Origin of the sequence: Colwellia sp. Bg11-12 (genome assembly GCF_014076955.1) — a bacterium.
GTDB lineage: Bacteria > Pseudomonadota > Gammaproteobacteria > Enterobacterales > Alteromonadaceae > Colwellia_A.
Genome location: NZ_JACGUZ010000058.1, coordinates 1 through 57,671, shown reverse-complemented (window position 1 = coordinate 57,671; position 57,671 = coordinate 1). Strand labels below are relative to the sequence as shown.

Below are 57,671 nucleotides of genomic sequence, written 5' to 3'. Positions count from 1 at the left end.
TGAAGTACAACAAGCATTGGGCTGTAAAGGCTGGGCATACGATATGCTCGTTGCTTGTTCGTCGGCAACATTCGGTATTATGAATGCCTCAAATGCTTTATGTGGCGACACAGCCAAAACAGTATTAGTGATTAATCCTGAGCTTAACTTTCCACAAATTAATTTACGCGATCGAGACAGCCATTTTATTTTTGGGGATGTTGCGACCGCTATTGTTATTGAAAAACAAGCAACCGCCACTGCTGATCATTGCTTTAAAATATTAACAAAAAAACCCATCACCACCTTCTCTAATAATATTCGCAGTAACTTCGGTCATACAAATAAATGTGACCCTGAAACAATGCTTGATAACGATAAAATGTTTGTTCAGCAAGGCCGAAAAGTATTTAAAGAAGTACTGCCAATGGTTTCGCAATTAATTACGGAGCAAATGGAAGCTGCAAATGTTGAAGCTAAAGATTTAAAAAGGTTATTTTTACATCAAGCCAATATCAACATGAATAACTTTGTGGCGAAAAAAGTATTGGGCCGCGACCCGATAGGTAATGAAGCACCCATTATTTTAGACAAGTTTGCTAATACGGCTTCAGCAGGCTCTATTATTGCTTTTCACTTGAATCATGACGATATGATAGCGGGCGATAAAGCACTCATTTGTTCTTTTGGTGCAGGTTATTCTGCAGGTTGTCTTGTTATAGAACATATTTAATCAAGCGACATGCTCAAATCACTGAAGAAAACCTTACTGATTTGAGCTTTTGTGACCTTTTACTAAGCTTATTAACAAAATTCACTGTGTAAAAAAGTGATTAACTTTACTATAGATGGATGCGCAATTGTATAGTAAATAGTTTGTGATTCTCGGCGAGTCTTTACCAAACCATCTTTTCTCAATCGGGCTAAATGCTGAGATAAGCTCGACTGACTTAAATCAATAAAGCTATTAAGCTCTGACACCGACATTTCTTTCTCACCTAAATAGCAAAGTATCAGCAATCTATTTTCATTACTCATCGCTTTCAATAGCTCAGCTGCTTGAGTTGCATTGCCGCGCATTTCAGCTATGTTTATTTGAGTTTCATTATTCATCATCTAGGTCTTTATTGTCAGCAAAAAGTAAATATTGATTGATATTACATTAGACAGTGCTAATATAAAAGTACATTACGCTTGTCTAATATACAATTTTCAGTTAAGGATCCCTTTTGAATTACACCAGACTCCTACAAATCGCGGTTGAGAAACCTAAACTTGTTTACACCGTAGTATTACTGATGGTAGCAATAAGTCTGGCGATGATGCCAAACCTGAAAATAGATACTGACCCTGAAAATATGCTGAGTCGTGATGCCCCAGCGCGTATTTTTCATAACCAAACAAAAGCTGACTTTCAAATGCGCGATATGATCGTCGTCGGCATTGTCAGTAAAAATAATATTTTTACGCCTAATTCACTGCAAGTTGTTGAGCAGTTATCAACAAAAATTTTGCAAATTGAAGGAGTCATACCACAAGATTTATTATCACTGAGTGTCGTTGATAACATTACTCAAGAAAAAGACAGCCAAGGTGAAAATAGTGGTATACGTTTCGAATATTTAATGAAACAAGCGCCATCTTCTCTCGAAGGCAGCTTGGAAATTCAGCAAGCCGTTAAGCGCTTACCTATGCTTAACAACACGTTAGTTTCTGGCGATAACAAAGCCATTGCGATTTATGTGCCTATTCAAGCCAAAGACATGAGTTATAATATCGCCGAGAAAATTCGTACTATTAGCAAAAATTTCCCTGCTGAACTAGTGGCTAATGTAGATTTTCATATTACCGGTTTACCTGTCGCTGAAGACCAATTTGGCTATGAGATGTTTGTACAAATGGGCGTCGCTGCACCATTAGCGGGATTAGCTATTTTTGTTTTACTTTGGTACTTCTTCCGTAATTTTCCATTAATTATTGCGCCAATGGTGGTCGCTATGGCAACGGTGATTATCGTTATGGGTTCACTGATTGGTATGGGCTTTACTGTTCATATAATGTCATCGATGATTGCCATATTTTTAATGCCAATAGCAGTCGTTGACTCGGTGCATATTCTCTCAGAGTTTGCGGAAAAATATAAAACAGGTGATGATGCAGGCGATGTAGTTAAGGGTGTAATGAAGCACTTATACACTCCTATGCTTTATACTTCAATCACCTCTGCCATTGGTTTTTATTCATTAATGCTAACCCCTATTCCGCCTGTTAAAGTATTTGGCGCTTTTATTGGCACGGGTATTTTATTAGCCTTCGCACTGACTATTATTTACATTCCTGCTTATATTTCTCGTTTAAAACCCGAAACGTTAGCCAAGTTACACGACGCTATTTTACGTACAGAACAAAAAGGCCGTTTAGCCAATGCATTAGAAAGCCTTGGCAGATTTGCGACTCAAAAAACCAAACTGATTCTTATGGGCTTTGTTGCGTTATTTTTAGTCAGTATTGAAGGCATTAGCCGTATTGAAATTAATGATAACCCCATTAACTGGTTTAAAGCTGATCACGAAATTAGAATAGCGGACAAAGTACTCAATGCACATTTTGCTGGCACTTATGATGCTTGGCTAGTCTTTAAAAATAACAATCGTGAAAATAGTGCTGCGGTGAATAATTTCAAAAAAGTACTAGCGACCCTTGATACAAATTCAACTAGCGCAAAGCAAATTAATGCCTTTATAGATGATATAAAATCGACTGCGCAAGATTCATTTATTAATCAGAACTTATTGGTTTTATTAGATGATTTAGCCTTTTCAGCTAACGATGAAGAACAGCTTATACTAGAACAGTTAGTTAATATTACCGATACAGCTTTTAACGAAAACAAAGTATTTCTCGACCCTGAGCTATTAAAGTGGCAGAGCGACTTCCAGCAAGCACTATTGACAACTGGCTTAGTAGGCAAGAGTAATGGTTTAGCTGATATTGTGAAAACAGTAAATCGTGAGCTCTTCTCAGGCAAAGATAAAGACTTTACTTTGCCTAAATCGAGTAACGGTGTTGCACAAACATTACTGCAATATCAGTCGTCGCATCGTCCGCAAGACTTATGGCATTTTGTCACCAAAGATTATCAGCAAAGTTTATTATGGCTGCAAATGACCAGTGGTGATAATCAACATACAACCAAAGTCGTTAACTGGACCGAGGCCTACATTACCAAACATCCGATGCCAAAAGATATTAGTTATCAATGGGCGGGTAAGTCTTACTTAAACATTGTTTGGCAAGACGCAATGGTGAACGGCATGATCGACAGTTTATTATCATCGTTTGTCATCGTTTTCTTAATGATGGTTGTACTCTTTCGTTCATTGAAATACGGCATTTTAGCCATGCTACCGTTAACGCTTACCATTTCAATGATCTACGGGTTAATTGGCTGGATAGGTAAAGATTACGATATGCCTATCGCGGTTTTGTCAGCGCTGACTTTAGGGCTTTCAATCGATTTTGCCATACACTTTTTACAACGTGCACGAGAGTTAGAGAAAGAACTGGGCAGTTTAGCGCTAGCATTATCGGCGATGTTCCAAGAGCCAAGCCGAGCAATTTCACGCAATGCTATTGTAATTGCGATTGGCTTTACGCCTTTATTACTCTCGCCATTAGTGCCTTATATTACGGTTGGATTTTTTCTGGCAAGTATTATGGCGCTCTCAGCATTGGTTACTCTGGTGTTACTACCCGCGTTAATGACACTTTTTGCTGGCAAGCCCCCCTTAAAAAATAAACATTCATAGGATATACAAATGAAATATTTATCAACTCTTTTCATTATTGCAGGGACTATTTTAAGTTTTATGACCCATGCGAGCGACTTAACAAACGCCGATGAAATTATTACTAAAGCAAATTTAGCCTCATATTATTCTGCAGACGACGGCAGTGCTCAAGCGAGAATGATTATTGTTGATGCGCAGGGTAATAAACAGATGCGACAATTTACTATCTTGCGTAAAGACCAAGCAGATTTAGGTAACCAAGATATTTTGGTGTTTTTCTCTCGCCCTACTGATGTCCAAGGCACAGTATTTAGGGTGGTAAAAAAAGTAGCAAGCGATGATGACCGCTGGCTATATTTACCAGCACTAGATTTAGTTAAACGGATTTCAGCTGGTGATAAACGTACCTCTTTTGTCGGCGCGCATTTTTTTTATGAAGATGTCTCAGGTAGAAATCCTGCAGAAGACAACTTTACTTTACTAAAAACTGACGATAAGTTTTATACCCTTAAAGCTCAACCTAAAGATCCAAACAGTGTTGAGTTCGAGCACTATATTGTTAACATTGATAAGCGTACCTTTTTACCTATGCACGTTGATTTTTATAACAGCCAAGGTAAAAAATCACGCTCACTTGAAGTATTAAAAACTGAAATTATTGATGGTTTTGCCACGGTCATGCATTCAAAAATAACCCAACATAACGATGGCAGTTATACTGAAATGCAATTTCGAAACGTTAAATATAATGTCGGCTTACCTGATGATATTTTTTCTGAACGTAGTTTACGTAATCCGCCAAAGGCATGGTTAGATTAAGATAAAAAATGCACTTAATTATCACCAAACATGGACACGCTTATCGTGCATAAATCATCACAATATATTTTACTCATAAGCAGCCTACTGATGGCTTGGCAAAGTTTGGCTAGTAACTTAGAAATAAGTGAACTAGACGATTGGGCGAGCGATGACTGGGGTGAAAAAGTTGTTTCACCCTGGAAGCTTTCAGGTTTTGTTGAAGCTGGCTATGGTTATTTATTACAAAATAATATTGTTGAATCGAATTTGTCGCTAGGTGAAATAGCAGCACGTTTAAATATTGATTACAGTCATGAGTCTTTTGAGCTGGTTTCAAAAGGTGAGCTAATTTATGACAATGTATTAGCCGATACTTTTTGGGAAACGCGCGAATTAAATATCCGTTTTAGTCCAAGTAATAATACTGACGTTAAAGTGGGTCGACAAATTTTGACCTGGGGTACCGGAGATTATATATTCCTAAATGACTTATTTGCTAAAAACTGGCAATCATTCTTTTCAGGGCGTGACGATCAATACTTAAAAGCCCCTTCAGACAGCGCTAAAGGTACATGGTATATCGGTGGTTATTCACTTGATTTTACTTGGACGCCAACGTTCACACCCGATGTTTATTTAACGGGCGAGCGCTTTTCTTTTTATTCTCCACAAGCGCAAGATATTGTTGCTCCGGCGGCTGATTTTAGCGTACAAAAAAATAATCAGACACAATATTCAGCACGTATTGCAACCAACAAGAATGGCACCGAATATGCTTTTTATGGCTATAAAGGTTTCTGGACAACACCTGTTGGTATATCAGAAAATCAAAACCAGCAATTACAGCCTTACTTTCCCAAAATGAATGCTTGGGGAGCAAGTGTTAGGTTACCATTAGCGGGAGGATTATTTAATGCTGAATATGCTAGCTATAACAGTGTTGAAGATAATAGTGGGAGTGATCCCTTTGTTGCTAATGGTCAAAACCGATTTCTAGTCGGGTTTGAAAGCGAGGTCATTAAAAACCTTACCGCCAGCGTGCAGTTCTATGTTGAGCAAACGAAACATTATAATGAATTTATCGTTAATTCAGTCACACCAGCAACAGAAGTTGATGAATACCGTCAATTATTAACTTTTCGTCTCACGTACAGAGCCTTTCAGCAAAAGTTAATTTATAGCCTATTCAATTTTTATTCGCCAACAGACAACGACGGTTACTTAAAACCTTCTGTAACCTACCGTTATAACGACCAGTGGTTATTTTCAGCCGGTGCTAATTTGTTTTGGGGTGACGAAAAACATACCTTTTTTGGCCAACATCAACAAAATAGTAATGCTTGGCTTAGAGTAAAAGCCCAGTTTTAAATGACGCCACCACTTAAGGCCTGATGTCGTCAGTATCAATCTGACAATAACTTACAGTTTTTCAGCATATACTAACGATTCGATCACTGAAACTTACGAGCATTCAGAAGAAAATAGCTTCAAATATTTTGCTGAGCTTATTATGAAAAAAATTATTATATTCATCTTTTTTAACCTACTTTTTTCTTTCAATTGTTACGCTAAAAAATCAAATGACTTTATTATTTATCTTCATCATGATGCTAACGACAGCGATTATTACTCAAGTATTGGCACCGAAGTTATTCATCGTGCACTTAATAGCTATTTAGGATTTTCAGTTACAAGCTCGATCGGCTATGCTCAAGTTACTGATAAAACTAATTATCAACATAGTTTTATATCATGGGAAGGTGGTATGAAATTTGGTTACTTCGCTGACTTTAGCTTTTATGCAGAATTTGGCGTTGACCTGCTTGAACTTGCCTTTAATGACCGAAGTGACGACGATTACCTGCATCACAAGAAAACGTATAACACCGATTTCGAAAACGATAATTTTGACCCTGCTTATTCTGACAACGATATAGATGGTTATGTAGGTATTGGGAGTTCATTTATGATTGAACAAATAAAAGTAACAGGCTTTGTTCGTTTTCGTGAAATAAGTGGTTATAACTGGCAAGCAGAAAACAATACTTTTAGTGGAATTGAATTAGCTATCGTTTTTTAATGAAATTGTGATCGATTAATTGCTTGTTTCTTTCTGCTGCGGCAAAATAGTGTTAATAGAAATTTACGATTAATAGAGAAATAAATGAGCGAAAATTCAGCAGCACAAAATCAAATAAAGCAAATGCTAACCATGCAAAACGCGATGAATTCTCGCGTGAGTGAGACATGGCAAGAAAATGGTTATGAATGGTATCGCGCCATTTGGGTTGAGTGTGCTGAAATGTTAGACCATCACGGTTGGAAATGGTGGAAACATCAAGAGATTGATGTCGCTCAAGTACAATTAGAATTAGTTGATATTTTTCATTTTGGCTTAAGCCTTCGCTTAATGACTGGCGCAACGGTTGAAAATATCACTGACACCTTAGCAATAGAGTTAACGCAAAGTTCTGATGAAAAAGATTTTAAAATCGCGCTTGAGCACTTAGCATCAGCCGCAGTAACTAATAAAAGTTTCGATGCTATCGCCTTAGCCGACTGTATGCGTTTAATGAATATGGATCTTGATGAATTATTTCGTCAATATGTTGGCAAGAATACACTAAACTTCTTCCGCCAAGACCACGGTTATAAAGAAGGTACATACATAAAAGTTTGGCATGGAGAAGAAGACAACGAAGTATTAGCTAAATTAGTTAATACATTAGATGCGGGTGCTAGTGATTTTCAACAACAACTTTATGCAGCTCTTGAAGCAAAGTATCCTTCATAAGACTTAGCTATAAACCTAAAAAAGGCCGTAGATAAGTATTATCTTCGGTCTTTTTATTATTGCCCCTCCTCTCAAGATAAAACAATCTACGAAAATTAAGATCTATGGCACAAATACTGCTTATTCAACTGTTATTAAGAGTACCGTCAAGAATTTGAACCGCCGGAGCAGTGTATGGAATTAATTCTATTTGCCATGATCAGCCTAATTGTTATTGTTGCTTTATTAGCTAGCCGCTTGAATGACAATAGTTTTCCTTTTCCCTTTGATAAAAAGCAAAGTCTTTTTACGCCAGCAGAGAAAAATTTTCAGAATTTGTTAGAACAAGCGCTTGGCGGAAAGTACCGTATTGTTAACCGTGTTAAACTGGCCGACATTGTCACTATTCGTCATGGTGTTTCAAGCAGAGCAAGCCAAACGGCGGTAGCAAACGCAAACAGTAAATACTTAGACTTTGCAATCTGTGACCGTGAAACGATGAAACTGTGTGGTGTTATCGATTTAGTTGATACGCAAGGTAAGGGCTATAAAATTAAAAAAGACTGGTTTGTCAGTGGCGCATTAGAATCGTCTTCAATTCCTCATATTCGCATAAAAGTTAAAACTAATTATACTGTCGACGAAATCCGCGCTTGTATTTACAGTAGACTGCTAGGCAATAGACCGCCTGAACCCAAAATTAAAGGAAAAATTATTCCTGCTCCTATGCTTAAACCTCGTCCTAACAAAAATAGAGAAACCGTTGGTGCATTGTCGCCAATAGCAGCTCGAGCACAATTAGGCGCATCTGCAAGTAACGCCATGTCTCAACATATTCCAGCACCACAAATAGCCGCATTACCTCATTAACATTGTAGAATGATAAGTTATTAATTTAAATAAAAAGCCAGTGATTTAGATCGCTGGCTTTTTTTTCCTTTAGATATAGCAGTATTAATGCCATGAAGGCTAAGAGTGGCAATGTAATCGTAATATATCGTTGATGTATAATCTTGTGCCTAATGAACTCATGACAAGAAAGACAGGAGATCTGAGAAAGGCCATCCTGAACATACACGCTCCTTGCCATCTCGGTAACTGCTCCTGCGTTACTCTACTTCCTACATCCATGTAGTCATAGCACCGCGTTATAACGTTCAAAGCGAACATACACGCTCCTTGCCATCCATGGCACCGCGTTATACCGTTCATCCTGAACATAAATATACGACATACGTTAATCTTCACGTTATAATTGTTTTATCAGAACTTATCAATGAATTGGAAATAAAATGAAAGCTGGGATAATTGGCGCAATGGAGCCAGAAGTTGCTATTTTAAAAGCAAAGTTAACAAATTCGACAACAACAGAACATGCAGGCTATACCTTTTATCAAGGCCAACTTAATGGCAGTGACGTTGTTATTGTACAATCAGGCATTGGTAAAGTTGCCGCCGCATTAGCTACCGCCATTTTAATTGATAAATTCCAACCTGATTACATCGTTAATACCGGTTCTGCTGGTGGCTTCGAGCAATCATTAAAAGTGGGCGACATTGTTATTAGTACAGAAGTTCGATATCACGATGTTGATGTAACCGCATTTGGCTATGAAATAGGTCAGTTACCTGGAAACCCTGCCGCTTACATTCCTCACCCAATACTTGTTAGTGCAGCGCAAGCAGGCGTTGCCAAGCTTGAGAATATACAAACATTACTTGGCTTAATCACAACGGGTGATACCTTTATGACCGCCGACGAAGATATTGCTAAAGCGCGTGCTAATTTCCCGAACATGGCAGCAGTTGAAATGGAAGGTGCCGCAATAGCGCATACTTGTCATCAATTTAATATACCTTTTGTTGTGATTCGATCTATGTCTGATATTGCAGGTAAGGAGTCTCCTACCTCATTTGAAGCTTATTTAGAAACAGCCTCCGTGAACTCATCTCAATTAGTTGAGAATATGCTGAAGGCATTACAGGGTAAACAGTTAAATTAATAACTCTATTAACACTAAGTTAAAAACTAAATATGACTGCTAATAATCTAACAAACTTAATTGAGATAAGCCCTTTCGCCTATTCAGTTGTCATGCTTTATGGTGTGATTTTGATTAAGTATTTTACCCATTATTTAGCCAGTCATGAACCTTTACGGTTTTTCCGTTTTTTTTGTGATCAGTTAGCTAAAAAGGTCAATAAAACTAAAAACAGTGCTCGTCAGCGTTTTATCTCTGGCTTTATTGCTATTTTAGTTACACTAGCACCTTTAACTATTATTCTGTGGTTATTTGAAGCTTTTGTTGAAGCAACTTGGCTTTGGCAGAGCTTTTTACTTTATCTTGCTTTAGGTGATCTCCATCTAGGAAAAACCAGTAAAGAAATTGCTAAATTAGTTGTTGCTAACAAAAACTTTGAAGCTAAACAGTTATTAAATCCCTGGTTATTAAGAGATACAGAGCAACTTTCGTCTTTGGGTTTAGCGAAAAGCTGTATTGAAATGTTATTACTTCGAGCGATGCAAAATTTATTCACCATTAGCTTTATCTTTTTGCTTATTGGCCCACTTGCCGCATTAGTTAGCCGACTACTGATTGAAATGCATTACAGCTGGAATCATAAACAAAGTAATTTTCAGCCTTTTGGTGACAGTGTGGCATTCATTGTTAATATTATTCAATGGTTACCTAGTCGTATTTTTTCATTGGTACTGCTTTTTGGCTGTATTGGCAAAAATTTTATTTTATTTTTTAGGCTCAGTCGCCGATACTTTTTTCAATTAAATAACAGCTACTTATTAAATTTATTCGCACTGTCTTTAGAAATTAAGCTTGGTGGTGTCGCTATGTACCAAAATATAAAGCTACGTAAAACAAGTTACAATGATCATGGTAGACAACCCCAAGCTACAGATATAATTCATGCAAGTAGCCGTATCAGACAAGTGTTTTATTTTTGTTTTCTATTTTTAGCAATGCTGACATTATTCATTTACTCATTTAATATCAATAGGTAGCTCACATGTATGAATTACTCTACTGGTTAGACTTATTTGGCATAATTGTTTTTGCTTTATCCGGTGCATTAATGGCTGGGCGCTATAAGCTCGACCCTTTTGGCGTTGTTGTTTTAGCTTCTGTTACTGCCATTGGCGGCGGCACCATACGTGACATCACTTTAGATGCTCCTGTATTCTGGGTTGCCGACCCCATTTATCTTCATGTCATTTTAGTTACCGCTGTTTTAACCATAGTAATTATTCGACGCCCTAAGCGTATTCCAAAGCGATTTTTGCTCATTGCTGATGCCTTCGGCTTGGCATTATTTGCGGTATTAGGTACAGAGAAAGCATTAAGTTTAGGTGCTCCAATTTCTGTTGCTGTTGTAATGGGTACTATTACCGGTGTCGCTGGTGGGATGATCCGTGATGTAATATGTAATGTTATTCCAATGATCTTACAAAAAGAAATTTATGCTACGGCAGCAATATTAGGCGGAAGTTTATATGCGTTATTTCATCATTTAGGATGGCCTGAAGATGTCGCTATCATTTTAGCCATACTGGGGGCGCTAACACTCAGACTCGCCGCTATATATTGGCGAGTTTCCCTGCCTGCCTTTCACATAGCAGAAAAAGAAGAACAAAAAGAAAATAAATAATACCACAGTCTTTTATGTCGACGACTGTGGTAATTTATAGATAAGCTGTCCCTTTAAAATGCGTAGCTAATACCAACATTAAAGGTATCAATATCTAGGTCGCCAGCACCTTGATATTGCAAACTCGCATTAAGTCCAAAACCGTTATCCCAGCGATATTCCCAACCGGCTTCTAAGAACAAACCTGTTCCACTTTCGTCGGCAATACGCGTGTGGTCTAGATCAATTTTATAATCATAAAATGCCGCACCTACTTTGGCGTACAGACGGTTGCGCTTTGATAAAGACAAGTCTGTTTTTAGCGCTAAAACAACGGCGCCATATTCGAAATTATCAGCTTGCAAGTCAAAATTATTATCGTAATCTGAAAAGCAATCCCAGGAATTTCCTGACTTTTCTTTACATTCCCAATCGTCAATATCGGCAGCGCCAACTAAACCTACTTCTAAATAGTAACTCGGAGAAAATTGATAATTATAATAAAGATAGCTAAGACCAACACCTTCACCATCAGTGTCTTTACCTTTATATTCAATACCACCACCACCATTTTGTAAACCTACGGTGTGTCGTGATTCTAGTTCGGTATTGGCAAAAGCATTCATTGAAAACGTACTTGCTGAAAGTGTTAATAATAGTGTGGCAAGAGTATTTGAGCGTTTCATAATAACATTCCTTAGTTGTTAATCACGTTAGGATTAAGATGGCGTTATTATGATTGAGAAGTTCCCAACACTCTGTCTTACAAGTGTTGGGAAGATGTTTATTTATGTTAGATTTCTAATAAGTTGTGCAAGTTACCCAAAAGCTACTGCATTACTTTATGCATCAATGCCCCAGCCATCATTATAACCTTGATATTTTGCAGCTATTTGTTCAAATTGTGCTTCTTGGGCAACAACAGCGTCGTAGCAAGGCAGCATTTTGACGGTACAGTCTAAATCCCAAACATTGGGTGTTTCATCAGGGTGAATGACGAGTTCAATTTCTGGCGCATGTTCCGTTAAGTAATCAGCCATTGCTTGCGCTTGTTCTTTTTTTTCGAAGAGTTGAAAAAACACGACGGGATGAACAATAGATAAATCAATACCAGCATCTTGCATTTCAGCCAAAACTTGGCCCGTTTCATCGTTAGGGAATGTCATAAAGGTTATTATCTCTGTAAAAAGTATTGTTATTATAAACCGCTATTTTCTGCAACTCCACAGCAGAGTCAATTATTAATGTCTCCATAGGTACATAAATTATTCAGACAACTTAATTGACTGTTCGTGGGATAACGAGGACATTTTCCAACCTTACTTATATCTTCAGCTGTTTTGGCCAGTAAAGAGGCACCAATCTTATTAATAGCAAAGGGACAATGTAAATCTGCAAATTGGATCTCAACTAATACACATTGCACTTTTGAAGAACATGTTAAATTTTCAATCAATATTTTTTGCTTAGTCAAATAGGCTGTTTTACTGGGAAGGCTTTGTTTATTAACAACGTCAATAAGGGATGTTTCAATAAAGGTATTACCTTTTTGTTTTAGCTTTTTTTCAGCGCGCTCTTGGTCAAGTTGCTGCTTTAAATGTGTTGTGGTAATTTTATGTTCTTTTAGTAAGTAGCCTAAACCTAATAAAAGTGTGGCAAAAACCACAACAGCTATCAATGTTATCGTTAGCCATTTAAGCATTATCAGCCGTACTTAGATTACGTGAATATGGATATTTTTTTATCATGGCATCAATAGCTTGATATATTTTAATCTGTGTTTCTGCACTATTATCTTTTTTGTCATTAATTTTTAAATAATAAACACTACGCCAAACTGAACGTTTTTGCTCTGGGTCTATAACATCAATAATTAAACTTCCTGGCCTAATTTGCCACTGTTTTTTGTCTTTTTGCGCTTCACCACCACGTAAACAAAAGGAACAATAAGCGACACCTTTATTATAGTTTAAAAGCTCTTTGCTATTGTCATTAACCATATGATACGTAACAATAATGTCAGCATCATTTGTTAACCTATAAATAAAGCCATTTTTGTCTAATACTTGCTCTATCGCCAGTTCAATACTATTTCTCGTGGTATCGCTGATATTTTGAAATTCACTAAAGTCAGAATTCCTTTTATAAAAAGCGTAACTGTTTACTTGTGAAAAATTAAAATTGGTTTGATATTTTGAAATCGCAGATTCAGGTGCAGTACAACCTAAAAGCATAAAAGCTGTAACGCATAGAAAGGTCATTAAAAAATTAATACGAAAGCGTTTTGGCTGAGTATTTTTAATCAAGAGTAAGCACATCAATCGCAAGAGAGTTAAACTTTAGACTACCTTGCTGAAAAAAAATTACAACTATTTGCGTAACTAATAGCTGCGGTGACGTTTTAATAAAATAATTTACATTAACACGAGTAATATCTGTACTTACTGATTTTTTAGCCATTAATCATTTGTGACTGCGCATAATGTTTGAGATTATATGGACGATTATGGCTAACGATGAATTTTTCGAGTTTGAGAGCAAAATAAAAATCAAATTCTCCTCTACACAGATCCTAAATATTACTGATTGAGTCTCAGATATTATCACTGAAAAGTCGTCTTTTCCAAAAAGTGAACTTGGCAGTATCCCTTTAAAAGTCTAGAACCGGAAATGAGACCAATCTCAATGATGTGCTAAATTGATAGAGGAAATATGGAAGTAGCCGCTATCGAATATGAATATCCGGCGTGGTGTTAATATCGCCATCTTCACTTATCGTTGCTGGGGTACCATTTTTTAACATCAGTACAGCTGTGCTACCACTTGATGTAAAACGGGTAAACCTAAGTTCGTAACCATATTTAGTTAAACTGAGTGCTGCAAAACGTTGTGCTAGCGTCAATTTTTTCCAATTCTGTTCGGGCTCTGTCTCGTCCCCAACAAGATAATGCCGCCGTTCAATTAAGTTATTTCTCTCAGGTTTATTTCCCATATTGCGGCTCAATACTGTATTTACTATTTGGTTTAACAAAATGATGACTCTACAACTTAAATGAGTGGAATTTGACAGTTAATTATTTTAACTCGACAACTTATATTTAAGCACATATTATTCCACTATTAAAATTTTGTTTTTTAACAATAGGCTAGCACAATATTATACTATCAATACTGTAATAGTAGAGCGCAGTGTAAAAATTTTTGACGAAGGTTTTTTAAGCTTTTGAATTTATGAATTTATGAATTTATGAATTTATGAATTTCAACAGTCTCTATTTATAAAACCATTTACGTAAAGTGTATACAATGATGAAATAATTAAAGAGATGAATGTTTATTTTAGTCATAAAAAAACCAGTAAGAATACTGGTTTTAAATATAACTAAAATATTTTGTATTATTTCACTGTTACTTTAGCAAATTTTCGCTTGCCTACTTGATAAATAGCCGTCGTACCCAAAGCAATACGAAGCTTGCTATCCGTAATTTTTTCACCTTCAATTTTAGCTGCACCCTGTTTAATCATGCGCATGGCATCTGAAGTACTTGCCACTAATCCGGCTTCTTTTAATAGGTTAGCAATAGCAATTTCACCACTGTCGTCTTGTATGTTAACCACTTTATCTTCAATTTCATCAGGCATAGCACCTTTTTGAAAACGGTTAATAAACTCTTGATGAGCCGTTTCTGCTGCTGCATCATCATGAAATCGAGCGATTAATTCTTTTGCTAAATCAATTTTAACATCACGAGGGTTCATTCCCTCAGCAATTTTTGTTCGGTAAGCGGTTACTTCTTCCATCGGCTTAAAGCTCAATAGTTCGTAATAACGCCACATCAACACATCGGAGATAGACATGATTTTACCAAACATTTCTGTTGGGCTGTCGGTAATGCCAATATAGTTATTTAGCGACTTAGACATTTTCTGTACACCGTCTAAACCTTCCAAAAGTGGCATCATTAAAACAGTTTGTGGTCGTTGACCTTCTGATTTTTGTAATTCACGCCCCATCAGTAAATTGAATTTTTGATCAGTACCGCCGAGTTCAACATCGGCTTCTAGTGCGACTGAATCCCAGCCTTGCACTAAAGGGTACATAAACTCGTGAATCGCAATTGATTGACCGCTGGTGTAACGCTTTTTAAAGTCATCACGTTCCATCATACGAGCAACGGTTTGACGAGAAGCTAATTTTAACATACCGGCAGCACCGAGCTTCTCCATCCAGGTAGAGTTAAAAGCCACGGTTGTTTTAGCCGGATCTAGAATTTTAAAAACTTGTTCTTTATACGTTTCAGCATTCGCGAGCACATCTTCTTTAGTTAATGCTTTACGCGTAACGTTTTTACCCGTTGGATCTCCAATCATACCGGTAAAGTCGCCAATTAAGAAAATAACTTCATGGCCAAGCTGCTGAAACTGACGCAACTTGTTAATTAATACCGTATGACCTAAATGTAAGTCTGGTGCTGTAGGGTCAAACCCTGCTTTAATTTTTAGTGATTTACCCGTTTTTAATTTTTCTAGTAATTCACTCTCTAGCAAAATTTCTTCTGCACCACGCTTAATTTCAGCAAACGCTTGGCTGACATCAGTCATCGACTTAGCTCCAAAAAATATAGTCATAATTTATGGTTCGATTCTACTGCAATAATGCCAGTGGTTAAAAGCCTTAACTTTATATTTAGGGCAATTGTTCTATTTTTTAAGTCTTGCGCCTTCATTTTAATGACAAAAGCATGACTGAATGCCCGAATACATCGGTGTTTTCAGCAATAAAATTTTACTCCGAGCTTTTTTTTGATATAGTAAACGATAGTTGTCGTATTAAGAACCCTCTAATTAGGTTGTAATGTGTTGAAAATCTTAAAAAAGTTCTATTTACAGTTACCAAAGCAGCACAAAATAATTATTAGCTCATTCAGCATGATTATGTTGGTATTGCTCCTTATCCCCTCAGAAAAGGCAACAGCGAGTCGTCAAACTGACGATGCATCACTTCAAGTAGGCAAACGTTATCCGTTAGCTTTACCCGCGCCTCAAGATATAACCATAGAGACTGTTACTAGTGATGTTCAGCAATCAATACCTGAAGAAAAAATAGCAACTAACATAACGCATATTGACGAGTCGCTAAGCTGGACAAACGCAAAAGTACGTAACGGTGACTCACTAGCTAAAGTATTCAAACGTTTGGGTTATAGCGCTAGAACAACATACGATGTTAGCTCAGCAGAGGGTAAGTACAGTAAATTATTGAAAAGAATTAATGTCGGTGATGTATTTACAATCGGCCAAAACTCCGCGGGTGATCTTGCAGCACTGACCTATCCGTTATCAAAAACTGAAACATTATATGTAAAATTACAGGCTGATGGCAGCTACCTGTCAACTAAAGAAACTAAAACGGTTGAAGTACGAGAGACCATTGCCCATGGTGTTATAAAAAGTAATTTCTGGAATGCCGGTATAGAATCAGGTTTAAGCGATGCACAAATCATTAACCTTGCTAATATCTTTGGTTGGGATATCGACTTTGCTTTAGATATTCGTCAAGGGGATAGTTTTCATGTTGTCTTTGAAAATCGTTATGTCGATGGCGATCACATTGGCACCGGAAAAATTCTTGCTGCTGAATTTATTAATAAAGATGACCCTTTTCAAGCTATTCGCTTTACTGACGGCGAATATTACTCGCCCGATGGAAGAAGCATGCGCAAAGCTTTTTTACGGGCGCCAGTAAACTTTAGGTATATTAGTTCAAACTTCAAACCGAAACGCTTTCATCCTATTCAAAAACGCTGGAAGGCTCATCGTGGTACTGATTATCGAGCAAATAAAGGCACGCCTGTTGTTGCTGCAGGTAACGGTAAAGTTACTCACTCAACCTATAATAAATATAATGGCAATTACGTATTTCTTCAGCATGGTAATGGCATTGTCACTAAATACCTTCACTTTTCCAAGCGAGCGGTGAAAAAAGGCCAACGCGTAAAACAAGGTCAAGTCATTGGTTATGTAGGCTCTACCGGAATGTCTGAAGCATCACATTTACATTATGAATTTTTACTGAATGGCGTACATCGTAACCCTCGAACAGTAAAATTACCTGATGCTAAGCCGATTAATAAGAAATATAAAGCTGAATTTGCCGTATTATCAAGCCAGCGTTTAATGGAGCTTTCAGGCTCTAGACAAGCATTATTGGCTATGCAAACCCATTAAACCCTCAGCCCAATAATAATTGCGAGCAAAAATGGCACCAGCTAAGTTTTATATTGGGTTAATGTCCGGCACCAGTGCTGACGGTATCGACCTAGCACTTGTTGATTTTAATGCTGGGGATGTAGCGTTAGTTGCGAGTTATTATCAAGCTTATGATAATACGACAAGGCAGCATATTACTGAGCTTTATCTGCCGAGCAATAATGAAATAGATAGAGCCTTCTCACTTGACATAACACTAGCGCATCAATTTAGCGACGCGATTAAAGCGTTACTCAAACAAGAAAAATTAGCCCCTGATGATATTATTGCCATTGGTAATCACGGACAAACTATTCGTCATCGCCCTACTCCAAATTCAGAGATAAAATCGCCTTTTACTTTACAAATAGGTTGTAATCAAACCTTAGCCGTATTAACAGGTATTAGAGTTATTGGTGACTTCAGAACAAAGGACATCGCTTTAGGCGGACAAGGAGCCCCTTTGGTGCCTGCATTCCATCAATTTTTACTCCCTCCGACTCAACGCGATACATTTTTAGTAAATATAGGTGGCATCGCTAATCTTACTTTTCTTCCCAAAAAAGGTTCAACAAGAAACGTATTAGGTTTTGACACAGGCCCAGGAAACGCACTGTTAGATGCATGGTGTTTTAAGCACTCTGGCAATAGGTTCGACCATAATGGCGACTGGGGTAAATCAGGAACGATTAACCAAGCACTATTAATGCAATTATTATCTGATGATTACTTTTCACGGTTAGCTCCCAAAAGCACAGGCCGTGAATATTTCACCTTGCAATGGTTAGAACACTTAATCGCGCCTTTTAAAATAACAGCGGTTGATGTACAAGCAACTTTAACGGCCCTTACTGCTTGCTCTATATCTGCAGAAATTAGAAAAACATCAAATTCTGCTGATGTATACTTATGCGGAGGAGGTATTGAGAATATTTTTTGTTATAAGCTTATAAAACAAGACCTTAATACTTTTAATGTTAATAAGATACATGCACTAAAGCTGAATAATAACGCACTTGAGGCTATGGCATTCGCTTGGCTGGCATTCGCTTATGACAAAAAAATCTATGGAAATATCCCAGCAGTCACAGGGGCTAGAAAGTCGGCAGTACTTGGTTGTGAGTTTTTTGCTTAATTCACTCTAGACCTAATTCACTTTATCTTTATAATAAAATGTTCCTGTTGAAATTAATATGCTCATTCAGCGGATTAATTGAACTAATCATTTCATTGTAAATCTAAGTTACATAGGGTTAGTTATTCAACATCAAACCAGTAATTTAGGCGAGGAGGATCAATGAAATTTAATGATATTCATATTGGCATGAAGTGTGGAAGTAAAAAAGGCAGCGGCACGGTAACCTGGATTGACGGTTCAACGCGCACTATTTACATGGCAAATACAGAAGAAAACAATAGCTTTGAAGTAGACTTTGAAGAAATCATAGAAGACCCTCAAGCGCACAATATAAAAGATGCTTATTACTAAGAGAAATTATCACGCTAAGCTTGTCATAAATAGACCTCTTATATTAAGAGGTTTTTTGCCCTTAAAGTATCCCCCTTTTCATTAATTCTTATAAAAACCTTAGTTAAGGCTTTATTGCGCTATTTAAATTTTATAAAGTAAGAAACGTGCTGAAATCACACGCTTCCTTCTATGATATCGGTCTTTAACAGGCATATTACATTTTAAATTGTGATAACTGCTGGTTAAGTTCGTAAGCTAATTCAAGTAACTGCTCACTTATTTCTTTACCTCTTATCGCATCTTTACTCGACTTTTCTGCAACATCACTGATATTGACAACATTGACATTAATTTCATCCGCCGCTAAATTTTGCTGCTGAGCGGCACTAGCAATTTGTGTATTTAAGTCATCCAGCTCGGTTATTTGGGAAGTAATTTCAACTAATAAACTGGCAACATTAGTTACATCCTCTGCTTTCTCATTCGCTTGCTGACTTACATCATTCATAGAGCTAACCGCATTACCTGCGTCGACTTGTAATCCTCTGATCGTCAGTTGAATTTGATCAATAGATTCTCTTGTACGTGTGGCTAACGAACGAACTTCATCAGCAACAACCGCAAAACCTCTCCCTTGTTCACCGGCTCTTGCCGCTTCAATAGCTGCATTTAAAGCCAATAAGTTGGTTTGCTCTGCAATACTCGTAATGACCTCTAGCACGCCACCTACTTCATGAGTTTTATCGCTTAGAGCAGCTATCATAGCGGTGTTATCAATCACTTTATCACGTAATAAACCTATGCCCTCTTTTGCTTTTTCAACTAATTCTAACCCTTGGGTTGCCTTCTCACGAGCCAAGACTGAGTTCTCTGCTGCTGTTTGTGTATTACGATGTACCTCACTTGCTGAAGTATCTAACTCATTAATAGCCGCTGCAACAGAGTCTGTACCATTTTTTTGATTAAGAACAGCTTCCCGCATTAAATTAGAAATTTCATCAACACTTTTTGCTGAATCAATTAATTTATCTGTCGCTGATGATATGGAGACAAAACTGGTTCTAAATTTTGTCATCATGCTATTTAGTGCCACACTAACCGCACCTAATTCATCGTCATGATGTACTTTTATTTCTTGATTCAAATCTAAGTTATGCTCAACATCGTTAATAGTTTTTCTAAGCCGCTTAAGGCGACTAAAAATTAATTTTTTTATTGTTAAACTTAATAACCAGAAACTCACAATAGTAATAACGAGCTGTAAAATACCCGCTTGAGTAATAGAACTCATAATTTGCTGGTCAACTTTAGAGAGATCATACGTAACTTTTACTGCGCCTAATATTTCATTCTCTTTAACCTGATGGCACGTTAAACAGTTAGTGCCACGGTAATCAGAACTTGCGCGGATCGGAGAAATAAAGCTCATCATACGTTTGCCATCACGTTCAAAAAGATCATACGCTTTAGTACCACTTATGCCTTGACGTTCAAAGTCATCAACGGCCTTTTGATCGTCAAAACCTTCACCAAACGTGTTAACTAAAGCAGGTGCCCTTATAATGCGCGCTTCTACAATTTCATCTTGGCTTTGAATTTTGTTTTGTATTAACTGACGATTAGCTATCGTGCCTGTTAACATCATGGTGTTCACAGAATCAAAATAGTTGAGGGCTAAACTTTCTAGGTTGCGTTCAACAAAGTTTTCGCTTAACTCTTTTTCATCATAATAGAAAAATATGACCGTTGTACTTAAGAATGCTATGGCGATAAGTACTAGCGCAGCATTAATCTTTGCCGCTAATGATAATGTAGAAAACATAAAATCACTGAATCCGATAATAAAAACAAGTAGGCTCACTCTATATTATTGCTATAACAAAACATTGATGTATCTCATGACAAAGTCAATTAACGCGCGCGAGTAGCAAATAATGATATCAAGACAACCTTGCAAAAACATATTACTACTTGGGGTATTCAGTAAGATTTAGCGCAAAAAAAACCCAGCAGTTACGCTGGGTTTCATTAGTATTCAATGTCTAAGTTGACACTAATAGTTTTATATCATTTAAAAAGGAATATCATCATCAAAATCTATCGTAGGCTCTTGTGGGTTAACTTTAGGAGCTGATTGTTTTTGTTGTTGCCCTTGGTTAGCAAAACCGCCTTGTTGTTGTGGTGCTGATTGCTGAGAATAGCCGCCTTGCTGTTGTTGTGGAGCTGCTTGCTGAGAATAACCACCTTGCTGCTGTGCTGGTTTGTAAGCAGGTTGTTGGTTTTGTTGTGGTGCTTGCTGAGAATATCCACCTTGTTGCTGAGCTGGCTGTTGTGGTGTTTGCCCAGAAAATCCACCTTGCTGTTGTGGAGCTTGTCCAGAGAAACCACCTGACTGACCGCCAGAAGCTTGGCCACGTGAATCTAACATTTGCATAGTACCATTAAAGCCTTGTACAACAATTTCAGTGGTGTACTGATCTTGGCCTTGCTGGTTTGCCCACTTACGCGTTTGTAAAGCGCCTTCAATATAAACTTTTGAACCTTTTTTAAGGTATTCGCCAGCAATTTCAGCTAACTTGCCAAACATAACAACACGATGCCATTCTGTTTTTTCTTTTTGCTCGCCAGTTTGCTTATCTTTCCAGGTTTCAGAAGTTGCGATAGTAAGGTTAGCAACCCCACCACCATTAGGCATAAAACGTACTTCTGGATCTTTACCTAAATTACCTAAAATGATTACTTTGTTAACACCGGCCATGAAAAAATCCTATCTTTGTGCGTAAATGTTTTATTTACTGATTTACGTTATCGACAAATAGTAATTAATTTATCGATGCAATTTTAAAAAGTGGCAATGATTCTACCACCGTGAGTAAAAAATTTCTTTGAGTTTTACTGCATTTTTAAATTTTTTTTTGATTATTTTAAACAAAAATTATTCCGCTATAAAAAGGTGTGCATTCATTTCTATCTTTATGTTCTCTGGAATTTGTAAAGACGATTGATTTTCAAAACAAAAGTGCACCATAACAGCAGTTCCAGAGGCGCACTTAGTGTTTTTTTGCCACGCTTCTTGATAAACCGTAAACGATGAACCACCAATGCGACCAATATAGGTACGTATTTCAACTTCTTTGCCATAGTAGAGCTGAGCATGAAATTCAACATCAATTTTAGCCAAAATCAACTGCCAATCGCTTGTATCTAATTCAGGCATAAAAAAACGAAAAACGGGATCTCTCGCTCCTTCAAACCACACAGGTAATAAAGTATTATTTACATGACCTAGCGCATCGGTGTCACTAAATCTTGGCATTAATTTTTCACTGAACATTGAGTATTTTCCGCAGGCTTTAAATAAGACTATTTTACATTTTTTTTCATTCGGGTGAAGTAGACTCACGAAGTTAATAGAATATAACCTATTGCTATGGTATTTTTATCGATAATATTTATTGATCGTTATCAAAATCATGACTGACTTTATTGAAGTATACCCTAATGCCCTTTCTCAAGAATTTTGTAAAAAATTCATTGATGACTTTGAACAAAGCCCCCATAAAAATGCAGGACGCACCGGTGGAGGTGTTGATATAAGCAAAAAAATTAGCCAGGACATTTATTTAAATCAACATGCTGAGTTTCAACCTGCACTAGCGACTATTTTGCAAGCTTGCATCGATCATATTACGGCGTATGTAACTAAATACTATTTTAGTTTAATTAGCAGTATTTCTTTAACCGTACAGCACCCAGTGACAAAAAAACCGGTTCAGCTTACTGCTGATAATTTTGAAGAGGTCGGCAAGCCAAATTTAGTAAACTTGATACAATATTTATTTAGGCTTGCACCTATTAATGCCCAAAAATATTTACAAGGTAAGGGTAATTATAATTATTGGCATTCTGAAATTTTTCCACAGCTGGGTGAAAATAATGCCTTACACCGGAATTTGCTTTTTCTTATTTATTTAAATGATGTAGAGGACGGCGGTGAAACTGATTTTTTCTATCAAGAAAAAAGTATCAAACCCAAAGCAGGTACTATGGTTATTGCCCCTTGTGGATTTACGCATACCCACAGAGGCAATGTGCCCGTATCATCAGATAAGTACGTTTTAACTTCATGGATGTTATTTAATCCCGCAGATAAAATTTACACGCCACAATCTTAACAAGTAATGTATGTTAATTTATAAAAAGAGTTTCAACAAACGATCTATTTGCGCCATTCTTAATTTTTTCAATAATTTTTTAGGTTTTTCAGGATACTGATCTTGTGATTCAAGCTCTAAATAACTGGTAATTAATTGCGTGTGTTGATTAATTACGGTTAATTCTTGAGTAAACGCTGGTAGTAGCTTTTGATGTACATCGTCAATTAATAAACCATTTTCTAAATCTAATCCCCAAGCTCGAGGATTTAAATTATTGCCTGTTAATATATGCCAGCGGTCATCAGCAACAATACCCTTTAAATGAAAGCTATTACTTTCATGCTGCCATAAGCGAACTTTCAGCTTGTTGTTATCAATGTATTTTTGCTGTCTTTTGAGAAATGTCTTTAATAGTGTTTCATAAATATAGGGAATAATACCTATCATGGAAAACTTTTCTTGGTCAGCAATAAAGAAATCATTGGCCTTTTTATCGCCAATAATAATAGTAACTTCGACACCACGCTTTAATGCTGAACGTATATCACGCATTACCGGCTTAGGTAAATTAAAGTAAGGAGTAAAAAGTACTAAACGTTGATTAGCTAAGCGAATAGTTTCGCGAATCTTTTGATTTAGTTGATTTTTTCTACGACCAAAGCCAATCAGTGGTATTACCGATAGTTCTTCTGCTGAATATTGTGGTTGCTGAGCATAATAATTAAAACGTACGGTTTTTAATGCAACTTTTAGCTTCGATATTATATTCTTTATTTGAAGTTTATTCGGTAAAACATCAACATTTAATTGTGGCGCTAATTCACTTTTAACGAAGGTTTGTTGAAGGAAGTGACAAAAGCTTTCACACAACGCTGGAGACTGAATTTGATAATAACGGTCTAAACGATATTTTTCATCTTGGTGTAAGTAAATATCATTAATACTCGCACCGGTATAAAGTAAAGTGTTATCGAAAACCATACCTTTGAAGTGCCAAACACCCATCAACTCTTTGCGTTTAACGGGGACACCGTAAATAGCAATACTCTCACTATATTGTGCAGCCAATTCAAGGTAAAAGTCTCGATTACCTTGCCCAGATGTATCACCAATTAACCCCCGTTGTGCGCGATGAAAGTCAACGAACACTTTAATATCTAATTTAGGATTAATTTGCTTAGCTTGGTGCAAGGCATTTAAAACTTGCTGGCCCGCATCATCGTTTTGTAAGTATAACGCCGTTATATAAATACGTGATTCAGCGTTTTCGATTAATCTAATCAAGGCATTTGCATATTCTTTTGCACTTGATAACACAGTAATATTTTCAGCTAAAAGAGGAATACCCGCTAACACTTTATTCATTCAGGAAAATCCACTTAATTTATGAATACATTAATTTAACGGGCAATAATACCTTATTTGTTCAAACAGTCACTTTATTTCGATAGGTCATCAAGTTTAAATTGTGACAATTGCTGCGAAAGGTGGTCAGCCAGTGCTAATAATTGCTCGCCTGCACTTGCCGCATCTTTTGCTGACTGCATAACCTGGTCTGCATCTTGGGCAATACTTTCTGTATTTTTTGCCATTTCCTTAACCATAACACCTTGTTGATTAACCGCTGTCGATATTTGCAAAGTTGCTCCAACAATTTCATCAACATTGTCAGTCACTTCTGTAAAGGTCGTTTTTACAAGTAACGTTTTTTCAACGCCTTGTTTAGCCATAGCAACACCTTGGTGCATCGCTTGCACAGACTTACTGGTTCCTGATTGTAATAATTCAATAATACGTTGAATTTCGGCTGTAGAATCTTGGGTACGACTTGCTAATGTTCTTACTTCATCGGCAACAACAGCAAAACCACGCCCTTGCTCACCTGCACGTGCCGCTTCAATAGCAGCATTTAATGCAAGTAAGTTAGTTTGATCGGCAATTTCTTTTATAACATTAACAAATTGACCAATATCATTACTGTAGCCCGCTAATTCATCAATAATACCCGCAGAAGTATGTACATCTTCTGAAATGTTATTAATGGCTTGTGCGGTGTCACTGATAATACTACGGCCTTGATTGGCATGTGCACTGGTTTGTTCCGTTAATTGCAGCGTTGCTGTTGTATTGTCGCAAATCACCTGAACCGAACCACTGACTTCATTAATCGACTGAACAACGTTGTGTGTATTGTTCTGTTGTTGCGAAATACTCCGCTTCATATGATCAGTAAGTTGATGAATATTGTTTGCCGAAGCGCGTAATTTACTGATGTCGCCACTAAACATAGCCAATAATTGGTGTATCTTTTGCTGCATTTGGCTAAAATTCTTGCCAATGTCGCCAAGCTCATCAGAAGCGTTAACCAATAACTGTTGAGAAAAGTTTCCTGTGCCTAAGTTTTCCGCAGCCTTATTAATGGCATTAACATTATGGATTAACGAATGATAAATCCCCATCAACAAATAACTGATCACCAAAATAACCACCATCAGTACTATGGCCAAGATCCACAGCGTTTGTTCACTCTTGTGTGTTAGTGCTTGAATTCTTGTTAATAATAAGCGGTCACTTATTTTGAGTAAGCTTTCTGTCAATTGATAAACTGTATGAGCAAATTGAGTTGCTTGCTCTTGATTTAACGAAATATTATCAGGGTCGATCATTTGTTGATGCAGCATTTGCTGATATTCATCAAGTTGCTGATTAAAACTTTTGTGTTCAGGTAAATACAAAGACAATTCATCACCAGCAACCCGCTTAAGCTGTAGGGTCGTTTTATCAAGTTGCACTTGTAATTCATCGAGGCGTTTATCAAGCGCGACAACTAGAGTGTAATTTTCAGCGTCAAAACCATTACCAATAATTTGTGCACTGACTGATTCAATGCGTTTTAAGTATTCTAATAAAGCGGGAATTCTTTGGCTACTTGCCTCTGCAAGATAAAAGGCGATGGCATCGTTTTCTCGGGTTAAACCACTGAGTGCAGCGAGGCGTTCACGTATTGATAAGCTTTGTTCATAAACAACTTGGTAAGCTGCGGTTTGAGTTGAACTTTCACCGTCAAGCAAACCCTGCCAATTTTTCGATAATGCAGAGACTGAAACCTCTGGCGGTAAAGTTAATTGTGAAATTTTGCTGGTAACCGAACTACGTTGGGCTGCTTGAAGCCTACTATGGGCAATAGCTTGCTCAAGTTTTACTGCTTGCTGTATCTGCGTTAATCCAAGCAACTGTTCTTGATGCTGCGTGATTAAGCCACTTTGCTCTTGGACTATCCACCATGAGCCAAAAAAAACAGGAATGAAAAACATGCTGGCTAGAAGGATGAATTTGGCTTTAAAACGTAAAGCATTAGAAAGTGATATTGCGGGTTTCAGAAATGCAGACATAATTACTCTTATTTTTATAGGCCAACGTTATGCGGATGTATTTAAGCATAACAGTTGACCATAAATAGAGCGGTTTTCTTTCAAATTATTATTTATATAATGAACAAGTAAGCTAAAACGTAACGTTAAATAACCGCGGCCAATTCTGCGGCTTGACGAATAGCTCTTTTCGCATCTAACTCAGCAGCCACTTTAGCACCACCAATTAAATGTAGCCCTTGTTCAGCACCTTTACTACTTTCTAGTTGGTGATACAAACCACGCTGTGACTCTTGTCCCGCACAAATAATAACGTGTTCAACATCAAGTACTTGCTCTTTGCCATCGATTTCAATAGTTAATCCCGCGTCATCTATCTTCTTGTAACTGACACCCGCTAACATTTTTACACCATTGTTTTTCAACGTAGCTCTGTGGACCCAACCGGTAGTTTTCCCTAACCCTGCCCCCACTTTTGTTGCTTTTCTTTGTAATAAATAAATGTGACGAGACGTTTTTTCATTAAGCTCGACTGTCGACTTATCTAATAACGCGCCATTACTTTGATAGCTTTGATCAACACCCCAACTCTTTAGCCATTTTTCTTTGTTGTTCACTAAAGGACTCTTTTCATGCTCTTCCGCTAAGTAAACAGCAACATCAAAACCGATACCACCAGCGCCAATAATGGCAACATTTTGACCTATCGGTTGTTTATCGCGTAGCACATCTAAGTAGTTTTTTACTTTTTCATGGTCGATACCTTCTATATCGAGTTTTCTCGGTAAAATTCCTGTTGCAACTACTATTTCGTCAAATCCCCCCTTTACTAAATCATCGGCGGTCGCTTCGGTTGATAAATGTAATTTAATATCAAGCAAGCTAATTTGTTTATTAAAATATCTAATTGTTTCATAAAACTCTTCTTTACCCGGAACTTGCTTGGCAAAGTTAAACTGACCACCAATTTCACTCGCACGATCAAAAATTTCAATTTTATGACCTCGTTGGGCCGCGTAAACACTAAAGGCTAAACCAGCAGGACCTGCACCTACAACGGCTATTCGCTTATTTTTTATGGCTTTTTCAAAAGTGAGTTCCGTTTCATAACACGCCGTAGGGTTAACCAAACAAGAAGCGCGTTGTTGCTGAAAAACATGGTCTAAACACGCTTGGTTACAACCGATACAGGTATTAATTTCATCACTTTTATTTTCAATCGCTTTTTGAACAAACTCAGCATCCGCTAAGAATGGTCGCGCCATTGATACCATATCGGCTTGCCCTGATGATAAAACTTCTTCAGCGATCTCTGGTGTATTTATACGGTTAGTCGCCACCAATGGGATAGAAACTTCTTGCTTCATTCTCTCAGTGATCCAAGTAAATGCAGCACGAGGCACTGAAGTAGTAATTGTCGGTATACGAGCTTCATGCCAACCAATGCCAGTATTAATTAATGTCGCTCCAGCGGTTTCAACAGCTTTTGCCATGGTTACGACGTCTGCCCAGCTATTGCCGCCATCAACAAGATCGAGCATAGATAGGCGAAAAATCAGAATAAACTTTTCACCCACTTTTTCTCTTACCGCTTTTATAATTTCAATGGCTAAACGCATACGATTTTCTACGCAACCACCCCACTCATCGGTTCTTTTATTAACCCGGACACATGAAAATTGATTAAGTAAATAACCTTCAGAGCCCATAATTTCAACACCGTCATAACCCGCTCTTTGTGCTAATAAAGCTGAATGAGCAAAGTCTTTAATCGTGCCTTTAATTTGACGAACTGACATCGCAGAGGGTGTGAAAGGGTTTATAGGTGACTTTACTTTACTTGGCGCAAAACTAAAGGGGTGATAAGAGTAGCGGCCCGCATGTAATAATTGCAGACAAATTTTTGTTGGGTATTGATGAACAGCCTCAGTAATTTTTTTATGTTTAGCAACGTGCCAAAATTTACTGAGTTCACAGCCAAACGGCGTTAAGCGCCCTCGAGCATTAGGACTAATGCCGCCAGTAACGATTAAACCAACACCGCCTTTTGCACGTGCTTGATAAAAAGCCGCTAATTTATCAAAGCCACCTTTTTCTTCTTCAAGTCCAGTGTGCATTGAGCCCATCAGAGTACGATTTGCTAAGGTGGTAAAACCCAAATCTAATGGGGCTAATAAGTTAGGAAAGGCGCTATTGGCTGTTTTAGTTGTCATAGTAGTTCACTTTATCGGGATTGTTTTGATGGTCAAACCAGTTATTATCATTATAAAGTAGACGTTTATAGTGATAAATTCAAGTACTATTTTGACAGCTGTCAGATTAGAAATGTATTTACTAAAAAATTCAAGTCAGTATGCTAAGCGTTATGAATAAACAGAAAATAATTAGCGATATTCTTACCCACTTATCACAAGAATTATCCGCTATAAAAACAGCCGCAAACAATGCTCACCTTGCCGCCACTGATGATCAGTCTGTCGCTGAAACTCAGTACGATACACTTGCTATTGAAGCAAGTTATTTAGCTGAGGGGCAATCACGTCGGGTAGCTGATATTCAACAAGCAAAACAAGCGATTGAACAATTGGTGATGCGAGACTTTCACAAAGAAATGCCCATATCATTAGGGGCAATGGTAGCCGTGTCACAAGATAATGATGACAAAAAGTGGTTCTTTATTGCGCCGGCTGCCGGTGGTTTTAAAGGTGTAATAGATAAAAAACACTATACGGTGATCACACCAAGCTCTCCGATGGCAAAGGCATTAATGGGGAAATTCATTGATGATGATGTCGAGTTAATGATTAATGCGAACAAACATCATCACGAAATAATGACTATTTATTAAGGGAAACTGATGAAAGATAGCTTTAAGACTAGATATTAACCTACATTTTTCTCTAGCTGAGGAGCCAGTGAAATAAAGGCTTCTTTTTTCTAGCTAAACTCTAAATATCTAAGTACCTGCATCTATGCAGGTACTTAGAGTAACCGATAATCTTAGGGATTCAACGCTGCTTTGATGTCAGCCAAGTTAACCACTTTGTCGTCAACTTTAAGATAAACAACCGACTCTTCTTGAACCAGTATTGCTTCAATAACACCTGGAAATTCAATTAATTTTTCAGCCACTTGATTAGCTTTTTCTTTGCAATTAATACTGGTGGTAAAAGTATAACTCTTTGATTTTTTAAGTGGTTTCATACTCATTGCGGCAAAAAACCATAATAAAGTAATGAATGACATCACTAAAAATATGGCTTGTTCGCCAAATTGACTCGCAACAATACCGCCAATAATGCCACCGGTAAAAGCACCTAAAAATTGGCTACTCGAATAAATACCCATGACGCTACCTTTTACGCCAGCAGGAGCAATGCGTGACAAAATAGATGGCATGGTTGCTTCTAGATAATTAAAGGCAGTAAAAAACATCACCACCAACAACACTAACGTCCAGAAGCCAAGTGGTAAGTACCAGAGTAAGAGTAGCGATGCCGCTAATAATAAAATAGCGGCGGAGAATACCTGTTTTTCTTTTTGTTTTTTAATCGCCATGATCATAAAAGGTACCATCAAAACGAAAGAGCCTAATAAAGCGGGTAAATATAATTGCCAATGTTGCTCAAGTGCTAAGCCACTGGCAACAAACTGTTTAGGCAAGGTAATAAAACAGGCTGTTAACGCCATATGAAGAATGAACACGCCCCAATTTAAACGTGATAATTCGGGGTGACGAATCAGTTTACTCAGCTGTTCAGGTAAAGCAACACTGTCACCTTTAGGTGCCTTGTTAACTGAGTTGGGTACCATGAATTGAATCATTACCATGGCTAAAATAGTGAGTACGGCAGTAAACCAGAATAAACCACTCAGGCCAAACGCTTGCGCAACAATAGGCCCAAAAACCATTGCTAAAGTAAACGATAGTCCGATAAACATACCAATAGTCGCCATAACTTTTGGACGTTGCTCTTCTCGGCTCAAATCAGCGGCTAATGCCAGCACGGCGCTTGCAATAGCGCCAGTGCCTTGCAAGGCTCGACCAAACACCACACCATAAATGGTGTCAGACATCGCAGCAACAACACTGCCTAAAAAGAAAATCACTAGGCCAAATAAAATGATAGGTTTTCTGCCATATTTATCTGACAAAATACCCATAGGGATTTGTAGCATGGCCTGAGTTAACCCATAGGCTCCAATAGCTAAGCCAATCCAAATAGGACTAAAGCCAATAAGTTGTTCGCCGTAAATAGCAAATACGGGCAAGATCATAAAAAGGCCAAGCATACGTAAGCCAAAAACGGCGGCTAAAGAAAATGCGGCTTTCTTTTCAATACTGTTTAAACCTGTCGTACTCATGGGATTCTCTATCTAACGTGTCATAAAAAAGCGAAAATTCGCGCTATAGTAGCACGACAAAGTCCTGAAACAAAAATAGAGATTATTACTGATTATTGCCGAGTAATTATGCAATAATACTTGGTCAAACTTTACGTGGAATAGCGATAGCGAATCTATTGAGTTTGTTCACATTCGGAGAAACTTATTAAAGTGGATATTTATGAAAAACATTGAAGTACGTGGCGCTAGAACGCATAACCTGAAAAACATCAGCTTAGATATTCCTAGAGAAAAGTTAGTCGTTATTACGGGTCTTTCGGGTTCAGGTAAATCATCACTCGCTTTTGATACCTTATATGCTGAAGGACAAAGACGCTATGTAGAGTCACTTTCTGCTTATGCTCGTCAATTTTTGTCACTCATGGAAAAGCCTGATGTTGACCATATAGAAGGGTTATCGCCGGCTATTTCAATTGAACAAAAATCAACTTCACATAATCCTCGCTCGACGGTCGGTACAATCACCGAAATTTATGATTACCTTCGATTACTTTATGCTCGTGTTGGCGAACCGCGTTGTCCGACCCATCACCAGCCTTTAGCTGCACAGACAAATTCACAAATGGTGGATAAGGTTTTGTCGCTTGAAGAAGGCACCAAGGTAATGGTGCTTGCCCCTGTATTGCAGGGCCGAAAAGGTGAACATGTAAAATTGCTCGATAATCTTGCAGCACAAGGTTACATTCGCGCGAGAATCGATGGCGAGGTTTGTGACTTATCAGATCCTCCAACGCTGGAGCTTCATAAAAAACATACCATTGAAGTGGTTGTTGACCGATTAAAAGTACGTGACGATATTCAACTTCGCTTGTCTGAGTCGTTTGAAACCGCATTAAGTTTAACCGCTGGCACCGCTAAAATTGCCTTTATGGACGAACCTGATCGTGAAGAATTAGTTTTTTCAGCCAACTTTGCTTGTTCAAAGTGTGGCTATAGCATGCAAGAACTCGAACCACGGCTGTTTTCATTCAATAATCCTGCTGGCGCTTGTAAAACATGTGATGGGTTAGGTAATCAACAATTCTTTGACGCTGCTCGGGTTATCACCAACCCTGAACTGAGTTTATCAGGTGGTGCAATACGTGGCTGGGACAAACGCAACTTTTACTATTTTCAAATGCTACAAGCGTTGTCAGACCATTATAAGTTTGCCCTAGATAAACCTTTTGAAAAATTATCCAAAAACGACCAAGACGTTATTCTCCGCGGTAGTGGCAAACAAGAGATTGAATTCAAATACATGAACGATCGTGGTGACGTGATCGTTCGCAAGCATCCTTTTGAAGGCATTATCAATAATATGGAACGCCGTTTTCGTGAAACGGAGTCAAATGCGGTTCGTGATGAATTATCAAAATATTTAAATAGCCAGCATTGTCCTGATTGTAATGGCAGTCGTTTACGCCTTGAGGCGCGAAATGTATTTATTGCGGATACGCCCTTAACTGCAATTGCCGAGCTTTCTATTTCTGACGCCCTAGCCTTTTTTGAAAACTTAAATTTATCAGGTCAAAAAGCACAAATTGCAGAAAAAATTCTTAAGGAAGTGTGTGAACGCTTAGGTTTCTTAGTTAACGTTGGCTTAAATTACCTGAATCTCTCACGTGCTGCTGGCACTTTATCTGGGGGTGAAGCGCAACGTATTCGTTTAGCAAGCCAAATAGGTGCTGGTTTAGTTGGCGTAATGTATGTGCTAGACGAACCATCAATTGGCTTACATCAACGCGATAATGAACGTTTGTTAAAAACCTTAATCCACTTACGTGATTTAGGTAACACAGTAATTGTGGTTGAACATGACGAAGACGCCATTCGTGCCGCCGATTATGTCATCGATATTGGCCCTGGGGCCGGTGTTCATGGGGGTGAAATTATTGCTCAAGGCGATGTAAATGATATTTTAGCCTGTGAGAATTCGCTAACCGGGCAATACCTTTCCGGCAGAGAGGCCATTGAAATACCGAAAGTTCGTGTTCCCTTTGATAAAAAGAATGTTATTGAACTTAAAGGAGCAACAGGTAATAACTTAAAAAATGTTGATTTAATCATTCCTAATGGTTTAATGACTTGTGTGACCGGCGTTTCGGGCTCTGGAAAATCAACCTTAATTAACGATACCCTATTTAAACTTGCTCACATTGCATTAAATGGCGCAACCACACAAGAACCTGCACCATACAAAGAAATTATTGGTTTAGATTTACTTGATAAAGTGATTGATATTGACCAAAGCCCGATTGGCAGAACGCCACGTTCAAATCCTGCAACCTATACCGGTATATTTACCGCTATTCGTGAAATTTTTGCTGCGACGCAAGAGTCACGTTCAAGAGGCTATAAGCCAGGCCGTTTTAGTTTTAACGTAAAAGGTGGACGTTGTGAAGCTTGTCAAGGTGACGGTTTAATCAAAGTTGAAATGCATTTCTTACCTGACGTTTACGTACCTTGTGATGCCTGTAAATCAAAGCGTTATAATCGTGAAACCTTAGAAGTAAAGTATAAAGGCAAGAGTATTCATGAAGTGCTTGATATGACTATTGAAGATGCTTTAACGTTTTTTGCGCCCATACCCGCTATTAACCGTAAATTACAAACACTAATGGATGTTGGCTTAAGTTATATTAAATTAGGTCAATCGGCGACTACCCTTTCGGGTGGTGAAGCACAACGTGTTAAATTATCGAAAGAGTTATCAAAGCGTGACACCGGTAAAACCCTCTATATTCTTGATGAACCAACAACCGGCTTGCATTTTCACGATATTAAACAATTGATGCATGTTATTCATCGTTTACGTGACCATGGCAATACCGTTGTAGTGATAGAACATAACCTAGACGTAATAAAAACAGCAGATTGGATTATTGATTTAGGGCCTGAAGGTGGTTCTGGTGGTGGCGAAATTCTAGTGTCGGGTACGCCTGAAGACGTTGCGAAACATAAAACATCGCACACGGCTAGATTTTTAAAGCCTTTACTCGATAAGCAATCAGCTAAAAAACGGAAATAAATCTTAACAAACAAAAAGGTGCGTTAACTTGGTATATTGCACCTTTTGTCGTTAAGATAGCGTTACTTAATAGACCATACTACTGACAACATAAATGACGGATCATCAAACTCAACCATCATGGCAAAACCCATTTATTTATCTGCTTGCTTTTTGTAGCGGCTTTTGCATTATGGGCATTGAACTTTTAGGTGGTAGAATTCTTGCGCCTTTTTTTGGCAGTAGTGTTCATATTTGGGGCAGTATAATTACCGTATTTATGTTGAGCCTATCCTTTGGTTATCTTGCTGGCGGTAAGTTGTCGACAAAAAATGCTTCTTTAAAAAAATATGGTTTAATTTTTGTATTAGCTGGCATTACCATTTTACCCGTTGCATTTTGGTCAACGGGCATTATGGAAATAATATTCCTCAATGTTGAAGACTCTCGCTATGGCTCTCTACTTGCCTGTGGCGCATTATTTTTCATACCCACCATTATTTTGGGTATGATATCTCCGTATTCAGTACGTTTATTAGTTACCGATAAAGATAGTAGTGGGCAAACAGCGGGCAAACTTTACTTTGTGTCTACCTTGGGCAGTGCTTTGGGTACGATAATCACTTCATTTTATTTTGTGCTGTTTTTTGAAGTAAACAACATCATTACGGTGTTTAGTTCAGTATTAGCGATACTCGGTATCTGCGCTATTTTATTAAATAAATCAGTCAAGCCACTTCACATTAATACAGCAGGTGTTGTTCATGAATAAATTATGCAGTTCAATAGTTATACTTGCTCTGGTATCTGCCGTTTTTTCGACGAATGTTTTTGCTGAAACTGTTCATCAAGAACGCTCTTTATACCGGAACATTTTGGTTGATGATCAAGGTGATTTACGTTGTTTAAAATTTAATGTTAAAACAAGTAAAACCAATCAAAGTTGTTTTTATAAAAGTGACCCGCACCGTTTAGTGTTTAATTATACCAAATTACTTTTTTCTGGATTGCTACTCATTGAAGAGCCCAAGAACATTCTTATTATTGGTTTGGGTGGCGGTACTATGTCAAACACCCTGCAGCAACTCTATCCGACCAGTAAAATTATCAATGTTGAAATAGACCCTGCTGTTGTCAAGGTCGCTCGAAAACACTTTGGCTTTTTCGAAAACCAACATGTTTCTTCTGTTATTCAAGATGGAAGGATTTTTATCAAACGTGCACTCATCAAAAAACAACAATACGATTGGATAATTCTTGATGCATTTAACGGTGACTACATACCTGAACATTTATTAACACAAGAGTTTTTACAGGAAACTAAAGATCTACTCAGTCCGAAGGGGATATTAAGTGCTAATACTTTTTCAGTGAGTGAGTTATATGCACATGAGTCAGCTACCTATAAAAAAGTGTTCGGCGACTTTTATAATGTACGGAACTATAAAAACACTAATCGCATTATTTTAGCCACTAAAAGCCAATTACCGAGCTTTGCATTAATAAATCAGCGAGCAAAAAAATTACAGAATCGTTTAACACCTTTCAATGTCGACTTATTAGAAGTAAGCCAACAAATGACGTCAACAAGCATAGAGCAAGACTGGTCAGAAGATACTAAGTTACTGACTGACCAGTTTTCACCAGCGAATTTATTGAATAATTAAACCTTTAATTCAAGATAAATCAGTAGGAAATCATGTTTATCACTTGCGATTTCCGCGTCGAGCAAATATGATGAGTTAATTAAAATTATATCAATAATAAATTGAAATAAATCAGTAGTTATTCATTATCTTCCATTTCGGTAATTTTTTGAATTTACGATTAACTTCTATTGTTTGGGAATATTAAACATGCGCTTGGCTTTACTCGCTCTTACCATAAGTTGTCTTTCATTAAGTTCGTTTACTCATGCTTTTGAAACCACTTCATCCAAAAGTACAACGGTTGAAAGTTTAGAAATTGAATTAAGTAATAAAGAAACTCAGTACAGTGCTTTTATCACTGCTTTAGATGATTTGAATGCACAAGTTACGGCAGAAGAAGATCGCTTAACCCGCTTACGTGCACAAGGTAAAGTATTACAAACGCTTCGCCAAGAAGCGTTGCTTAATATGAATGAGCAATATGAGTCGATGGTTGATAACCCAGAGCAAGATATTGCACAATCACAGAATGATTATCGTCAATCTATTATCAATCAAACACAAAATAAAAATGCCATTAAAGCAAGTATCACTAATTTGTCTGACGCTAAAACTGAACTAGCAAAAGCAAATATTGACCGTTTCACTCTTGCAAACAACCGTGAAGCTTTAATTGAAGAAATTCGTATTGCCCGAGTTAAGCGCTTACGTCGTGAATTTGAAAAACAAGATGAACTCGAAGTTTACCAAGTTGTTACCTGTGACACTCAAGAGACTCTTAATAAATGTATTACCCGTGGTAATCGTTTAGCCAAACAAAAAGCATCAAAAACATTTTTAGATAAATTGTTTAATGTTGCAACTGAATCAAGTTTGATTAATCAATACAAAAAAGATTCTGCTGCGCAAGTTCGCTTAGTAAAACATAAAGTTAAAGCGGGTGAGTTTAGTGGTCAAGGTAACTACGGCACAACTATTATTGTTGAAATGCAAGGCTCTTTACCAAATAACGAAGCCTGTGTGTTATTGAATATTTCTGCGCGTTATTGTGGTTATCAAGAAGGTCAACCGTCGAACCCTGTTGTTGATGAAACAGCAAACTCTCAGCAAACAGCTGGCCTTAGTGATGATACCTTAATGTATGAATTAACCGTTCGTTCTGATCAGTACGACGATGAAGTTTTTATTGATGGCGTAAGCTACGGCTCAACAAAACTTTCAGTGATGCTTTCAGCTGGTCATCATGATATTAATGTGACCAAGCCAGGTTACAGTGATTATCAACAACAGATTCGTTTATCAAAAAACACGCTCATTAAAGTAGAACTGTTAAAAGCGGCGATCAACCTAGCTAATGGTGAAAAAATTCAAGATATTTTACCTGGTGATGAATTAGGGCCAGAATTAATCGGTGTACCTGCTGGTCGTTTTCAAATGGGTGATATGAAAGGTGCTGGTTTAAGCAACGAGAAACCTGCTCGTGGCGAACAAATTTTAAAAGCATTCGCCATTGGCCAAAACCAAATCACGGTAGGTGACTTCAAGCGATTCGTTAAAGAAACAAATTACGTAACCGAAGCTGAAAGTACCAATGGCTGTGCTGCTTTTATTGACGGCGAACCAAAATATAATAGTGTATTAAACTGGCGCAACCCAGGTTTCAGCCAAGCAGATGATCATCCTGTTGTATGTGTTAGCGATATTGATAGTAAAGCTTATTTAACTTGGTTATCAAAGCAAACAGAACGTGAATATCGTTTACCTAATGAAATGGAGTGGGAATATGTTGCTCGCGCCGGTAGTGTAGAAAATTACTGGTGGGGTAATGACATTGGTAATGGTAAGGCGAATTGTGCCTATTGTGGTAGCAAATGGTCAAACCGTAGCACAGCGCCAGTAAAATCGTTTAGAGCCAATAAATTAGGTTTATATGACACAGTAGGTAATGTTTGGGAGCTAACGAATGGCGATAAAGTTGTTGCTCGTGGCGGTGCTTGGAACTTTGCCCCTAAATTAGCCCGTACTTCAGTACGTTTAGAGTTATCTTCAGGATTTCGTTCTAATTATTTAGGTTTTAGAGCATTACGCGAAAATTAGTCGCCAGCCTAAATAAATCCAAGGAGCTTAATCGCTCCTTTTTTTATACCTTAAATTCACCAGAGTTAAACTGGTTAAGACCTCAATTGATAAATAATTTATTTTCACAAGCATGAGTAACGACTGTGTTTTACTCAACAGCAGTTACTGCGGTGAACGCCCTTACTTTAAATAGCTGATGGTTTGATCTGTGACGCACTTAGAAAAACTTTTTTGCCTTTCTTCACGACTTAAAGATGAGATACTAGCAGTTACAATTGCCATTCTCTCTAATTTTTGTTGTTGTGGTAAACCTGATAATTGCTCAGAAAAACACCCCTGCAAACCGTAATTCAACGCGATGTCTGATTTTGTTTCCGCGCCCGCTAAACAAGTTATTAATTTTTCTGCCAGTAAATCACGATCCATATCCTCGACAAGCTCTTTCACCTGATAATTGGCATTACCGCTGTTTTTAGCTTTGTCACAAGCAAAAAACATATCAGCCACTGCAACGATAGGTATTAAACGTTCATGCTGGGCACTAAAACGCAATTTTAGCCACTTATCATGCTCAAGTTTGTCTGAGGTATTATCCTGTGAAGCACTCGCTATGCTTGATGATAAAATAAAAAAAACAAACAAAGCGTTTGTTGGTAACAGTATTTTCATAAAATTGCTCTATGGGTAAAGTATACGCTGCAATTTACCCTACTAATAAGTAAAAATACAACTATCGTTTTTATAATCAACCATAACTTCACCCAATGAAATATTCATGCTTTAATAAGAAAAAATCTATTTAAGTAAAATATTATGATGATTAAAAAGTTAGTTACCCTGTTATTCATTTTCATCACTAGTCTCTGTTTATCAAACGTAAGTTTTGCTGAGACATCAGCTGAAAAGAATGTATTACAAAATTTTGAGACGTTAATTTCTTCTCATAAAGGAAAAGTTATTTATTTAGATTTCTGGGCATCTTGGTGTGGTCCTTGTCGAAAATCATTCCCTTGGATGAACAACATACAAGATAAATATCAACAACAAGGCTTAGTTATCATCAGTGTAAACGTTGATAACAACAAAGCTCTAGCAGATAAATTTCTTGCTGAAATCCCCGCTAACTTTACAGTTTTTTATGACCCAAAAGGAAAAGTTGCTCGACAATTTAAGCTAAAAGGTATGCCAAGTAGCTACATAATAGACCGTTCAGGAAAGGTTGTTAGTCCGCATGTAGGCTTCTCTCAAAGCAAGAAAACAAAGTATGAACAAGAATTAATAGCGTTACTCAATACGGTTAACTAGAGCGTTTTTTTAAACGAAGTATGCCGCTGATAAATGATGAACTACTTCTGCCTTAAAAATCCGTTAGCTAATAAAAAATTGAGACCTAGCGTTTCTTATTTTTATACCTTAACCAGATATAAATTCCACTCACTGAAAGTAAAATAAGCATAAAAGCGACAATATCCATAAACCATACGCCGAGATTGCCAAATAGTCGTCCTGAGTGTGCATCAAGTATCACACGCTCCCAGTTCAAAAACTGTGACTGAAACTGCCTATTGGCAATGGTTAACTCATGCTTTGTTGCGGGAGTATTATTAACCCAAGTAGGTTCAATTAATGTATTAATCATTTGCCACTCAAAAAAGTCACTGTCTCCTTGATAGTAGCCTTGTGGTGTATTTAAGATGAGCCGTTCGTCTGTAACGCTAAATGCTGAGATTGGAATGGGTAAATCACTTGAACTGTCCATTTTATCAACAAGGGCGCCCTTTTCGGTAAAAATGACCAATTGCTTTGTGGTTACGACCAAGCGATAAGATTGAAAAGTGCTGATACCGATAATAGGGTTATCACTTTGAAATACCAACTTGTCGCCTAACCAAACAAGTTGGTCAGTGACTAACCATTCTTTTTGTTGATAAAAACGAACGTCCGTCGGTGGTTTAATACCATAATGATTCAGCAGCATAGTGTTGGTGATTGAATGCTGAGATAAAGAAAATGCGGTGGTGTGATTTAAGGCAACACCCGAAATAGAGAGAAAAATAAGAAAGAAAGCGGCAAAAATACCTAGTCGACGGTGCCATTTTCGTAAATGGCGAATAAGGCGATTACCGATTGCTTGTGCTGATTTATTCTTAATCATTGGGATGCGAATTAAACCTATCTAAATAAACTTATTACTGGCAAAAATATTAAGCTTTTACCTTTTTATTTAACCAAAGTGCCAACCGAGCAACTTTAGTAAGCGCTCGTACCGACATGGTTGCGCCTGTTATACCATCAATATGTTGATTAAGCATGTTTTCTTTGGTTAAAGATGCTGATTTAAATTGATTGGTAAAAAATTCATGTCGCACTTCGTCACCACGAGATTCGCGATAAGCCAGAACTTTAACATCGACAATTTGCTCATTGTTAATGTGCACTCCAATAGTAATAGGTTTTTCTTTTCCTATCTCTTCAAGTACCCACACCGTTTCACTCGCTTGTTGCCAATACTTTAAACGTAAACGGCTATACTCGTGGCTCATAATTTCACTGATGACGAGCTTGTCGTCTGCTGATAACCATAAAGCTTTAGATTTTGGCACTTCACCCTGAAAGGAGGTGCTAACAAACTGTTTTGAGGTTTGGTAAGTACCATTCGCTGATACTTTTGTCGCCACGCTAAATATGACGAGTAAAGTGAATATAATTTTAACCACATGTCACCTCTTATAATAAAAATATTTTAAAGCACAAAAGTGAATGGACATATAATGCCCATTCACTTCCTTGTGTACTATGGCCTAACGCAAATTTACATAAAGTAAGTAAAATTAAAACTGGTAGCCAAAACCTAAGTTAAAGCCTTTTGAGTCTTTCGAACCACCCAGTTCTTCATAATCAGCTTTTAATACAACATTTTCATGCAAGTAGTAGTTGATACCAACACTCGTAGATTCAACAGCATCAGAGCCGCTTTGCCCTGCTTCATTGTTGTATTCAGCATAACGAGCAAAAGCGCCAAGGTCTTCATTTAACATATATGAAGGTTCAATATACCAACCTGTTTGTTCGTCACGACCTAAAGCTTTGGCTTCATCACCGTCAATATTCCACGTTGCATACAAAGCGCGAACCGTGAAGTTATTAACTTGATAAATAGCATGGGCTTCAATTAATGTCGCAGCAGCATCGTCAACACCAGCAGCACTTTGAGTCAAATCTGTTTGATACTGAACAGTTGCCGCTAACTCTAACCCCGGAATAGCGGTATATTTAATACGACCAGTGTAGGCTAAGTTTTCAGCTGAAGCGTTAGAAACTTTTTGACGTCCGCCTCTGATTTTATAATCATTTCCTACATTTAAACCACTCGTTATAGCAGCATCAACGGCTAAGCCTGGTGCTAACTTAAAGTTCCCTGCAACACCGGCTTCCCACCAAGTGGCTGGGATAATATTTTTTTCAACGCCATTGCGCTCAACACCATAAAAGGTTGGCGGCTCATGCGTTTCATTAATAATACCTACAGGCACTAGAAACAAACCTGTTTTGGTTGTTATTGTATCGCTGTAGTCATACTCTACATAAGCTTGCTCTAGCTCAACTTCACCATCTTGCCCTTCGCCAGCAATACTGTGTTCTAATTCAAACTCAGAGAAAAAACGTAATTTGTTCGTAAACTCATGGCCAAAAAATAAAACAAAACGATGAAAATCAACTTTCGCGTCGGTGTTTTCATAGTTGTTATAATGCAACTCACCGTAGCCACCAATAGTTGTTTTAGCAAATGAGCTTGCCGTTGAGCTTGATTCAACTTGGTCAGCAGTTGCTTCAAGACGTTGCTCTGTTTCGTCTAAACGTTCTTCTAATTTTTTTAATACTTTTTGTTGCTGTGCAATAACTTTACGTAATTCTTCAGTATCGTTATTTGCAAGAACAGCCGAACTAGCAAATAAGCCAACAAGTGCCGAAGCAATTAAGGTTTTCTTCATCATGGGTGTCATGTCCGTCAAAGTTTGTAGAGAGATAATTTTAATTGAGGTGATGATACATACAAACAAACCTTAATGCAAACGATTATCATTAAGTCTTCTGTTTGTATTTGATGTAGATCAAAAGTCTCTGCGTAAAAACATTGCTGTTGGTCTTTTTGAGTAATGAACCATATGGCAAGCTTAAAAATAGTTTTTTAGTTAAGCAATGGCCATTGGCTTTTTTGAATAGGTAAAATATCTATTTCATTCAATTCACAATATAACGAATAATTAGTTAACACCTTTGTCAATATTTCATCAAATTCATTAGGTTTAAATATTATAATATTACGAGGTAGCTTAATTTCATTAGCGATTGCTTCAATATATGGAGCGGATAACACTAGGACGGGTTTTCCAGTAGAAGCAAACTCAAATATAGGTAAACAAACCGTCTCTTCTAAAGATGAGATAAATAAAATATCAGCTTTAAAGTAAAGGTTATTCATTTCTAGGCGACTTTGATTACCAATATATTCAAAAACTGAGTTGCTCTCATTTTTTTGTTGTACTGTCACCCAAATGGAGTCGAGCCTTATAAATTGACTCCAATTAATCCTGGAAAAAAATTGAAAGTTCTTCTGTGGTAAATTTATATATGCATAAGGTATGAGCGCCGTTAATGTATTTTTTTTAACTATTGGTAAAAGCTTAGGAGCCAAATGAACGCCAGGCCAACAAACTTGAGACTCACAATTTCCAAATAGTTCTGTAAATAAATTTTGAACATATTTCGTTTGAAAAACGAAACGGTTATTTCCTATCAAAAAATATCGAATGATAAACCTAAACATTTTAAATCTCAGGCTGCTTGAAGTTAATATTTTAAGTTGATGAAAATAAGTTACTCGCTGGCATAAAGGTATTATTAAATTAATATTAGAAAAAGAGAATACTGCTTGAGTTTTATACTTTAAGACATACCAGCCAATTAAAATAACAGAAAATAGCATGGTCATAATGCCCTTAGTTTCGATAAATATATGACTGTGTATATTGCAAGGTAAAACTAAAGAAGAAGGCCCGATAACAATTAAGTCTTCAGGGAAATCATAATCAGCAACAAATCTCTCAACTATTTGCTTTGCGCCACCTAATTTACATGACGTTGCGTTTACAAGGATCATTCCTGAATATCTTTTGTATGCCAAGGTGCGCAATCACTACGTTTATCCGTTAGCTGTCGAGTAAAGTAATCGACCCCGACTTTCGGTAACAATTGTCTATTAGCTATAGCTTTAATATTATTTGAATCTAAAGTTAAACAGACGTTTATAGCTTCAATTAATTTCTGTGGCGTAACTTCGTTTAAAACAACACCCTGAACATCTTTGGTCACAGCAACACAAGAGCCGGTTTTAGATGAACAAACGACAGGAGTTCCTTGTAATAAAGCTTCATTTACCACAACACCCCACCCCTCATCACCCGTATTTGGCAACATTAAACAACCGGCTTTACCAATAATTTCCATAACTTCAACTCTTGGTATATCAGAGATTAATTCGACAAATTCGAGCTTGTGCTTTTTTACGAACGTTTTTATTTCTGGCGATAATGGGCCGCTACCAATTATTTTCACTTTAATATTCTCATGGCGAATATTTTTACACATTTCTAAAATAGGATTTATACCCTTTATTTTCATCAACCGCCCAACAAAAACGATAAAAGAAGGCTTTTTTACACCATGATTTAAAATAGGAGGGGAAACAAAGTAACCAAACTCGCTCAATTTATCTTGAGAAAATCCAAGTGCTTGGAAATACTTAATACCATTAACACCGATGGCAAACACTTGTAATATTCTCTGCCTGCAGAGTAAGGCTAAATTTTTACGAACGAATAGTTTACATTTATTTCTGAATCCAATTAATGGAACAGCCTCAGAAATAACAGAGTTATTATTCCGGTACAAGCAAGATAAAAATAAGGCAAAGGAAAGCTTAGGATATGCCAAGAATCCTGAAAAACAATGCAAAATATCATTATCTTTTACATTAATAATTCGACAGATTGTAGTTAAACTTGGGGATACAATAATAGTAACATTTTCATTATATGTCGCGTGCCAGTTTTGCCCTATACGATTAGAGTCAATTCGAGACATAACGACTAATGTTACATCATGAACATTTGCAAGTTCAGACAGAAAATCACTTTGATGTGGACTTAAAATATTTTGCCAAAAAACAAATTTCATGGGTTTTCTCTATAAATATGTCGACTTAAATTCCCTAAGACCAACCATGCAAATATAGGCAGGGGATTACCAATATTTGAAATATACCCGTCACCCGCCGACATAGCGAGTATTGATATAAAAATCAAATAATTACATTTGTAATATTTGTTCCCCCCTCTCAGTAGATGAAACCCTCTATACGCCATATAAAACAAAGCAAAAATGAAAGCCCCCCCCCCTATAATTCCTGCAAAAGATAAAATATCTGTATACGCTAATTCGGCAGGATATCGCCCGCCCGTTTCGTTCCCTGATAGCCCTTGACCAAGCAGTGGTTTTTCAAAAAATAATGCAGAATGAATTTTAAAAATATTTTTACGCGCATCATCAACCTCCATTTTATATTCTCGTTGCTGAAAGTTCCCACCCTCGCTGAGATCAAGTGTATTAACTATGCTAAGAATAATACCTAACCCAATAAAAATTAAGAAAAAAAGCTTTACTTTTCTCTCGGAAATCAAGTAAACCAAAATACATATACCAATAGCTAACATAGCACCTCTACTCTGACTGAAAAGAAAGCACAATGCACAGCTCATGATGATACTAATGACTATCCAGCTTTTTAATTTTAGAACTCCGTCTAATAACGTAACACTATAAATAATAGCAATAACAGCAATAGATCCCATTCCATTAGGATTACCATAAATACCTTTAAAACGTGTTCCTAACCAACCGGTTGATGTGAATAAAAAAACTATACTTAACAAACAGACTCCAATAGCTAATATTCCTATAGCTTTAGACAAAATTTCATCTGATTGATTGTTGGTAACTGGCAAGGGTAAAACAAAACTCAGTAAGAACAATACAGCATATCCAAGTAAATATTGGATACCAATAAAGTCTACATAGGGTGAAGTTAAGGTAGAATATGCTGTAACAATTAAAAATATACTACAACACCAAGCCGTAAGATTATTAGCGACTAAAACATTAGTATTACGTACAATAAGCATGAAAGGTACTAAACTTAAAAATAGAGGCCACTTTAACAGATTAGCAATGCCAGTAATTGGAATTTGTTTATCCCAAAGACCAATTGAAAAACAACAAAGTACCAATAAATAGAGTAATAAAAATATATTTAACCTAGCACTCATATGTTAATTATTTTGGCCGGTACGCCACCAACGAGAGTTTTGTCACCTATATTTCCGGCAACTAATGCTCCGGCAGCAACCGTAGCCTGTTCACCAACAACAGCTCCTGCGATAACAGTTACAGAAGCTCCAAGCCAACTACCGTTTTTTATTATAATAGGTTTAGCAATGCCATCTCCAGCAGCTTTTTTTTCTTTTCCTTTCTCGTGAGTACCATTCACAATGGTGACATTGCTCGATATGTCTACATTGTTTCCTATAACGATTTCACTGCCCCCCATCAATATTAAGCTTTGATGACCAATAAAAGTATTATCTCCAATGACTAACTTACCAGTACCCCATATATTACTACTCGAGATAATTCTCACATTTTTGCCAATTATGACACCTGCCCACCAATATAACCTAGATTTCAATGAAAAAAACCTAGTGGGAGGTAAAATAGAACAAAAGTGATTAACTATATATAATTTAGTAGGATGCAGCATGATTAACCTTATTCACAAACCAAAATGATATTATAAACTTGATAATGTAAGCAATAAGTCGCGCTGCCGCAATACCAGCAGCTCCATAATCTATAAGGCTATAAGACAATACTATAAATATTAAAGAAAAAGATATGGTATAGCCCAAATGGGTTTTTGCCATTCCTAGACCAACCATATAGTGCTCAACTTGGCTTGACAAAGCCATCACGACAAGGGTCATTAAACATAAATTTAACACGGTGGTATATTCTTGATAATGGTCCCCATAAAGTCCAAGTAAAAAATGGGAAAAAAACATCATGATTAATGAAAGAATGAGTGCTATCAAACCATTAAACAGTAAAGATTTTTTTAATAATTCATGACTTTTCGAAGCTTGACCTGCGGTATAGGACATCAATACTTGCGCGCAAATACTTGGTAATAAAAATAAGAGACCTAGCCATTGATTAGAAACATTAAAGGCCGCCACTTCTACTAAATTATGACTTGCTAACAATGAAAAACAAAACCACGTAGATCCCGTAAATGCAATACTAGCCATTAAATTTGGCCAAGCAAAACCCATTATCTCCTTGAAAGATTTACTCTTACTTACAGCCCCATCCATTTTTGGGATCTTATTAATCGCTTTATAAATAAAAACTCGATTAAAAATCGTCGTTAATAACGCAGTAATAAACAAACTAATTAAATAACCTTTAATTAGCCATTGTGAAACCAGAATGTAGGCAATAGGAACCGAAGTCACACCGGCTAAAACATTTGTTATGGCTAAACTTTTAAATCTTTTAACTCCTGACAGTACTCCGAATTGGACTTGATTAACGGCTGTAAAAATAACGATGGGCACTAACAGCCATATAATGAAGGTTTGCTCTTGCTCTAGTTGTAAAATTGAAAGGATTTTTTGATGATATATGACAGCGATCATAATTGATAAAACGCTAAATATAGAGACTAAAAATGTGAGCTTTTTTATAATAAGAGCAACTGAGTCACGACCATTACTGAGTGCTTTTGCAGTAAATCTAATTGCTGTAACTGATAGTCCCATAGATGAGAAGATCACTATTAATGCAATAGTTTGATAAAGATAAGATACACGCCCAAAATCTTCTGGACTCATCGCTCTAGCAGTGAGGATAGATATTATAAATATACTTCCTTTCGAAATTACATTACCAATTAGGCTCCAAATTATGTCGTTAGCAAATTGTTTTATTCTAATCACTTTTGGGCTCTATATTTCCTAATTAATGCAAAATATCATGGAATTAACGGCTAGAATAGTTAAATCAGTAAAAATAATATTAGTTGTTTTACATATTGCTCCAAGGCAAAATGAAAGATTAAAAATAATAACAAAGTATATGTATGAAACAAATACTCCAAAATATGGGCAGTGGCGAAACTTCCATTATCACAGCACCAGATCCACAAGAAAAACCAGGCCATTTGCTCATTTCTTCAACGGTAAGTCTTATTTCCGTGGGAACAGAGAGAATGCTGGTTGATTTTGGTAAAGCTTCCTTAATCGAAAAGGCTCGAAAGCAGCCTGAAAAAGTAAAAATGGTGCTAGATAAAGTAAAAACAGATGGCTTAATGACAACTGTTGATGCCGTAAAATCGAAACTTGCTCAGCCATTGCCTTTGGGTTACTGCCATGTAGGTAAAGCGCTTAATATTGGCAATGGAATCTCTGATTTTTGTGAAGGTGACCGAATAGTATCTAACGGTCCACACGCAGATTTAGTTTGTATTGCAAAAAACCTCTGTGCAAAAATTCCTGATAATGTTGATGATGAAAGCGCCGTTTTTACGGTTTTAGCCTCTATTGGTTTACAAGGTATTCGATTAACAAATCCAACCTTGGGTGAATCTGTTGTTGTGATAGGTGCTGGTTTAATTGGTTTATTAACCATTCAATTATTAATTGCTAATGGTTGTAGAGTACTCGCTGTCGATTTTGATGAAAACAAGTTAGAGCTGGCAAAAGGTTTTGGCGCTCAAGTCTGTAATCCATCAAAGGGAGAAGACCCCGTTACGAATGGTATGGCGTTTAGTCGCGGAAATGGGGTTGATGCCGTTATTATCACTGCGTCAACAACGTCAAGTGATCCAGTATCTCAAGCAGCCAATATGTCAAGGCAACGAGGCCGAATTGTATTAGTAGGCGTTACAGGCTTAGAACTAAATCGTAGTGAATTTTACGAAAAAGAATTAAGCTTTCAAGTGTCATGTTCTTATGGACCTGGTCGATATGATGATGCTTATGAAAAACAAGGTAATGACTATCCCTTAGGTTTTGTTCGATGGACAGAACAACGTAATTTCATTGCCATTTTAGATATGATGTCTTTGGGTAAAATTGATGTAAAACCACTGATAAGTCATCGATTTTTATTTGATGATGCATTATCTGCCTATGAAACACTCACCGATAATAAACAAGCTTTAGGCATTTTACTTAAGTATCCCCAACAGGAAAATATTACCTTAGCACCTAATCTTGAGATAAATGAAAATCACTCTTTTGATCCACAATCGGCGATTGTTGGTTTTGTCGGAGCGGGTAATTACGCATCGCGTATTTTAATTCCGGCGTTTAAAAAAGCAAATGCCCAGCTACATACATTGTCTACGTCTGGCGGCGTTAACAGTGTTATTCACGGTAAAGATAATGGATTTCATCAGGCTACAACAGACACCACAGCTATGATTGAAAATGATGTCATCAATACTATTGCTATTGTGACTCAACACCATACCCACGCTCAGTTTGTTAGCCAAGCAATAGAAAATGATAAAAATGTTTTTGTCGAAAAACCTCTCGCCATTAATCAAGAACAACTCGATCAAGTAAAAGCAGCCTATAAAAAACATGTGAGTACTTACACAAAACATGTAATGGTGGGCTTTAATCGACGTTTCGCACCACAAATAGTAAAAATGAAAGCATTACTCCGCCCTATATCACAGCCAAAGTCATTGATTATGACCATGAATGCAGGCGCAATTCCTAAAGATCATTGGACGCAAGATATTGAGCGTGGTGGTGGACGAATTATTGGTGAAGCATGTCACTTTATCGACCTTATGCGTTTTTTAGTAGGGCATAAAATTACGTCGGTACAAGCAAGAAGAATTGGCAGTAATGACTCAATAGATATTTGTGAAGATAAAGCAGCCATCATTCTAGGATTTGAAGATGGTTCGTTTGGCACGATCCACTATTTAGCTAACGGTTCAAATTCATTTCCAAAAGAACGTATTGAAGTTTTCGCTGATGGTAAAGTGTTACAACTGGATAATTTTCGAAAACTGAAAGCTTTTGGCTTCAAAGGTTTTAAAAAATTAAATTTATGGCAACAAGACAAAGGGCAAAATGCTTGTGCCGCAGCCTTTATTGACGCTATAAATACGGGTAAAGAATCACCAATTCCTATTGAAGAAATATTCGAAGTAGCACAAGTGAGCATTGATATCGCAGATCAGTTAAGGAAGCAGAGTTAACTCTGGCAATGAAAATTATTGAAAAGATTATCACCTATAAGCGTCTCGGCATCAGCAACATGTTTCATGTTGCTGTTTATCGGCTTGCCATAAAACTAGGTTACTTTCAAAAAAAGTTACCGATAAATAATCAATTCAAAAATAAGCCTTCAGCTACCTTTTTTACCGAAGAGGCAGTGAGATTAGACAGTAAAAAAATCACACCGGTAACGTTAAAGGCCTTTGGTTGGTTAAATGTTGATACCTCTCAACCTCCTAATTGGCTTAAAGCGATTGATAAAGAAGTTATTGTCAAAAATAATGCTATGCATTGGAGTCAACTTAATGATTTTGACTTAGCGGTTGGCGATATTAAAACCGTATGGGAATTATCGCGCTTTAATTGGTTATTCAGTTTCTCACTCAGCTACATTAAAACCAATAAACTTGAGCACATCGACACGCTAAACCATTGGTTAAATGATTGGAGTTTTCATAATCCCATCAATCAAGGCGTTAATTGGAAGTGTGGTCAAGAGGCTTCAATTAGAGTGATGCATTTAGCCACAACCGCTTATCTACTCAACCAAGAGAAAAAGATTACCACAGATTTAGCCGACTTTTTATATGCCCATTTACTTCGTATTGCTCCTACTATTCGCTATGCTATGGCACAAGATAATAATCATGGCACTAGTGAAGCAGCCGCTTTGTATATCGGCAGTGTAATGCTTGAGAAGCACGTTAAGTATCAAAAAAACACAGCCATAAAACAATGGGGAAAAACAGGTAAATATTGGTTAACAAACAGAGCTAAAAAACTTATTGAGAACGATGGCGCATTTAGCCAAAATTCCGTGAATTATCATCGTTTAATGTTAGACACTTTATCGTTAGCCGAGTTTTTCAGGCAACAATTTAACCAAGCAGAATTTAGTAGTAACTATTACAAAAAAATCGATAAAGCTATTGATTGGCTACAGGCGACAGTATCAAAAACTTCAGGAAAAACGCCGATATTAGGTTTAAATGACGGTGCTCAATTATTGCCAGTAACACCTTGTAACTATGTTGATTATCGCCCTTGCGTTCAGTGGGCATCGTCCTTATTTCGATCAAAGATTATTTATGATAAAAGCCATCCTTTGAATCAATTGAGGATACTTTTACCTACAAACAATAAAGTTCACAAAAGTACCGTACCTTCAGCAACAAATGCATTAAATACAAGTTACCAACTATTACAAAATGAGCATGCTCGCTGCTACATGAGAACGCCCAACACGAAATTTCGTCCTGCTTGTTGTGATGCGCTTCATCTTGATGTTTGGATAGATGATGAAAATATTTTATTAGGTACGGGCAGCTATAGTTATAATTGTGAGCCTAAATTACAAGCTTATTTTACCAGTGTGAGATCACACAATACGGTCCAGTTTGATCAGCATGAACAAATGCCAAAGTTATCACGATTCTTATATAATCAGTGGATTGATAGTGAAGTTACCAAAAAAAGTGAGCATCACTTATGTGCTCAATATGCCAATCGTCTTGGGCATGTTCATAAACGTGAAGTTTATTTATTAGCAAAGAGCCTATACATCACTGATTCAATTGATGGAGTCAAAGATCAAGCTACTTTACGTTGGCACTTACCTAATAAAGATTGGCGACAAAGTGGTAATAAAATAATATCAGAACAATTAACCATTGAAATATCGGCTGATACTTCAATAAAGCAAATAGCACTTGTTGAAGGCTATCAGTCAATATACTATTTGAAAAAAAATAAAATCCCTGTCATAGAGATCACTCTTTCTCAATCGGGAACAGTCACTACATTACTGAGTTGGTCTTAATGAAAATATTATACTTTCATCAACATTTTTCTACACCTCAAGGAGCAACGGGTATTCGCTCCTATGAAATGGCCAAAAGGCTCATTAAGAAAGGTCATGATGTGACCATGGTTTGCGGTTCATACAGTGGAGGTAATACCGGATTATCAACAACATTTACCAATGGTCAACGTAGTGGTAATGTCGATGGTATTCATGTCATTGAGTTCTCATTAGATTACTCAAATAGCCAAACTTTTTTACAGCGTACTTTGGCTTTTTCAAAATTTGCTTATAAAAGTATTAAGTTATCATTAACCCTTGAGTATGATGTAGTATTTGCGACGACTACGCCGCTAACAGCAGCTCTACCGGGTATATTTGCAAGATGGTTGCGAAGAAAACATTTTATATTTGAAGTCAGAGATCTATGGCCAGAACTCCCTAAAGAAATGGGTGTGATTAAAAACCCAATTATCTTAGGCTTATTGTCGATTCTTGAATGGGTTGCTTATAAAAGTGCGCATGGACATATTGGTTTATCACCAGGGATTGTTACAGGTATTGCCCGTCATTTACCCAAAGACAGCAAAATAGCGAATATTCCTAATGGCTGTGATTTAGGGATTTTTTCAGCGGTAGGTGATCATTGGCAACCTATAAATATTCAAGATGATGATTTTGTCGCTATTTTCACCGGTACACACGGCCAGGCAAACGGCTTAGAAAATATTCTCGCAGCGGCTAAAGTGCTGCAAGAAAAAAATATCAATAATATTAAAATTATACTGATTGGGCAAGGGAAGCTAAAACCAGTTTTACAAGCTCAAGCAACAAGCCAACAATTAAATAATGTCATTTTTTTAGATCCTGTAAACAAAGAAAAGTTAGCCCAACTTATGACAAGAGCTAATGTTGGCTTGCAGCTTCTCGCTAATATTCCTGCCTTTTATTATGGAACCTCTCCAAATAAATTCTTTGATTATATTGCCGCTGGATTACCTGTTATCAACAATTATCCTGGTTGGTTAGCTGAATTAATAACACAATATCAATGTGGAGTAGCTGTACCTGCAGATGATAACAATGCTTTAGCCCAAGCACTCATTGATTTAAATTTAGCGAGAGATAAGCTTCCTGATATGTCAGGAAATGCTTTAAGGTTAGCGAGAGAAAAATTTGACCGTCAAATTCTGTCTGATAAATTCGTTCAGTATATTGAAGAGAGTTACCATCAACATGATTAAACGCTTATTCGACATACTAATTTCTACAATCGCGCTTGTCATACTCTCTCCTGTCATCTGGCTGCTCAGTAGTAAAGTAGCAAAAAACTTAGGTAAGCCGTTATTATTCAAGCAGAAACGTCCCGGTTTACATGGCAAAATATTTAAAATGATTAAATTTCGTTCAATGCGTGATGCTAATGATCTACATGGAACTCCTTTAGCTGATAGTGAACGGCTACCTCCTTTTGGTGAAAAGTTACGAAACTCAAGCCTAGATGAATTACCCGGCTTATGGTGCGTACTAAAAGGTGATATGAGTCTAGTAGGCCCACGACCTTTGTTGATTGAGTATTTACCATTATATTCTCCAGAGCAAGCTCGTCGACATGATGTAAAACCGGGCATAACCGGTTGGGCACAAGTTAATGGTCGCAATGCTATAAGCTGGGAAAAAAAATTCCAACTCGATGTATGGTATGTTGACAATCAGTCTTTTTGGTTAGATATAAAGATCCTCTTACTTACCGTTAAAAAAGTTTTTGCACGTAGTGATATTAATGCCGCAGGTGAAGCTACCATGGCAAAGTTTACAGGAGATAACTCATGAAAAAATTGATCATTATAGGTGCTGGAGGACATGGACGTGTTGTTGCAGACTGTGCTCAACAATTGGGTAAATATAGCAAAATATTTTTTTTAGATGACTGTTTCAATGAAAAAAAAGAAAATAGCGAATGGACCGTTATTGGGTTAGTTAAAGATTTTCCACAATATATTGATGAAGCAGATTTTGTTGTCGCTTTTGGTAATAACCGTTTACGTAAAGATATTTTGATGCAGCTTAAAAAGGAAAAAGCTAGTATTGTTTCTCTTATACACCCTTCAGCAGTAGTGAGTCCTCACACTTTTATTGGTAAAGGTGTGGTTGTATTTGCTAATGCAGTTATAAATATCGGCGCAACCATTGCTGATGGCTGTATAATTAATACCGCAGCTACCGTAGATCACGATTGTGAGCTTCATCAATGCGTACATGTTTCACCCGGCGTTAACATAGCTGGAGGAGTTCATATAGCGCAACTGTCTTGGATAGGCATTGGCAGTACTATCGTCGAATACATTACTCTCGCAGATAATACACAAGTTGGTGCTGGCGCTGTAGTTACCCAATCAACACAAGCCAACTCACTCTATTTAGGTATACCTGCAAAACGTGTACGCTCTTTAACCAAAATTTAATAGGATATTCCGTGCTAAATACACCCTTTTCTCCGTGGCCAAGTTTTACTGAACAAGAAATTGACGCAGTCAGTACTGTTCTTCGTTCTAACAAAGTCAATTACTGGACAGGGCAAGAAGGTAAAGCTTTCGAGAAAGAGTTTGCTCAGTTCTGTGACAGTAAATATGCAGTAGCCGTTGCCAATGGTACCCTTGCTCTAGATTTAGCTCTTAAAGTATCGGATATTAAAGCAGGTGACGAAGTCATTGTAACCTCCCGTACATTTATAGCTTCAATAAGTAGCATAATAAATGCAGGTGCTACCCCCATTTTCGCTGACGTAGAGCTCGATAGCCAAAATATAAGTGCCCGAACTATTGCCGAAGTAATCAGTAATAAAACCAAAGCAATTATATGTGTTCATTTAGCGGGTTGGCCATGCGAAATGGATGAAATAATGCATTTAGCAGAGCAATATAATTTATCTGTTATTGAAGATTGTGCACAAGCTCATGGAACCACCTACAAAGGTAAGCCTGTAGGGAGTATTGGTCATATAGGAGCGTGGTCTTTTTGCCAAGACAAAATAATGACCACGGGCGGCGAAGGTGGCATGCTTACTACTAACAATGAGCAACTTTGGCGAAAAGCTTGGGCCTATAAAGATCATGGAAAATCTTATGCTGCGGTATATGAAACGGAACACCCAGCAGGATTTCGTTGGTTGCATGAATCATTTGGTACTAATTGGCGCTTAACTGAAATGCAATCAGCAATTGGCAGAATTCAATTAACACGGATGCCAGAATGGCAAAAAAAACGAACAGATAATGCTAATAGAATTCGTACTACATGCCAAAAATATAATTGGCTGGTCGTTCCAAAAGTTCCTCAGTATATAGAACATGCCTACTATAAATGTTATGTACAAATAGACATGGATAAGCTCCCTTCTCATTATTCCCGTGATAAAATAATTGATGCAATCGTAAGTAAGGGGGTTCCTTGCTTCTCAGGAAGTTGTTCAGAGGTTTACAAAGAAAAAGCGTTTGACAAAACTCAGTTTAAGCCTCTTCAACCTCTGAAGAATGCTCAGCTACTTGGGGAAAACAGCCTTATGTTTTTAGTTCATCCATCATTAACACGCAAAGAAATCGATAAAACATGCCATACACTTACTTCCGTATTTGACAAAATCGAACAAATGACCAAATAAATGTGTTAATAGTTAATGACAATTGTAATAAAACTTGTAGAATATTTATTAATCCTTGAGATTATAATAAATAATAAAAATGTGTTCTAAGGTGTAGTTGTAATGGTAAGAAGAATTGATTTAATTCCTGGGCCTCTTAAGTTGATGATCGTATTAGCCTATGATTTATTTGCCATATGCTCGGCGTTTTTTCTTTCCTACTTTATTCGCGTTGGCTTTGAAGGTATTCATATTTCTTGGTCTGAAATGGCTGTATTTTCCACTGTTACACTTTGCACATTAGTTTTATTTTATACATTTGATATGTATAGCTCTATTGTTAGGTATTTTAACGCTAAAGCTTTTTTAAAAGTGCAAAGTTTACTGATAGTAACGACCGTAATATTCTATCTTTCTGGGATTGTTTTTGGTGCTTTTGTCCCTCGTTCTGTTCCCATAGTTTTCTTAGTTTTAACCAGTGTAATGATTCCAGGTGCAAGAGCATTGGTCGGTATTATTGTTCACGAAAAGTGGTTCAATGAGCGCGAGGGAGTCGTTATTTATGGAGCGAGTAATGCAGGGAGACAATTAGTTCATACCTTATCATTAGGTAATAAATATCAGCCACTCGCATTTATTGATGAAAAGAAACGTTATCAAGGGCGTACGGTATTAGGACTAAAAATCTTTCCTCATTTTAAAGTTAATCATCTTATAAGAAAGTATGGCCAATTCAAGGTGCTGATTGCTATTCCTCAAGTCGATCCCATTAGGCTAAAGCAAATTGTTTCATCACTTGAGCCTTATGCACTTGAACTTTTAATTGTACCGAGTATGTCTGATATTGTATCTGGTAAAAGAACCATTGATGAATTTCGTGAGGTCTCTGTTGATGAATTATTGGGTAGAAAAGCGGTAGAGCCTATACCAGAACTGTTATCGGCTAATATCAATGATAAAATTGTCATGGTTTCAGGTGCAGGCGGTTCAATAGGCAAAGAGTTATGTAGACAAATTGCTCATCATAAACCCAGAAAGCTTATTTTACTTGATGTTTCAGAAGCTTTTCTTTACGAAATACACCAAGAATTAACTGAATTCTTATCAGAAACTCGAAATGATTTAATAGTAGAACCACTCATTGGTAATGTACAAAATGGTATGTTGATGAAACATATTTTTCATAAATACCAAGTACAAACAATTTATCATGCTGCTGCATACAAACATGTTCCTATGGTTGAACATAATGTTATTGCCGGTGTCACTAATAATGTATTGGGTACCAGTGAAATAGCACAGGCGGCTATTTTTTGTGAAGTTGAGACCTTTGTACTCATTTCTACTGACAAAGCGGTACGTCCGACCAATGTAATGGGGGCAACAAAGCGTTTAGCTGAATTGGTTTTACAAGCCCTAGCGAAGCAAAATCACAGTACGCGATTTGTAATGGTAAGATTTGGTAATGTACTAGGTTCATCTGGATCCGTTGTTCCTTTGTTTAAAAAGCAAATAAAGAAAGGTGGTCCAATTACTATAACCCACCCTGATATCATTCGTTATTTTATGACTATCCCCGAAGCCGCACAATTAGTTTTGCAAGCCGGTGCTATGGGCTCTGGTGGAGATGTCTTTGTTTTAGACATGGGTAAACCTGTTAAGATAATAGACTTAGCTTATAAGATGACCCATTTGATGGGGTTAACCATTAAAGATCAACTAAACCCAAACGGTGATATAGAAATAAAATTTAGCGGATTAAGACCTGGTGAAAAGCTCTATGAGGAGTTACTGATTGATGACAATGCTAAGAAGACCCAACATAAACGTATCCTTAGCGCCAATGAACGTTCTCTGCCATGGAATGAGGTAAAGAAGATTATTTCTGACCTCAACGATGCTATGCGCCAAGAAGATGTACCAAAAATAAAGCAAATACTCATTGAAGCACATTTAGGTTATCAACCTAATCCAAGTAGTATTTTGAAACCTAAAAATAAAGCTGATCTAATTACTGATCAAGAGCTTGAGTCTTCAATTTGCAACGCCGTTCAATCATGATATTTATTTAACTAATATCAGCCAAGCCATAGCATAATCGGGTAACTGATTATTGGCTTGGTAATAGTCATCCCACCCTTTATAGCTATCAACTAACATATCTAATTGGAATAAATTATCGTCAAAAGCGCCACCCTGATCAGCTAATACGCCTATACGTGAGATATTCACATTATTACGCTCATAACTAACCATAAAGAGTTTCCCCAAGCCTAATTGCTTTACATTGCCCGCAAAAGTTACTTGAGATTTTATGGCTATTTTATTCTCTTGTTTTTGACCATAGCCCATTATGCTAGGCACTTCGATAAAGTACCAGTATCGTGCTTGTTCTCTTTTACCTAGTGCATAATCATAGTCAACACCATTATTACGGTGGACATTAAAATAGCGAGTTTCCCCCCCTACATTTACGACACCCGTACCTTGAAGTAAAACATCATGAAGTGCTTCTTCAGTTAACCAAATTAGAGGCTTAACTGATTTATTATCTAACAAAGCACCTGCCATAACTTCTTGACGACTATATGTATATCGGATGAGTTCATCTTTTATATTTTCAGCTTGATCTAAAGAGAGACTATCTTCGTCAGAGGGTAAAGCATACAAAGCATGAGCGTATTTTACGGTTTTAATCGCACTTGCGTCTAATAGCTTCGTATAGTATTTGGTAAGAAAAATCTTATCTTTGGGGATATCATTTAATAATCTACTTTTAACAGCATTGGTACTCTTCGCTGCAATAGTATCTGCTGTTTTTTTATCAGGGAGCCAACGATAAAAATCAAAATTTTGTTTTATAAACTTTATATCGTGTAAACGGCTATTTCGCTTTGCCCGCACATCTTCGCGATAAGTTTTACAGATGAACGCTAACGTTTTTTTAATATTTTTCATGCTAATTTTATTAACGAATACAGTGCCAGGGTGAACAGCAAATTTATCATCAGTGAAGTTTTGTAAATAATATTGCGTATTTTCGGATACCTCACATAGTTCGCTAGCTTTGAAATCAACTAACTGATTAATTAAAGGAGATCGTTCGAGAGCAAACTCAAATGCACTTAATGAGAATGAACAAAGTAATATAGAAAAAAATATATAGATTAAATAACGCATCAATGTTGCCTGTTAAAACTTTTCGATATTGTAACTTTTAGGCTAAGAAAAGATATGACTTTATTATGTTGAAGATAGCAAAACCCTCTTTTGATATAGGCTTTACTCAACATAAGCCACACGACCAGCGGCGCGCCTGTAATCCTGTACGTAATTTCGGTGATTTTTGTGTTTTTAAATCCCAGAAAGCAAAAAGCCCGATTCTTACGAATCGGGCTTCTCTTAATAGGCGCCTAGCAATGTCCTACTCTCACATGGGAACTCCCACACTACCATC

51 protein-coding genes (1 of these 51 running past the window's edge) are annotated in these 57,671 nt (G+C 37.1%); 27 read left to right on the top strand and 24 right to left on the bottom strand.

Annotated elements, in window-relative coordinates; genetic code table 11:
* Positions 1–712 carry the 3' portion of a beta-ketoacyl-ACP synthase III gene (locus tag H4J39_RS05810; protein WP_182226441.1) on the top strand. The gene continues 407 nt to the left of window position 1, outside the view, so 712 of the gene's 1,119 nt are visible here — the last part of the coding sequence; its start codon lies off the left edge, out of view; its stop codon occupies positions 710–712.
* A gap of 71 nt (positions 713–783) precedes the next feature.
* Here H4J39_RS05810 and H4J39_RS05805 read toward each other — a convergent pair whose 3' ends face one another.
* Positions 784–1,092 (bottom strand): metalloregulator ArsR/SmtB family transcription factor, encoded by a 309-nt coding sequence (locus H4J39_RS05805; RefSeq protein ID WP_220462133.1) that lies wholly within the window; start codon positions 1,090–1,092, stop codon positions 784–786.
* A gap of 116 nt (positions 1,093–1,208) precedes the next feature.
* Here H4J39_RS05805 and H4J39_RS05800 point away from each other — a divergent pair, with 116 nt between their 5' ends.
* The 9 genes from H4J39_RS05800 to H4J39_RS05760 all read left to right on the top strand — a co-directional run bounded on the left by H4J39_RS05800 (position 1,209) and on the right by H4J39_RS05760 (position 11,007).
* A complete protein-coding gene (locus H4J39_RS05800; RefSeq protein WP_259368766.1) occupies positions 1,209–3,788 on the top strand; it encodes an RND family transporter in 2,580 nt (859 codons plus the stop codon).
* 9 nt (positions 3,789–3,797) lie between these two features.
* Positions 3,798–4,589, top strand: coding sequence for an outer membrane lipoprotein-sorting protein (locus H4J39_RS05795; protein WP_182226439.1), 792 nt, complete (start codon positions 3,798–3,800; stop codon positions 4,587–4,589).
* Between the two features lie 45 nt (positions 4,590–4,634).
* Positions 4,635–5,939 carry a hypothetical protein gene (locus H4J39_RS05790; protein ID WP_182226437.1) on the top strand — a complete coding sequence of 435 codons (1,305 nt, stop codon included), beginning with the start codon at positions 4,635–4,637 and terminating at the stop codon, positions 5,937–5,939.
* Between the two features lie 142 nt (positions 5,940–6,081).
* Positions 6,082–6,651 carry a hypothetical protein gene (locus H4J39_RS05785; protein WP_182226435.1) on the top strand — a complete coding sequence of 190 codons (570 nt, stop codon included), beginning with the start codon at positions 6,082–6,084 and terminating at the stop codon, positions 6,649–6,651.
* Between the two features lie 84 nt (positions 6,652–6,735).
* The gene (locus H4J39_RS05780; RefSeq protein WP_182226433.1) at positions 6,736–7,365 is read left to right on the top strand and encodes a dUTP diphosphatase; all 630 of its coding nucleotides are present in this window, start codon (positions 6,736–6,738) and stop codon (positions 7,363–7,365) included.
* Positions 7,366–7,539: 174 nt separating this feature from the next.
* Positions 7,540–8,214: a DUF2726 domain-containing protein gene (locus H4J39_RS05775; RefSeq protein WP_182226431.1), complete on the top strand. Its 675-nt coding sequence runs from the start codon at positions 7,540–7,542 to the stop codon at positions 8,212–8,214.
* Positions 8,215–8,636: 422 nt separating this feature from the next.
* Positions 8,637–9,347, top strand: coding sequence for a 5'-methylthioadenosine/S-adenosylhomocysteine nucleosidase (mtnN, locus tag H4J39_RS05770; protein WP_182226429.1), 711 nt, complete (start codon positions 8,637–8,639; stop codon positions 9,345–9,347).
* 32 nt (positions 9,348–9,379) lie between these two features.
* Positions 9,380–10,363 (top strand): cobalamin biosynthesis protein, encoded by a 984-nt coding sequence (locus H4J39_RS05765; RefSeq protein WP_182226427.1) that lies wholly within the window; start codon positions 9,380–9,382, stop codon positions 10,361–10,363.
* A 5-nt stretch (positions 10,364–10,368) separates the two neighbouring features.
* Complete coding sequence (locus H4J39_RS05760) at positions 10,369–11,007, top strand: trimeric intracellular cation channel family protein (RefSeq protein WP_182226425.1); 639 nt, start codon at positions 10,369–10,371, stop codon at positions 11,005–11,007.
* A 53-nt stretch (positions 11,008–11,060) separates the two neighbouring features.
* Here H4J39_RS05760 and H4J39_RS05755 read toward each other — a convergent pair whose 3' ends face one another.
* The 6 genes from H4J39_RS05755 to tyrS form a co-directional block, all read right to left on the bottom strand.
* On the bottom strand, positions 11,061–11,672 hold the full coding sequence (locus H4J39_RS05755) for an outer membrane beta-barrel protein (protein WP_182226423.1): 612 nt from the start codon (positions 11,670–11,672) through the stop codon (positions 11,061–11,063).
* Positions 11,673–11,828: 156 nt separating this feature from the next.
* Positions 11,829–12,152, bottom strand: coding sequence for a ribonuclease E inhibitor RraB (locus H4J39_RS05750; RefSeq protein ID WP_182226421.1), 324 nt, complete (start codon positions 12,150–12,152; stop codon positions 11,829–11,831).
* Between the two features lie 68 nt (positions 12,153–12,220).
* Positions 12,221–12,688, bottom strand: coding sequence for a hypothetical protein (locus H4J39_RS05745; RefSeq protein WP_182226419.1), 468 nt, complete (start codon positions 12,686–12,688; stop codon positions 12,221–12,223).
* A complete protein-coding gene (locus H4J39_RS05740) occupies positions 12,681–13,292 on the bottom strand; it encodes a DUF4136 domain-containing protein (RefSeq protein WP_182226417.1) in 612 nt (203 codons plus the stop codon). Before H4J39_RS05740 ends, H4J39_RS05745 begins: the two co-directional genes overlap by 8 nt.
* Positions 13,293–13,711: 419 nt before the next feature.
* On the bottom strand, positions 13,712–13,978 hold the full coding sequence (locus tag H4J39_RS05735; RefSeq protein ID WP_220462130.1) for a hypothetical protein: 267 nt from the start codon (positions 13,976–13,978) through the stop codon (positions 13,712–13,714).
* Between the two features lie 405 nt (positions 13,979–14,383).
* Positions 14,384–15,589 carry a tyrosine--tRNA ligase gene (gene tyrS / locus H4J39_RS05730; RefSeq protein ID WP_182226473.1) on the bottom strand — a complete coding sequence of 402 codons (1,206 nt, stop codon included), beginning with the start codon at positions 15,587–15,589 and terminating at the stop codon, positions 14,384–14,386.
* Between the two features lie 264 nt (positions 15,590–15,853).
* Between tyrS and H4J39_RS05725 the strand changes: the two genes are divergently transcribed.
* The 3 genes from H4J39_RS05725 (at position 15,854) to H4J39_RS05715 (ending at position 18,725) form a co-directional block, all read left to right on the top strand.
* Positions 15,854–17,215 (top strand): peptidoglycan DD-metalloendopeptidase family protein, encoded by a 1,362-nt coding sequence (locus tag H4J39_RS05725; RefSeq protein WP_182226472.1) that lies wholly within the window; start codon positions 15,854–15,856, stop codon positions 17,213–17,215.
* A 31-nt stretch (positions 17,216–17,246) separates the two neighbouring features.
* A complete protein-coding gene (locus H4J39_RS05720) occupies positions 17,247–18,371 on the top strand; it encodes an anhydro-N-acetylmuramic acid kinase (protein ID WP_182226415.1) in 1,125 nt (374 codons plus the stop codon).
* A 162-nt stretch (positions 18,372–18,533) separates the two neighbouring features.
* Complete coding sequence (locus H4J39_RS05715) at positions 18,534–18,725, top strand: hypothetical protein (RefSeq protein ID WP_182226413.1); 192 nt, start codon at positions 18,534–18,536, stop codon at positions 18,723–18,725.
* 196 nt (positions 18,726–18,921) lie between these two features.
* On the opposite strand, the gene H4J39_RS05710 is transcribed toward H4J39_RS05715, so the two are convergent.
* The 3 genes from H4J39_RS05710 to H4J39_RS05700 all read right to left on the bottom strand — a co-directional run bounded on the left by H4J39_RS05710 (position 18,922) and on the right by H4J39_RS05700 (position 22,041).
* Positions 18,922–20,529: a methyl-accepting chemotaxis protein gene (locus H4J39_RS05710; RefSeq protein WP_182226411.1), complete on the bottom strand. Its 1,608-nt coding sequence runs from the start codon at positions 20,527–20,529 to the stop codon at positions 18,922–18,924.
* A 249-nt stretch (positions 20,530–20,778) separates the two neighbouring features.
* Positions 20,779–21,465 (bottom strand): single-stranded DNA-binding protein, encoded by a 687-nt coding sequence (gene ssb, locus H4J39_RS05705; protein WP_182226409.1) that lies wholly within the window; start codon positions 21,463–21,465, stop codon positions 20,779–20,781.
* 177 nt (positions 21,466–21,642) lie between these two features.
* A complete protein-coding gene (locus H4J39_RS05700; RefSeq protein ID WP_182226407.1) occupies positions 21,643–22,041 on the bottom strand; it encodes a thioesterase family protein in 399 nt (132 codons plus the stop codon).
* 139 nt (positions 22,042–22,180) lie between these two features.
* On the opposite strand from H4J39_RS05700, the gene H4J39_RS05695 reads away from it, so the two are divergent.
* Positions 22,181–22,882 carry a 2OG-Fe(II) oxygenase gene (locus H4J39_RS05695; protein WP_182181488.1) on the top strand — a complete coding sequence of 234 codons (702 nt, stop codon included), beginning with the start codon at positions 22,181–22,183 and terminating at the stop codon, positions 22,880–22,882.
* An 18-nt stretch (positions 22,883–22,900) separates the two neighbouring features.
* Here the strand turns inward: H4J39_RS05695 and pssA are convergent, their stop codons facing one another.
* The 3 genes from pssA to H4J39_RS05680 all read right to left on the bottom strand — a co-directional run bounded on the left by pssA (position 22,901) and on the right by H4J39_RS05680 (position 28,448).
* Entirely contained in the window at positions 22,901–24,229 is a 1,329-nt protein-coding gene (gene pssA / locus H4J39_RS05690; protein ID WP_182226405.1) for a CDP-diacylglycerol--serine O-phosphatidyltransferase, read from the bottom strand.
* A 74-nt stretch (positions 24,230–24,303) separates the two neighbouring features.
* A complete protein-coding gene (locus H4J39_RS05685) occupies positions 24,304–26,256 on the bottom strand; it encodes a methyl-accepting chemotaxis protein (protein WP_182226403.1) in 1,953 nt (650 codons plus the stop codon).
* Positions 26,257–26,381: 125 nt separating this feature from the next.
* Positions 26,382–28,448, bottom strand: coding sequence for an NADPH-dependent 2,4-dienoyl-CoA reductase (locus H4J39_RS05680; protein WP_182226401.1), 2,067 nt, complete (start codon positions 28,446–28,448; stop codon positions 26,382–26,384).
* Between the two features lie 152 nt (positions 28,449–28,600).
* On the opposite strand from H4J39_RS05680, the gene H4J39_RS05675 reads away from it, so the two are divergent.
* Positions 28,601–29,083 carry a GreA/GreB family elongation factor gene (locus H4J39_RS05675; protein WP_259368765.1) on the top strand — a complete coding sequence of 161 codons (483 nt, stop codon included), beginning with the start codon at positions 28,601–28,603 and terminating at the stop codon, positions 29,081–29,083.
* A gap of 152 nt (positions 29,084–29,235) precedes the next feature.
* On the opposite strand, the gene H4J39_RS05670 is transcribed toward H4J39_RS05675, so the two are convergent.
* On the bottom strand, positions 29,236–30,600 hold the full coding sequence (locus tag H4J39_RS05670) for an MFS transporter (RefSeq protein ID WP_182226397.1): 1,365 nt from the start codon (positions 30,598–30,600) through the stop codon (positions 29,236–29,238).
* A 202-nt stretch (positions 30,601–30,802) separates the two neighbouring features.
* Here H4J39_RS05670 and uvrA point away from each other — a divergent pair, with 202 nt between their 5' ends.
* The 4 genes from uvrA to H4J39_RS05650 all read left to right on the top strand — a co-directional run bounded on the left by uvrA (position 30,803) and on the right by H4J39_RS05650 (position 37,377).
* Positions 30,803–33,652 (top strand): excinuclease ABC subunit UvrA, encoded by a 2,850-nt coding sequence (uvrA, locus tag H4J39_RS05665; RefSeq protein ID WP_182226395.1) that lies wholly within the window; start codon positions 30,803–30,805, stop codon positions 33,650–33,652.
* 94 nt (positions 33,653–33,746) lie between these two features.
* Positions 33,747–34,403, top strand: a complete 657-nt coding sequence (locus H4J39_RS05660) for a fused MFS/spermidine synthase (RefSeq protein ID WP_182226393.1) — start codon at positions 33,747–33,749, stop codon at positions 34,401–34,403.
* Positions 34,396–35,298 (top strand): spermidine synthase, encoded by a 903-nt coding sequence (locus H4J39_RS05655; protein WP_182226391.1) that lies wholly within the window; start codon positions 34,396–34,398, stop codon positions 35,296–35,298. The genes H4J39_RS05660 and H4J39_RS05655 overlap by 8 nt, the downstream gene beginning before the upstream one ends.
* A gap of 189 nt (positions 35,299–35,487) precedes the next feature.
* The gene (locus tag H4J39_RS05650) at positions 35,488–37,377 is read left to right on the top strand and encodes a formylglycine-generating enzyme family protein (RefSeq protein WP_182226389.1); all 1,890 of its coding nucleotides are present in this window, start codon (positions 35,488–35,490) and stop codon (positions 37,375–37,377) included.
* A gap of 162 nt (positions 37,378–37,539) precedes the next feature.
* On the opposite strand, the gene H4J39_RS05645 is transcribed toward H4J39_RS05650, so the two are convergent.
* Positions 37,540–38,028, bottom strand: a complete 489-nt coding sequence (locus H4J39_RS05645; RefSeq protein WP_182226381.1) for a hypothetical protein — start codon at positions 38,026–38,028, stop codon at positions 37,540–37,542.
* A gap of 150 nt (positions 38,029–38,178) precedes the next feature.
* On the opposite strand from H4J39_RS05645, the gene H4J39_RS05640 reads away from it, so the two are divergent.
* The gene (locus H4J39_RS05640) at positions 38,179–38,664 is read left to right on the top strand and encodes a TlpA disulfide reductase family protein (protein WP_404842682.1); all 486 of its coding nucleotides are present in this window, start codon (positions 38,179–38,181) and stop codon (positions 38,662–38,664) included.
* A gap of 85 nt (positions 38,665–38,749) precedes the next feature.
* Here H4J39_RS05640 and H4J39_RS05635 read toward each other — a convergent pair whose 3' ends face one another.
* From H4J39_RS05635 to H4J39_RS05600, 8 genes are all read right to left on the bottom strand, one after another.
* Complete coding sequence (locus tag H4J39_RS05635; protein WP_182226379.1) at positions 38,750–39,514, bottom strand: PepSY-associated TM helix domain-containing protein; 765 nt, start codon at positions 39,512–39,514, stop codon at positions 38,750–38,752.
* A 49-nt stretch (positions 39,515–39,563) separates the two neighbouring features.
* Positions 39,564–40,076, bottom strand: a complete 513-nt coding sequence (locus tag H4J39_RS05630) for an FMN-binding protein (RefSeq protein ID WP_182226378.1) — start codon at positions 40,074–40,076, stop codon at positions 39,564–39,566.
* Between the two features lie 114 nt (positions 40,077–40,190).
* Positions 40,191–41,351 carry a porin gene (locus H4J39_RS05625; RefSeq protein ID WP_182226468.1) on the bottom strand — a complete coding sequence of 387 codons (1,161 nt, stop codon included), beginning with the start codon at positions 41,349–41,351 and terminating at the stop codon, positions 40,191–40,193.
* A gap of 197 nt (positions 41,352–41,548) precedes the next feature.
* Positions 41,549–42,520, bottom strand: coding sequence for a hypothetical protein (locus tag H4J39_RS05620; protein WP_182226377.1), 972 nt, complete (start codon positions 42,518–42,520; stop codon positions 41,549–41,551).
* Positions 42,517–43,596 carry a glycosyltransferase gene (locus tag H4J39_RS05615; RefSeq protein WP_182226376.1) on the bottom strand — a complete coding sequence of 360 codons (1,080 nt, stop codon included), beginning with the start codon at positions 43,594–43,596 and terminating at the stop codon, positions 42,517–42,519. Before H4J39_RS05615 ends, H4J39_RS05620 begins: the two co-directional genes overlap by 4 nt.
* Positions 43,593–44,600, bottom strand: coding sequence for an O-antigen ligase (locus H4J39_RS05610; protein ID WP_182226375.1), 1,008 nt, complete (start codon positions 44,598–44,600; stop codon positions 43,593–43,595). Before H4J39_RS05610 ends, H4J39_RS05615 begins: the two co-directional genes overlap by 4 nt.
* Before the next feature lie 140 nt (positions 44,601–44,740).
* Positions 44,741–45,163: a DapH/DapD/GlmU-related protein gene (locus H4J39_RS05605; RefSeq protein WP_182226374.1), complete on the bottom strand. Its 423-nt coding sequence runs from the start codon at positions 45,161–45,163 to the stop codon at positions 44,741–44,743.
* A 55-nt stretch (positions 45,164–45,218) separates the two neighbouring features.
* Positions 45,219–46,472, bottom strand: coding sequence for an oligosaccharide flippase family protein (locus H4J39_RS05600; RefSeq protein ID WP_182226373.1), 1,254 nt, complete (start codon positions 46,470–46,472; stop codon positions 45,219–45,221).
* Between the two features lie 143 nt (positions 46,473–46,615).
* Between H4J39_RS05600 and H4J39_RS05595 the strand changes: the two genes are divergently transcribed.
* From H4J39_RS05595 to H4J39_RS05565, 7 genes are all read left to right on the top strand, one after another.
* Positions 46,616–48,754: a bi-domain-containing oxidoreductase gene (locus H4J39_RS05595; RefSeq protein ID WP_182226372.1), complete on the top strand. Its 2,139-nt coding sequence runs from the start codon at positions 46,616–46,618 to the stop codon at positions 48,752–48,754.
* An 8-nt stretch (positions 48,755–48,762) separates the two neighbouring features.
* Positions 48,763–50,592: a heparinase II/III family protein gene (locus H4J39_RS05590; protein ID WP_182226371.1), complete on the top strand. Its 1,830-nt coding sequence runs from the start codon at positions 48,763–48,765 to the stop codon at positions 50,590–50,592.
* On the top strand, positions 50,592–51,818 hold the full coding sequence (locus H4J39_RS05585; protein WP_182226370.1) for a glycosyltransferase family 4 protein: 1,227 nt from the start codon (positions 50,592–50,594) through the stop codon (positions 51,816–51,818). The genes H4J39_RS05590 and H4J39_RS05585 overlap by 1 nt, the downstream gene beginning before the upstream one ends.
* The gene (locus H4J39_RS05580; protein WP_182226369.1) at positions 51,811–52,407 is read left to right on the top strand and encodes a sugar transferase; all 597 of its coding nucleotides are present in this window, start codon (positions 51,811–51,813) and stop codon (positions 52,405–52,407) included. The genes H4J39_RS05585 and H4J39_RS05580 overlap by 8 nt, the downstream gene beginning before the upstream one ends.
* Complete coding sequence (locus tag H4J39_RS05575; RefSeq protein WP_182226368.1) at positions 52,404–53,039, top strand: acetyltransferase; 636 nt, start codon at positions 52,404–52,406, stop codon at positions 53,037–53,039. Before H4J39_RS05580 ends, H4J39_RS05575 begins: the two co-directional genes overlap by 4 nt.
* An 11-nt stretch (positions 53,040–53,050) precedes the next feature.
* Positions 53,051–54,235, top strand: a complete 1,185-nt coding sequence (locus H4J39_RS05570; RefSeq protein WP_182226367.1) for a DegT/DnrJ/EryC1/StrS aminotransferase family protein — start codon at positions 53,051–53,053, stop codon at positions 54,233–54,235.
* A gap of 102 nt (positions 54,236–54,337) precedes the next feature.
* Positions 54,338–56,275, top strand: coding sequence for a nucleoside-diphosphate sugar epimerase/dehydratase (locus H4J39_RS05565; RefSeq protein WP_182226366.1), 1,938 nt, complete (start codon positions 54,338–54,340; stop codon positions 56,273–56,275).
* A 3-nt stretch (positions 56,276–56,278) separates the two neighbouring features.
* Here H4J39_RS05565 and H4J39_RS05560 read toward each other — a convergent pair whose 3' ends face one another.
* Entirely contained in the window at positions 56,279–57,394 is a 1,116-nt protein-coding gene (locus tag H4J39_RS05560; RefSeq protein ID WP_182226365.1) for an MltA domain-containing protein, read from the bottom strand.
* Positions 57,395–57,671 lie beyond the last annotated feature (277 nt).

Bases quoted from the DNA above. Each gene is read 5' to 3' on its own strand.
- H4J39_RS05805 (WP_220462133.1), bottom strand. From the start codon at position 1,092: ATGAATAATGAAACTCAAATAAACATAGCTGAAATGCGCGGCAATGCA.
- H4J39_RS05795 (WP_182226439.1), top strand. From the start codon at position 3,798: ATGAAATATTTATCAACTCTTTTCATTATTGCAGGGACTATTTTAAGT.
- H4J39_RS05785 (WP_182226435.1), top strand. From the start codon at position 6,082: ATGAAAAAAATTATTATATTCATCTTTTTTAACCTACTTTTTTCTTTC.
- H4J39_RS05780 (WP_182226433.1), top strand. From the start codon at position 6,736: ATGAGCGAAAATTCAGCAGCACAAAATCAAATAAAGCAAATGCTAACC.
- H4J39_RS05775 (WP_182226431.1), top strand. From the start codon at position 7,540: ATGGAATTAATTCTATTTGCCATGATCAGCCTAATTGTTATTGTTGCT.
- mtnN (WP_182226429.1), top strand. From the start codon at position 8,637: ATGAAAGCTGGGATAATTGGCGCAATGGAGCCAGAAGTTGCTATTTTA.
- H4J39_RS05765 (WP_182226427.1), top strand. From the start codon at position 9,380: ATGACTGCTAATAATCTAACAAACTTAATTGAGATAAGCCCTTTCGCC.
- H4J39_RS05760 (WP_182226425.1), top strand. From the start codon at position 10,369: ATGTATGAATTACTCTACTGGTTAGACTTATTTGGCATAATTGTTTTT.
- H4J39_RS05755 (WP_182226423.1), bottom strand. From the start codon at position 11,672: ATGAAACGCTCAAATACTCTTGCCACACTATTATTAACACTTTCAGCA.
- H4J39_RS05750 (WP_182226421.1), bottom strand. From the start codon at position 12,152: ATGACATTCCCTAACGATGAAACGGGCCAAGTTTTGGCTGAAATGCAA.
- H4J39_RS05745 (WP_182226419.1), bottom strand. From the start codon at position 12,688: ATGCTTAAATGGCTAACGATAACATTGATAGCTGTTGTGGTTTTTGCC.
- H4J39_RS05735 (WP_220462130.1), bottom strand. From the start codon at position 13,978: ATGGGAAATAAACCTGAGAGAAATAACTTAATTGAACGGCGGCATTAT.
- tyrS (WP_182226473.1), bottom strand. From the start codon at position 15,589: ATGACTGATGTCAGCCAAGCGTTTGCTGAAATTAAGCGTGGTGCAGAA.
- H4J39_RS05720 (WP_182226415.1), top strand. From the start codon at position 17,247: ATGGCACCAGCTAAGTTTTATATTGGGTTAATGTCCGGCACCAGTGCT.
- H4J39_RS05715 (WP_182226413.1), top strand. From the start codon at position 18,534: ATGAAATTTAATGATATTCATATTGGCATGAAGTGTGGAAGTAAAAAA.
- H4J39_RS05710 (WP_182226411.1), bottom strand. From the start codon at position 20,529: ATGTTTTCTACATTATCATTAGCGGCAAAGATTAATGCTGCGCTAGTA.
- ssb (WP_182226409.1), bottom strand. From the start codon at position 21,465: ATGGCCGGTGTTAACAAAGTAATCATTTTAGGTAATTTAGGTAAAGAT.
- H4J39_RS05700 (WP_182226407.1), bottom strand. From the start codon at position 22,041: ATGTTCAGTGAAAAATTAATGCCAAGATTTAGTGACACCGATGCGCTA.
- H4J39_RS05695 (WP_182181488.1), top strand. From the start codon at position 22,181: ATGACTGACTTTATTGAAGTATACCCTAATGCCCTTTCTCAAGAATTT.
- pssA (WP_182226405.1), bottom strand. From the start codon at position 24,229: ATGAATAAAGTGTTAGCGGGTATTCCTCTTTTAGCTGAAAATATTACT.
- H4J39_RS05685 (WP_182226403.1), bottom strand. From the start codon at position 26,256: ATGTCTGCATTTCTGAAACCCGCAATATCACTTTCTAATGCTTTACGT.
- H4J39_RS05680 (WP_182226401.1), bottom strand. From the start codon at position 28,448: ATGACAACTAAAACAGCCAATAGCGCCTTTCCTAACTTATTAGCCCCA.
- H4J39_RS05675 (WP_259368765.1), top strand. From the start codon at position 28,601: ATGAATAAACAGAAAATAATTAGCGATATTCTTACCCACTTATCACAA.
- H4J39_RS05670 (WP_182226397.1), bottom strand. From the start codon at position 30,600: ATGAGTACGACAGGTTTAAACAGTATTGAAAAGAAAGCCGCATTTTCT.
- uvrA (WP_182226395.1), top strand. From the start codon at position 30,803: ATGAAAAACATTGAAGTACGTGGCGCTAGAACGCATAACCTGAAAAAC.
- H4J39_RS05660 (WP_182226393.1), top strand. From the start codon at position 33,747: ATGACGGATCATCAAACTCAACCATCATGGCAAAACCCATTTATTTAT.
- H4J39_RS05655 (WP_182226391.1), top strand. From the start codon at position 34,396: ATGAATAAATTATGCAGTTCAATAGTTATACTTGCTCTGGTATCTGCC.
- H4J39_RS05650 (WP_182226389.1), top strand. From the start codon at position 35,488: ATGCGCTTGGCTTTACTCGCTCTTACCATAAGTTGTCTTTCATTAAGT.
- H4J39_RS05645 (WP_182226381.1), bottom strand. From the start codon at position 38,028: ATGAAAATACTGTTACCAACAAACGCTTTGTTTGTTTTTTTTATTTTA.
- H4J39_RS05635 (WP_182226379.1), bottom strand. From the start codon at position 39,514: ATGATTAAGAATAAATCAGCACAAGCAATCGGTAATCGCCTTATTCGC.
- H4J39_RS05625 (WP_182226468.1), bottom strand. From the start codon at position 41,351: ATGAAGAAAACCTTAATTGCTTCGGCACTTGTTGGCTTATTTGCTAGT.
- H4J39_RS05620 (WP_182226377.1), bottom strand. From the start codon at position 42,520: ATGATCCTTGTAAACGCAACGTCATGTAAATTAGGTGGCGCAAAGCAA.
- H4J39_RS05615 (WP_182226376.1), bottom strand. From the start codon at position 43,596: ATGAAATTTGTTTTTTGGCAAAATATTTTAAGTCCACATCAAAGTGAT.
- H4J39_RS05610 (WP_182226375.1), bottom strand. From the start codon at position 44,600: ATGCTTATTGTACGTAATACTAATGTTTTAGTCGCTAATAATCTTACG.
- H4J39_RS05595 (WP_182226372.1), top strand. From the start codon at position 46,616: ATGAAACAAATACTCCAAAATATGGGCAGTGGCGAAACTTCCATTATC.
- H4J39_RS05590 (WP_182226371.1), top strand. From the start codon at position 48,763: ATGAAAATTATTGAAAAGATTATCACCTATAAGCGTCTCGGCATCAGC.
- H4J39_RS05585 (WP_182226370.1), top strand. From the start codon at position 50,592: ATGAAAATATTATACTTTCATCAACATTTTTCTACACCTCAAGGAGCA.
- H4J39_RS05580 (WP_182226369.1), top strand. From the start codon at position 51,811: ATGATTAAACGCTTATTCGACATACTAATTTCTACAATCGCGCTTGTC.
- H4J39_RS05575 (WP_182226368.1), top strand. From the start codon at position 52,404: ATGAAAAAATTGATCATTATAGGTGCTGGAGGACATGGACGTGTTGTT.
- H4J39_RS05565 (WP_182226366.1), top strand. From the start codon at position 54,338: ATGGTAAGAAGAATTGATTTAATTCCTGGGCCTCTTAAGTTGATGATC.
- H4J39_RS05560 (WP_182226365.1), bottom strand. From the start codon at position 57,394: ATGCGTTATTTAATCTATATATTTTTTTCTATATTACTTTGTTCATTC.